Raw genomic sequence first — 57,671 nt, forward strand, 5'->3', positions numbered from 1 at the left:
GCAAAATAATTTATATCTAAAGAATAATCATTATGATACAATGTATCTTGAAATACATGATAACTTCCCCACTGCCCAAAATATACTGGATTTTCTAACTTTGAATCTATTAATTTAAAGTTTTCATATATATGACTATCCCTTTTAATACGGTACTCTCCAGAGTCACTAGAATTTAGATAACTATTCATAAAATTGTATAAGTTCTTTATTACAAGTTTGAATCCATAAAAGTATTCTTTAAATATACTTTTATACTTTTCTTCATTATTTTTTATATCTTCAATAAGTTCATTTATACTAGTTGATATATTTTCATAGCTAGTTTTTGAATTGTAATTAAAATCTTTTAATTTAGATAGTACAGTTTTTAACTCATCAGTTAAACTATCTTTATCCTTTACAACCTCAAGTATGTATTCGTAAGTAGCTTGTGATTCTATATCTGCACCTACTATTTTTATCTTTTCATCATCTGGAAGAGTTTGATTAAATCTATAAACATCTATAAAATGATCGTATCTTTCCTCTGTATAATACTTTTGATTTTTATAAATATCAAAATAATCTTTTAAAATAGTTTCATCCCCACTTTCTAGGTATTTATTTATAAAATGTGCATCTGCATGACCTATTTCTTCTAAGTAATAATTAACCCCTGCTTCCTTTTGAAAATATTTTAAAAGTTTTAGCTCCACAATTTGATTTTGATCTAAATTATGATATTCCCCTGCAAAAATAATTTTCTTATCTTTTAAATCTTTATCTAATAACTCCAATCCTGAAAAATTCTCTTCCTCTTGTAAATTTAAATCTGCATAATTCTTTTTTAAGTACTCATCTGTACTTTTATATGGTTTATTTAAATAAATCATATATACTACACTTAAAATTATAATTATGCCAATTAACACCTTACTCTTTCTCAATACTTCACCTCCTTATATTATTAGTACATTATATTCTATGTCTATTAGTCCTAACCTCTAAATTTAAACTTAAATATAAATAAAAGCACTCTCAAAATCCATTTGCTTAGATTCTAAGAGTGTTATTTTTATTTTAATCATTATATTATTTTACACAATCGCCATACATAGGAGTAAATTTACCAAAAGCTCCTGCTACTTCCATAATTTCTCCTGTAACATACGAAGATTCATCAGAAGCAAAGAATAGTACGGCATTAGCTATATCATCAGGTTTACCTGGTCTATTCATCGGAACATGTTTTAAGAATGTATTTAAAAATTCCTCACTCATATTTTGAAGTGCAGCTTTAGTTGTTATAAATCCAGGTAACACAGCATTACATCTTATATTATATTTAGCACATTGTACTGCAATATTTTGAGTTAATGAGTTAATGGCAGCTTTAGATGTACAATAACCTATTCTTGATAAATCAGGAACTACTGAACCAATTGTAGAAATATTAATAATACTTCCGCCTCCACTTTTCATCATACTTTTAATTGCAGTTTGACTTGTAATAAATACACTTTGTAAATTTGATATAACTGTATTAAAATAATCTTCGCTATTTGTATCTATTATGGTTTTATCAATTTTTACATCATTTCCACCATAGTTATTTACTAAAATATCAATTTTACCTTCATTTTTAATTACTTCTTCAACCATATCAACGTAAGTTTTTCCGTCTTTTGCATTAAAATAAGCAAATTTTGCAATTCCTCCAGAGCTCTCAATGTCTTTTATAACTTCATTTGCTAATTCCTCATTTCTTGCTCCTATGTAAACAATAGCACCATTTTCAGCTAATTTTTTAGCACTTGCTAGTCCTATTCCTTTTGTTGCAGCCGTTACTAACGCTATCTTATTTTTTAATTTCATAGTTTCCCCTCCTAAAAATGTCTATAATCTTTTAATTTAATTCTATAATTATCCTCTATGAGTAAACATCTTTCCTAATTCTTCTATTATCTCATCTCTTTCTTTTGTCTCTATTCTCTTTTTATGATTTTTTCTATTTCTTTCACCTACTAAATATGAGAACTTAACACCTAATTGATCTAACCCTTCTTTAGCTACATCTTCTGGATACATTGCTGCTGCAACAGCATCTTCATCTGCTGGTTTATTTTGCAACCATGTAGGTGTAATCGTAGATCCTGCAACCATTAATAACACATCTACATTAGTATCTTTGCATTCATATGCTACTCCTTCTGTAAGTGTCATCATGTAAGATTTTTGAGCTGCATATTCTGCACAAAATGGTAAAGAAGTCCATCCAGATAAAGAACCTATAGTTACAAAAGCTCCTCTGTTTCTTTCTTTGAATTCTCCTATAAAATGGTGTAATAACTTAGAGAAAGTTCTTATATTTACTCTATACATTTGCTCATATTTAGAGTAATCAACTTTATCATATTGTCCCATTGAGTGTAAGCATGCAACATAATTTATTAATCCCATATCTAAATCTTTAGTGTAATCTATAATCTTTTCAGCTGCATCATACTCAGATAAATCCTGTTGTAATACTCTTATTTCTCTTCCTGTTTCGTTATTTATATCTTTAGCTAAAGCTTCTAACGCCTCTTTTCTTCTTCCAACTAAAATTACATCCATTCCTCTTCTAGCTAGTTCATAAGCATTTGCTTTACCTATTCCTTCTGTAGCTCCAAGTACAATTCCCCATTGTCCATATTTTTCTCTAAAATTCATTTTGAACTCCTCCAGTACTTTATTGTTTTACAAAATTCCACCTCAATATTATGTTGATATAAATAGATATTACTCTTTTAAAAATGTCAATTCAAAGGTTTGTTTGTGGCAATTTTATAATTGTTAATACCGCTATTGTGATATAATTTTTAGTATATTATTTTATTGCTTACGTATTACTTAGGAGGAGATATACTTGGAGAAATGTATTTATATTGCAAATAAAGATATTCTAGAGTGTGAATATGTGAAATCATTTTTAATTCATGAAGGTTTCTCTGTAAAAACATATACATCTGGTAATATTATGATTAATGAATTTTATTCTAATCCATGTGATTTAGTTGTTCTAGATACAAATATTGATGGGTTAGATGTGATGACAGTTTGTTCTATACTTAGAAGCATTAGTCCTGTGCCTATAATTTTATTATCTTCAAGTACTAGTGATTTAGATAAAATTACTGCACTTAACTTAGGATGTGATGATTGCATGTGTAAGCCACTTTCTTATCTTGAGTTTTTAGCTCGTATAAAAGCTATATTTAGAAGAATTGATTTAGATACTAATGTTAATAATTTAGATAGAAGTATAGTTTATTTCGGAGATATTATAATAAATAAAAAACAATTTAATGTTAAAATAAAAAATTCAGATGTAAAGCTAACAAAGAACGAATTTGAGTTGGTTTTGTATTTAATAGAAAATAAAGATAGGGCTGTAAGTAGACATGAGCTATTACGAAAAATTTGGGATTTTAAAAATAATCCAATTGATAGTAGAGCTACCGATGATACTATAAAAAGATTGAGAAAAAAGCTTTCTACATATAAGTCGACTGTATCTATAAAAACAATTCGTGGGTTTGGTTTCAGAATTATTACCTCAGAATAGATATAAATAAAGCAACTGGATTTTAAAAGTTTCTTCCAGTTGCTAGTAGCATATCTTGATTCTAATATACACTTATTTTGTGTCTTTATCATCTCTAGCTTGTATATATGATATTCCATAAAATAATACAAATGCAATTGTCATAGATACTAAAACTATAGTTTTCCCAGGTTGCTCAGTGGCTGAGAAATTTATAGATTTTAATCTAGTTAATATCCCTAGAGTGCAAGCTACTATAATAATGGGTATAAATGAATAAAATAATTTTTCTCTTAAGCTATATACTAGTCCTAATCCCCCACCTATTACAATTATCCCGATTCCTAAGCTTCCTTCTAGTTTAACTTCAAAAGTATTAGGCATAAACTTTTCCATCAATACTATTAAAATTATATATACAACAAACAAACCAATCATACTTAAAGTTGTCTTTTTGGAATTACTTGAATAAATACTGTCCCCCAAAATATTCATAATAACATTTATAACTATAAGTGTAACAACTAATCCAATTAAAAACTTAACTACATCTATTCCTTCACTAGGATTTATTAGTTTAGGAAATATAGTAACTAATACATATATTCCACTAACACTAAAAAATAATTTAGCTCTTTCTTTAAAAGAACTTTTATTTGTATTTTTTAATATTTCATCACTAATCTCTTTAGGATTTTTTCCAAAATAATCTGCAGTTTTAATACCTTGATTTTGCGCCTCTATAATATCTGTTAAAATTTCAAGCAATGATTCTTCAAGTTGCAATTCATCTTTTAAAAAGCTTTTAGCTCTTATATAAACTAATATATCTTCATAAAATTCTTTATTTTCCTCATTTAATTGTTCTCTATATGTATTATTTATTTCTACAAGTTCTTTTGCATTTTGCACATTTTTTCACTCCCCTATTTTATACTTAAAATGTTGTTTACACTATTTGATAATTCTTCCCATTGTTTTTCAAACATTTCTAATTGTAGTTTTCCTTTATCAGTAAGCTTATAGTATTTCCGCATAGGGCCTTCCTCTGATGCTCTCATTTCCCCCTCTATTAATTCTTGCTTTTGAAGTTTTAATAATAATGGATATATAGTCCCATCTGATACAGTCGAAATTCCATATTCCTTTAACTTTAAGTTCATTTCATATCCATAAACTTCTTTTTGTCCGATAATTTTCAAAATACATCCTTCTAATATACCTTTTAGCATTTGTGAAGATATAGTATTTTTCAAATTTATCACCACCTTTATATAGCTATCTTGTTTTACAATATAGCTATATATTATCACTATAGAACTATATTGTAAAGCAAGATAGCTTTTTATTTAATTAGAAATTAAACCTTTCAAACTATTTTATTTTTTAATATAATAGTAAATACAAACTACTTCAAGAGGGGGATTTTTTGTGACAATAAAAACAGAGATTTTAGATGTTAGAAATTTAGATAACAATTACGATAATATCATAAAAGGGGCAAAATATTTAAAAGAAGGTAATGTTGTTGCCATTCCAACAGAAACAGTATATGGATTAGCAGCCGATGCTTTTAATGAAGATGCAATTAAAAAAGTATTTGAAGTAAAAGGTAGACCTCAAGACAATCCATTATTAGTACATATCTATAAACTAGACCAAGTCTATGATATATGTACCAATATGCCAGAAGAAGTTGAAAAGGTATTTGAATCTTTCTGGCCAGGTTCAGTAACTTTAATTTTCGATAAAAAGGATTGTATTTCAGATACTGTTACAGCTGGTATGAAAACTGTAGCTGTTCGTTTCCCAAAAAGCGATATAGCAAGGGCTATAATTAAAGAAAGTGGCACTTTATTAGTAGCCCCATCTGCAAATTTATCAGGAAAACCATCAACAACTAGTGCAAGTCATTGTTTTAATGACTTAAATGAAAAAATTCCTTGTATTCTAGATGGAGGTTCATGTTCAATCGGTTTAGAATCAACAATTATAGATATGTCTACTGAAAATCCTGTTCTTTTAAGACCAGGTGCAATAAGCTTAGATGAAATACAAAATGTTATTCCAAATCTTGTGTATGAGAAGAAGTTATTAGGAGTTAAAGAAGATGAAATTCCAAAAGCTCCAGGAATGAAATACAGACACTATGCCCCAGATGTTCCAGTAACTTTAGTTGAAGGTGATTATTCAAAAACAGCTAATTATATTAAGGTGAATATTAAAAATAATGACGTTGTAATTTGTTTTGATGAGTTTTTAAATTATTTTAAATACCATAAACATACATATAGATTAGGAAGTTATAAAACTTTAAATACAGCTGCAAATAGAATATTTGATTTACTTAGAGAATGTGATAAATTAGACATAGATCACATATACATACAAGCTCCTATTAATATAGGATTAGGAAATTCTATATTAAATAGGTTAGAAAAAGCAAGTGCAGGAGATATAATTCACATATAAATATACATAGTAAAAAGTCCTATATAGGGCTTTTTACTATGTATATCTCAAAACTAATATTAATATATTATTTATCCTGTAAATTCTTTTTCAAATAATATCGTTTATGATCTATTGGGCAATCATCTAATACCCCAAAAACCTCATATCCATGTTTAATATAAAAATCTTTTGCCTGAAAATCAAATGTATCTAAATGAATTAATTTACACCCTTTTTCTTTTGCAATATTCTCTACTTCTTTTAAAAGAATAGATCCATATCCTTCTTTTCTATATTCATCTTTAACCCATAAAACATCTACATATAAACAGTTCCAACAGTATAATATGCTATTTATCCCTGCTAATACTTCCCCATTTAATCCTTTTATAACTCTATTAATTGGAATAAATGATTCTTCCTTGTTGAATGGAACTTTAGATAAATTATATTCAACTATTCCATCATCAACCACTTTACACTCTTGACTTGTACTTTCTTCAATAGTATAATTTTTCATATTTAATCCCCCCTTAGTCTTATAATTTTTGTATCATTATCAAGCAAGGAACGCTTTCACTCCATATTTCTTTTATTTCTTCTAGTGGGTAAAATCCATTACTTTTATAAAAACTTCTAGTTTTTTTATAATTTTTATCTGGATGAGAATCTCCTAGTGTTTTAACCATAAGAAACTTATAATTATTATTTAATAAATCATTCTTAACTTTATCAATTAGCATAGTTCCTATTTTTTTATTATGATAATCTTTTAATACTCCTATTACATATATTTCAGCAGTATATTCATTATTAAACTTTATACTTATTAATCCAACTGGTTTTTCTAAATCATAAGCTACATAAAAATCTGTACTTCTTGCACCTTCTGAGTACTCTATAATTGATTCTTCAGGTGAAAACCATTCAGGTAAATTTCTTAATACATCATTAGTTACTTTTTCCTTATTAGCTTCATCAAATATTTTACAAACCTTAATCATAATCCTCATTCTCCCCCTATTAATTTTAGCATTCTCTAAAATTTACATTAAAAATGCCCTTAAAATTATTTAGTTAAATTCCAAAGGCATTAAATTAAAATTAAACTATTATATGAGTTTTTTCAGATTTTTTCAATCCACATTTTTCAAGTAATTTATCCCATATATCTCCAACACTACATCCTAGTGCCAATTCAACAACAACAATATATAAAATATAGATAGGTACTATAATTAAGTATTTTTGAAAATTATTTAAAACCCTAATCATGCTATCACCACCAAGTTTTAGTTTATATCACACAATTTTAAAATACTTCTTACTTTTAATTATATCACAATATCTACTTATACATTTTTATTCTTATTTATACATTTAGTTTATATCATCTATATTTTCAAATAAAATTACATCTCCAATTTTAGTAATCTTACCATCCTTTACTATTATTCCTCCATTATCTTTTATTGCATAAACCTTTTACAACTTCTTAATTATTTTTTCTATTATCTCTTTTGACCTTATTATATCTTTATCTTCATTAACAATCTCTAGTATAATTTTCCCTTTGTAGTTGCTTAATACATTTTCAAATATATATTCAAAATCTATATCTCCATAACCGATTGGTAAATGCTCATGAATTACACTAAATCTACTATCAGTTATATGCAATAACCTAGGCATCTTAATATCAACCATAGCCTTTAAATGTTCATAATTGTCTATATGAGCTATATCTAGTAAAAACTCTAGATTTTCATTAGCTTTAAAAATAAACTCTATTTCACTGGGATCTGTAAATATAGGATCTAGCTTACTATTATTTTCTAAGTATAATGTAATATCTTCTGGTTCAAGTAATTTAAGTGCAAATTTTATACTTTTATCTAACTTATATAGTGTATTTTCATCAATAGGTTCATTTTTACATACTGGATGTATTATCAATTCTTTATGTTCTAGCTTCTTCAATATGTCCACTAATTTTGGTATATGCTCATAAAATTCATTTATATCTAGTACAGCATGAATTATAGTTGGAAACTTGTATTTATTTATAGTTTTAATAAAATCCTCATCATATGGATGCATAGACATCCCCCTATTGTCATACCATAATTGCATTAATTTAAAGCCATTGTCTTTTGCAAATTCAACCTCATCTTCATATCTATTGAAAAATCGTGCAAGACAGCCAATCTCAACCATTTCCACTCCACCTCTTTAATTATTAATTTAACTATTATATCTGTTTCAACATATATAATGCTTCTAATTTTTTTCCCGACCAATCAAGTTCAATAGTCTTTACTTCTATAAAACCTCTATCCTTCCAAAACTTTAAAACCTTATTATTATAATTTTTTAATACATCAATTCTTATATTCTTGCATCCTAAAGATTTTAAATATAATTCAAATGCGTCGTAAATACTTTTTCCTATGCCTTTTGATTTATAGTCCTTATGTATAATCATCAATGACAAATAATATAACTCGTCATCACTAAAATCTATTAAACCTACTATCCTATTTTCTTTTTTACTTACTATCTTACAACATTTAAAATTGTATTTATTCATTTGTTCTATTTCATTAGTTATCCACATCTTATCTATTTCTAAAAAATTTGTATGATTATTTAAAAACTCTGTATTAGTATTATAAATGCTTATTAAATACTCTAAGTCTTTTTCTTTATTAATATAATCAACACAATATTCATCAGTTTCAAATAACAATTTTTTCCCCTACTTTCATAAAATGTGCTTTGTCTTTAATAAATTACTTATTGATTAGTTTCATACATATAAAAGTAACTGAGTTACAAAAAGACTTAGTATGTTCTGTATCAAATGCAACAAATCCTAATTTTTTATATAAATTTATAGCTCTCTTGTTCCAATCCACAACTCTTAAACATATATCTCCCTTAAATGAAATTTCATTTCTAACAAAGTTTATACAATCTCTTACAAACTCTTCACCTAGACCTTTACCCGTATCTTCTGGTCTTATTCCAAGTCCAATCTCAACTTTATCTAATTTAAATATATACGAATATACTCCAAACAACTTTCCTTCATCATCAAGTACAGCAAAATAATGAGTGCTATCATCTTCAAAAATTTCTTCTAGGGTTTCTTCTATTGCATACTCAGGTATATTATAAAATTCGTAAGGATAATCATATTTCCAATTTATATATGAATCTGCTTGCTCTTTATTCATCTCAACTATTTTTCTCATGCTCTCCTCCTAAATAAAAATATAACCTCGCTAAATTATTTATACCCTTATTAATTGCATAATAATTAAAGGTTATATTCTATAATAGCTAGAATATAACCTTTATATTACAATAATTTTTATCTTTACTTTGTATCTACTATATATTTAATTGCTAAGTCATCTAGTTCTATTTTCAGCTTTAGCATATTAAGCTTTTTAGCTATAGGTGAAAAAATCTCTATTGTTTCTCTCGATTTTTCCTTATATGAATCTTCATTCATATACTTTATTGTCCTCATATTGTGAAGTCTATCCGCTAATTTTATTACAAAAGCTCTTCCATCTAAGATGTTCGTATCATCTAGTAACTTTTCAAAATCTTCTTTATTAAATTTATAAAAATTTATAACTTTCTCTAACAAATTTCTTATTTCTTTTGAAAATATTTCTTCAATTCCCTCTAAAGTTATATCTGTATCTTCTTCAAAAATATCATGTAAAATTCCTACTATTATCATTTCTTTATCTGATTCTAATTCAGATAAAATTAAAGCAACATTCAATGGATGGGTTATATATGGTTCATTAGATTTGCGATAACTATAACAATGTACTTTTAAAGCTATATTATATGCTTTGTCTATCATATCTAAATCTATTTGTGAAAATCTATCTTTTATGTTGTTTTTTAATTGATTATACAATACATTATAATCTGTAAAGTCAACTGGTGATGTTATAAATACATTTGCATTTTCAAGTTTATTATCCATACCTGCATCAGCTCCATTTTCATTTTTTAAATATTCTAATATACTAATTGCATAAGCTATATGATCAGAAGGAGTGAATCCAAACTTTTTCTTAAATGCCTTTGAAAACCCACTATGAGTTTCATATCCATAATCCATAGATACATCTGTTATTTTTCTACCATTTAATAACTCTTTTGATGCTAATATAAGTCTTCGTTCTTTTACATAATCCATTATAGATAATCCCATTTTTTGTTTAAAAATTCTTGAAAAATGAAACTCTGAATATCCTATTTCATTAGCTATATTTTTTATTGATAATTCCTTTTTAATATTCAATTCTATATATTCAATGCACTTTAAAATAATATCTTCATATTCCAATTTGAATTCCCCCCTTCTTTTAGAATCTTATTTTATATTATTATATTTAAATTTAAATTAAATGGCTGTTCCTATCTTGCTTAATTAACTTGTTATTCTAAATAATTTCTAAATTTTATGTATGCGATGTGTCTGCTTCTAATATAAATTTAAAATTCCCCTCATTATAATCTAATATGGTCAAACAAGTATTCTTTATATATGGAGGGTTCCAAAAATCTTTTACTTCATATTTCTTTAAAATTGCATAAATAGCTTTTATAACTATAGTATGAGTAACTAATAGTATATTTTCACCGTTGTTTTTACTTATAATATCATTTAAAGTATTTTCCGTTCTTTTTATAAGTTCATCAAAAGTTTCTCCACCATTTGGCTGGTATAAATGTGGTTCATTCCAAAATCTATGATGTTCATCCTTATAATCATTTATAACCTCCGCACGGTGCATTCCTTCCCATGTACCAAAGTTCATTTCCTTTAAATTCTCATATACTTCTATAGGTATATTTCTATCCCCATTTATAAGTAAAGCTGTATCATAAGCTCTTGTTAGTGGACTAGTATAGATATAATCTATTTTAGTATCTTTTAAGCTGCTTCCTAATTTTACTGCATCTAATTTACCTCGTTCTGTTAAATCAGAATTTTTAGCACCTTGCATTCTACCCTCTACATTCCACTTTGTTTGACCATGTCTTGTTATATATATTTTCAATCTTAATTTGCTCCTTCATCTTATATATTTTAATTTATCTTAATTTAATTCTATTTTTATCTTTATTGTCCTTTACAATGTTTTTATTATTTATTAAATCTAAAAAATAGCTATCTAAATCATCTAGATAGCTATTTTTATACAGTTTATTTAATTTTTTGCAATAGAATATATTAAAGCAATATATACAATATACTCAAATACTACATTTACCCCATAACCTATAAATCTTGATGATATTAGTAATATTACTATAGCAGCAATTGCAAGTATAAGTTTTCTATTATTATAAACTTTAGCTTCTACTTTATCTTCTTCCGCCCAGCTTCTTTGCTCTACTAATTTCTTTATGTTATTATTAATACTTATAAGCACACATATTAACAATATCATTAGAGTTGAATTAAAGTTATTATTTGTATTTTCTATAGCCCATGTAATATTATCTATTGAATTAGCAATTTGACTTAATTGAAGTTCAATGTTTTGAATTATTTGTTCCATTAAGCCCTCCTAATATTCCATAATATAAAACTCACCCTTTCCTAAGCAAGTTTCTTGTTCTTTTATACCAACAATGTTAAATCCTTGTGACTTGTAACAATTAACTGCTCTTTTATTCCAAGTTCTAACCTCTAAAACAATCTTTTTATTAGGATATTTTTCTTTACATTTTTCTATAGATAATTTAGTAATAATCTTGCCAAATCCATTACTACAATATATTGGATTAACTCCTATACCAAAAAACACCTGTTTTCCTTCATCCAATAAGTTTGTAAAACCAACTATATCATTTTCTTCATTAGTATATGCTGTAAATCTACTTCGTTTTGTATCATCACATAAAGAGTATTTTTCTTTAACCATTGTATCCCAATCCGGTAAATTATAAATACTATATTCCCCTTCATATTTCCAAGTGGATATTTCTCTAGCTTGAATTTCTGTTAATGTATTAGATTTTAATATCATTTTTTCATCCCCATTTTATATATTAAATACACCATCATTATAATAACTATAGCTTTATTGCTCTTGTTGCAATATATGTGTCTATATATGGATCTAACAATCCTCCACCTAGTTTATCTTCATAAAACCCAACTATTGCAAATCCCGCTTCAATCTGTCCACCTATCTGAGTTTGTAACGAATGCCCAAACTCCAATGTATCCTTGGCTTTTATTCTTTCTTCTAATTGTTCTTTTGAAAGTTGTTCTAAGTCTGAATAAGGTATACTCTTATTCACTACTAAGTTTTTATTTTTCTCCCACTCTTCTAAATCAAATATATATACTAATGGATTAACAAACCCTGCTATAAGTATTCCATTAGGCTTTAACACTCTATAACACTCTTTCCATACTTTTTCTACATTATCTATAAAACAATTAGATACAGGATGATATATTAAGTCAAAACTTTCATCTTCAAACCTTGATAAATCTCTCATATCACCCTTTTCAGTTCTTAAATCTAAATTATCTCTTTTAGCTACCATCTCATCTTTTGATAATTGAGCTTTACTATTATCAAATACAACGACACTTGCTCCTAATGCTGCAAATATAGGTCCTTGCTGTCCCCCTCCTGATGCAAGACATAACACTTTCTTTCCTCTTACATCTCCAATCCATTCTTTAGGTGCAAACTTAGTTGGCCCTATATGGATTTTATAATCACCTTGTCTAGCTTTTTCTATTTCCTTTGAAGTTACAGGTATTGTCCACTTATTGCCCATCTTAACTTCATTATCCCATGCCTTTTCATTATGAGCTCTTATATCCATAAAATATCCCCCCATCTTACATTTCTACTTATAATTAATTGTAGCTATGTAGCTTATCATTTACACTAATATTCACAATATTTTTAATTTATACCTAAAAAAGACTATATTAAAATATCTAGAAAATAATAAATATATTTTCTTAAAATACTTTAAAATAGTCTTTTTAAATAAATTATATATCTTTTACATCTATAGCTCTTTTTAGTAATCCTTTAAAATTTTCAACATCATGGCTATATATATTTATAGTCTTAACTTTATCATCTTTATAAGTTAAAACTAAATCTTTATAGTTATATCCTTTATAAGATGGTTTAACTTCATATAAAGTAAAATTTCCAAACTTATATAAATTTCCATCTTCTAAAATTATCCCTTCTTTATATAAAATACCTTTTTTCTCATCTCTAATAACCTTTATTACTCTCCAAAAATAAGCAATACAGCATATAACTGTACTTATAAACATTAAAGTAATAACTTTATATTCAAAACTAGCATCGCTAAAATTCAATAAAGTAGCTATGTAATCTTTATGATTTAATTTAGTTCCATCAGCAAATAGTAATAGCAACATATAACAAAAAGAGTAATCACAATTAATTTGTTTACAATATAAATCGATTTTATTAGTAACAACTTTTTTAAGCTTTCCTCTTTTGATTAATTTAGTTATATTTTCATATGTTAACCATAATGTAAATCCAGTAATTGCAATACATGCTAATACTCCTCTTCCAGTCAAAATCCCTAAAATTAAAACTATTGTAAAAACTACTATACAATTTGTTTTTAATTTTAATTTTTTCATTGCTCCCACTTCCTTAATTCCTTATTGTACTCAATATATTACCATATATTGGACTATTTTATTAAAAAATGGACTAAGATATAAAATTTATGGAGTAAAATAAATATGAACTTAAAATTTTTATTTATACTTTTTACAAAAAACAACAAGAATCTTTATTATGCTATGTTACAATTTACTCATAAAATAGAATTAGGAGAGATTTTCACATGTTTAATAATTGGAATTTTAAAAAACATACTATTATGTCAATTTTAATTTCACTTGGTATTGGAATGTACATAGCTATAGGTTCTGTAAGTAGTGTTGGTTCTATAGAAGGAATTGATGGTGGTCCAAGTGCAATGTATATCAGCTATAACCTTTCTACAGCAGTATTAATCGCTACATTGACTCTAGTATTATCACTTGCTAGTTATAATTTAATTAAAAAATAATCTACTAAAAATAATAAAAGGTTGGAAAATCCAACCTTTTAATTTTATGTTATTTAATTGTATATATAAACATACTTTCTCCATTGCTTGGATCTATTTCATTCATATCTTCGAATCCAACACTTGTATAAAGATTATATGCTACTTTATTGCCTCCAATTATACTCAAATATATAGTATCTACTTCATATTCTTTAGAAACTACTTCTACAAGTTTTTTCATTGAAGTTTTTCCTATTCCTTTTCCCTGATGCTTTTCATCTATAAGTAATCTATCTATCCAAGTTCTCCAATTTCCATAATCAAAATGGCCATACATCGCAAACCCAACAACTTCATCTTCATTGTATATTGCTACTGGATGCCACTCTTTATATTCTCTAGCTTCTTCTAAACAATCCTCTATCGTCTCTATAAAACCTTCTTGTCCTGGTTTTAATTTTAGATTTTTAACTTTTTCTATATTTTTTTCGTCAATATCCTTAAAGTGAATTTTCATTTTATCCCTCATTTTCTTTTTATAATTTATAATTGTAAACCCTTTAAAATTAAAATTTCTAACTCCCACCTTCTATTCAATTACATTAATAAAATATATCTTTTTATTATAATCTAAATACTTGATAAAATGTAGTTCTTTTATTTGTTTTCATACAAAAAACTACCTTAACTATAGGTAGCTTTTGTAAAGTTTAATTTATTTATTGTTGTTCATACTTAACTTTGGATATACAAGACTTAAGATTATAGATATAATTATACCTATTATTAGCCCAAAGTACATCATAGAGAAAAAAGCAATTGTAGTAAGCATACAAAAGCTATCTAGTTCATTTTCTAATATAGCTCTTTTATTTTCATAATCACCACTAACTATTAACTTATCCTCTTGCTTTTTTAATTCTTTTACTTTATATGTTTTTTTCATAATAAAATAGAATATAGCAGATACAACAATTACATAAATAAATCTAGCCAATTCAACCACCCCATTGCCACATTTTATTTAGTATAAAGCTAATAAATATATTCTTTGTTATAACTCCTAACCCTTTTTATTTTCTAAACATTTTTTAGGATCAATATATATAAGTTCCCATTTTCCTTCTTTATTTTTCTTATAATCAGCTATTTTTATATCATATCCATTAGTTAACTGATAAAATAATACATAGTATTCATTTTTATCTTTATCTTTAAAATATGCTTTTTTCTCGTATCCATCTTGTTTAATTTCAATACTTCCATCTACTAATGAACACCAATCTTTATATTTAATATCTAAAATAAGCTTAGCATCATAATGCCATCCATGATAAGGTGCGCATAAGTAGTCTTCAGGTGAATATGCCATATTACTTATTTTGTAAGCTCCATTTTCTTCTGTTAAATAAACATAACCATAATAATAAGCAAATACACCTTTATTTTCATCCGTACCTTCAATTACTTCTAGCTCTACAAAGTATTTTAATCCATCTAAATCTTTCTTATCTTTTGGTACTTCATTTAATTTTATTAGATTTATATGAAGTTTATTTTTAAAAGAATTTACATACTCATTATAACTATATTTTTCTTTGTATTCGTTAGATAAAAAATTATATGCAACAGGATAAGGTCCTCTCATATCTCCTAATGTTCCACACCCTGTTTTTGTTTGATTCGTTGGATTAGCAGCTTCTCTTAAAACACTAAAATAATTTATTATAGTATCTTTTGGAGTTTTTAAAAACTTATCAGGTATAGTTAAATTATTATTTTCACTTCCAAACATATCATATAAAGAGTTTTCTATTCTATCATTTAATACAGGTAAATTAGATGGCCTAAAAAATCTCTCTAAAGTATTTTTCTGATTATATTCTTCATTTCTTTTTTCATGTTTTGAATCACATATATTTAAATAATTACCACCTAATATTAATTCTTGCTTAAGTTTTTCACTTGCGTTTATTATCGTTGTTGTTCCTAACAATGCAACTATAAATAATGTCATTATCTTTTTTCTCATATTGTCAATTCTCCTTTTGCTTTTGATATATTTATTATTTGTATTATTTTCGTAAAAACACTTTATTTTAAATATCCATTTAATTACAATTATATGTATAAGGTTTAAAAGGGGGAAATATGAGAAAATTTTATTTTTTAATTTTATTAATATTACTTTTTTCAGTTGGGTGTAGTAAATCTTCTTCAAGCAATATAACTACTTATGGATATGTAAATAAAGATAAATACATTAATCCTGAGTTTAATTTTTCTATGGAAGTTCCTGAAAATTGGACAGTAAATGAAAATATAGAAAAGCTAAATACAACAGCTTTAAAAGATATGCCTACTAATATTATAGGTACAATTAGTTCTAAAGATGATCTTAGCAGAATAGGTGTTATTTCACTTAGTCACTATACGCATGCACAAGATTATGCAAATGAACAATTTGAGTTTGAATTTGGAAATGAAAAGTTAAATGCTAAAAGTATATCTAAAGAAAATATAAATGGTAAGGAGTTTATAATTGTAAATTATAATAATTCTAAAAAATATATAACTGATTCTAATGATAAGATTTTACTTTTTGAAACTTTATTCTCTAATGAGTCTAAAGGAGAAATTGATTCAGCTATAAAGTCAATTAAATTCAATTAAAACTTCAATAAAACTATTTATAATTCTTAAATAAAAAAACTGTAGGAATAATTCCTACAGCTTTTTCTTTTCACAGACTATTTTTAAATTTTTTAGACTTCATTAAAATCTATACTTGTTCTTGGATATAATGTAGTTCCCCATATACAAACGTTTATATTATTTGATAAAGGAACATTTTTTTCATCAATTATAGTTCTCCACCACTCCCAAGCAAGTCCTGTACACTCTCTTGATAATATCTTAATATTTCTTGCATTAGCTTCAAGAGGTATTACAGTAGAGAAGTGAGCTGTTCTATCACTATTATTTCCAGCCCATGTTTTATGAGTTAATATCTCATTTCCATGTTCATCATAAGATACTTCATCCCATGACACATCAAATTGTGCAACATATGCACCACTATGGTCTAAGTTTATTTTTCCTTTTGAATACTCTGTAGATGTAGTTTCTACATAATCAGTTTTATTATGTACTGCAGCTATTGAGTTATCCTTTACAAAAACACTTGTATAAGATATTGGATATGCAGGATTTTTTAAACTAAATGTTGCATTATCCTTTATTACATTTCTTATTTCATCGAAATCTTTAGTTATTATCTTGTTGTGCTCTTGTGCATCTCCACCTAATACTACAGCTGTAAATGAACTATCATCATAGATATCTTTATACTGAGTATTAGTGCTTACACTTTGACCTTTTATTAGAGCCTTAAATGCAGCTTGAACATCCTTACTCTTAGATGAAGTTTCTAACTTAACATATATAGTTCTACCATATGCTACATTTGATACCATAAGAGGTGGAGCATCTTTACTTATACCTTTTCTAGTTAATTCTTTAAAAGTAACACTATCAGCAAATAAATCTGATGGATTATTTGGTAATTGTGCACTTACAGTGTAGAAAATTTGCTTATATGCTGCTATCATAATTTTTTTCTCACCATTTGATACAGCATTAAAATCTATTCCTAGTGAATTATTAAGTACCTTAGCATTAACGTTTAACGCATTTGCTATTTGAGACTTACTATATACCATAGATTCTACATACTGAGTTCTAGCAGGTAAGGTATGTGTTTGTGAATTTTTTTCACTCCAGTTAGATACTAATTCGTCTACAGCTCCAGATATACTTCCATAATTAGGATTTTCTACTGTTACTGTGTTATCTTTTTTTAGACCTGGTAAGTCTATAGTTATATCTAGAGGCTTTCTTTTGCACATTAATATTGTTGGTCTATTGTCAACAAAATTATCATCTGCAAGTTGAAGCGCTCCTGGATATGTACGATCTGTTACAGAATCGATTATTGAGATATCCACAGGTGATGTTGTAAGTGTTTTCTTTTTGCGTTCTACAACCACAAACTTATCATTAGTTTTTAACCCTTCTCTTGGAACAACACTTTCAACTTTATCACCCTTTGAAGCTAAGACTTCATTTCTGTTATAGCTTAAATTAGCTATTCCTTCGTCTATAGCTTCTTGATTGCTATTAGCAGGAGTTTGTGCAAAACTTGTAAATGACTGTACACCCATAAATACAGTAATTCCAAGACATGCTAATAGCTTTGCTACTTTAGATTTTTTTATATGTTTCATAAATATACCTCCCTCCTAGTATAATAATACGACCAACTTGAAAAAACTTTAGTTTAGTTTGTAAATTTTAAAAATTACATAAAAAAAGATAAGAATTTATAAGTATAAATCCTTATCCTTTTTATTTAATAAAGTTTATTTAAAATATATTCCTATTTTTACCTTATTTAAAATACTTTCCATATGGTCTAAACTGCTTTAGTTCATATATGGTTTCGTCTAGAGGGTTATGATCCTTTTCTAGATTTTCTCCCATAAGACTTAAAAGGTATTTGTATAATTTTTCGCCACTCCCTTGCATAGTAAATCCCGATAAGTTGCTATTATCTTCACTTTCTAAAGTTACAATAATTAATTTACCTGTGCTTATGTCATTCATAAAGTTATAACACTCTTCATTAGCTCTTTCTTGTCCTAATCCGTTTTTCTTTAAATAATCTATAGTGACATTTATCTCTTCTTTTTCACTTTCACTAAGTAAATTTTCTATAATCTCTTTATCATCAATTTTAAAAACTTTAACTGTGTTTTTTGATATATCAGAATATATACATCCACTATATTCTATAAGCTCTTCTATTGTAATTTCAATAGCATTGTAATCATTGATTATGTAGCTACTAATTATATTTATACTAGTCTCCCTATTGTCCATATAGACACCCCTTATCAATTTTAATAATAAACACATTTTTCCTGTTACTATAATTGTAGCATCTATAAATCTAATAAATCTAGTTTTTATAAAATTGTAACTACTTTATATATATTATCTATGTGCTAATTTTTCATTACTTTGTAGACTATCAATAGATATACCTCTCATAGCTTCTCCTAATCCTTTAGATATCTCTGCCAGTGTATTTGCATCATTGTAGTTTTTAACTGCTTGTACTATTGCATTAGCTCTTTTTTGTGGATCACTTGATTTAAATATACCAGAGCCTACAAATACTCCATCACATCCTAGTTGCATCATTAAAGCTGCATCAGCTGGAGTTGCAACACCACCTGCTGCAAAGTTAACCACAGGCAACTTTTTATTATCATGAACATATTTAACTAAATCATAAGGTGCTCCAAGTTCTTTTGATATATTCATAAGTTCTTCGTCATCTGCACCTACAACTCTTTTTATGTCATTTATCATTGTTCGCATGTGCTTTACTGCTTCAACTACATCTCCAGTACCAGCTTCACCTTTAGTTCTAATCATCATTGCACCTTCACCTATTCTTCTTAATGCTTCACCTAAGTTTCTAGCTCCACATACAAAAGGTGCATTAAATTTATTCTTATCTATATGATATACATTATCTGCTGGTGTTAAAACTTCACTTTCATCTATAAAATCTATATTAAGTGCTTCTAGTATTTGTGCTTCAACAAAATGTCCTATTCTAACTTTAGCCATAACTGGTATATTTACTGCTTCTTGTATTTCTTTTATCATTTTAGGGTCAGACATTCTAGAAACCCCACCTTCTTTTCTTATGTCTGATGGAACTCTTTCAAGTGCCATAACTGCACATGCCCCAGCATTTTGTGCAATAATTGCTTCTTGTGGATTTGTTACATCCATTATTACTCCACCTTTTAATTCTTGTCCTAAGTTTTTATTAAATACCCCATTATTACTCATAAAATCTCCTCCTATGTGAAATTGTTTGTTTTTACAATTCAAATAGTAGTACAATTTTTTCATAAAATCCATATTTTACATATAAATTCTATTTTTAGATTAATTGTATCCATACACTTCAATCTAAATATTTTTAAAATTATTATTAGAACATTTTTTTACTAAGCGTAAAAAAGACTAGCTATTTTTAGCTAGTCTTAATCTTATTTGCTAAATACTCTTATTTTCCACTTACTGTATGCATATTCTTTTATTGGTGCATTTCTTAAAAGTAAATACGCTAAAAATAAACTTATCAATATAGTTACAACTTCTAATGAATAAAATATTAATGGTTTCGCGCATAAATACATGCCTATATTTGTTATATAGTCTGCAAATTTTAAAATTAGTGAAGAATGTGAGAATGCTAACTTTACTATATAAAAAGTAATTATTATAGGTAATCCTATAAATAAAATTACACTAGTCTTTATATCAAGATTGTAAAATATAGCTCCAAACATAAATCCTAATGAACAAAATACTAATTGAAGAGAAAATATACTTAATAAATTTACAATAACTCCATTATTGCCTATAAAGTTATTTAAAACTATAAGATAGCTTCCTATATCTGCGTACTGTTCTTCGTATCCTCCAACCATAAGATTTATTCCAAATTTAACTACATAAGCAAATGCTAAAGATGATAAGCTAATCATTATTATATATATAATAGATGCCTTTATAAAAGACATTCTATCCCCTCTTATACTCATAGCTCCACCAAACTCTCTTGTAGATATAGTTATCATAGAAACTGTTGGTAAAAATATTGCAAATGTATCTATTTGTTGTTTATACATTGCTAAAGTTTTAAAATGTTCTTCTCCCATTGTATATGCCTGAACAATAGTTAAAGCTACTTGTATTCCTATAAAAATAGCTATAAATAACATCCATTGTTTATAACTATGCATTAAAAAATTCAAATGTGGTTTGACACTATTCATATAAATTTACCTCCTTTTTATTAACATTTATAAATAAATCCTGAAGAGTCATACTATCTAGTTCAATACCACATTCATTTATAATGTTCATATCATTTTCCTTAATATCTCCATAATATGAATATGTTTGTGTACTTCCAAAAGAATTAACTTTTTTACAATCCTTAAATATTCTTAACTTTTTAATATCCTCTTTATTTCCAGTTATATAATAAGATTTTGTATTTATATTTTCTACATAATCATTTACTAATGCATTTCCATCTTTTAAAATTATAGCTTTTTCTAAAAGTTCTCCTATTTCATCTATTAGATGCGTAGATATTATTATTGTTCTATTGTTTTTTATATAGCTTTCTAACAAAATATCATAGAAAACTCTTCTATTTACAGGGTCAAGCCCTATAGTTGGTTCGTCAAATATAACTATTTTAGAATTAGAGCACAAACCTACTATATTTGATATAGAAGTCTTCATACCTCTTGATAATTTTTTATAAACTGCTTTTGTGTTTATATCAAATACTTCACAAAGCTTTTTTTCCAATTTTTCATCGTAATTACTATAATAGCCTGAATACATACTGAATATAGTTTTTACTTTAAGTTCTTGATTATAAAATTCTTTTTCTCTAACTACGCATATATCTTCTAAAACGCTTGGATTAGTTCTTGGATCTTCTCCTAAAACCTTTATTTCTCCACTTTTACTAATCAACTGATTAGTTATTATGTTTATTAAGGTAGTTTTACCTGCACCATTTTTACCAAGTAATCCATATATTTTATTTTCTTCAAAATCTATACTCAAGTTTTTAAGTACTTCTTTATCTTTAAAACTATAATTTAAATCTTTTATCTCTATTACCTTATCCAATATAATCACCCTTTACATAGATTTACTTATTATTTCTATTAACTCATTTTTATCTATACCAAGTTTTTTAGCTTCTTTTAACAATTCTTTAATATAAATATTTTTAAAATTGTCTTTTCTACTATTTCTTATAATCTTTTTCGCACCTTCACACACAAACATTCCTATCCCCCTTCTTTTATATAAAATATTTTGTTCTACTAATAAATTTACTCCTTTAAGTATTGTTGCTGGGTTTATTTTATACAGCTTTGATAGCTCTGTAGTTGATGGTATTTGTTCATTCTCTTTAATTTCATCGCATATTATTTCATCCTCTATTGCTTTTGCTATCTGTAAAAATATAGGCTCACTATCATTTAATATTAACTTCAATTTATCACCTCACCTATTTGGTTAGTTACTTAAGTAATCAACTATATATCTTAAGTATATACAACTTTCTCAAAAAAGGTAACTGTTTTTTAAATTTTTCTAATTAAAAATAAAAAGGTAACCTTTAACAGTTACCTTTTACGCTCTTTTTTAAATAAATCATATCTATAAGCTGCTTCCCACATTCATAAATTGGTTTGTCATAGTTGTTTATAAAGAAATTTTCTATTCGATGAGATACTTCGAATCCACATTTTTTATAAAATGGAATAGTTAGAGGACTATCCCCTGTACCTACAAACATGGTATCACAATCAGCTTTATAATAATTTAAAATATACTCTATTAACTTTTTACCGTATCCCCTACCCTGATACTGTTCATATGTTGCAATGTTTTTTATTTCATAAACACCTTCATCTTCTTTGGTTACAACACAAATAGATTTCAAATCACCGTCATACAAAGCAAACATTTCTCCTTTTTCTAAATACCTATCTATCATATTTTCTTGTTCATCTGCTAATAAAAGTAGATTCATATATTGTTTTTTATCATGATTTATCTTTTTTATTTCTAGCATCTTTATCTCCTATTTATAATTTATCTAAATACACCCTGTCTATTTTCTAAAAAATCCTTTACCATATCTTCATGTTGATTTGTAAATAATTTTGGAATGTCATCTTTTTTAAAGAACTTTAAATCAAATGTTTCCTTGTTGTCAATATGTAGTTCTCCTCCTATTATATTTCCCTTAAATAAATAACATATAGTTTGAGCCTTATCCTTGTTTTTGTACTCTGTGAAATATTTAGAGTAAACTCCTAGCAAATACTCTACTCTAATGTCTAAGCCTGTTTCTTCCTTGACTTCTCTTATAGCAGCTTCTTCAATAGACTCGCCTATTTCAACTGCCCCACCTGGCAAACCCCATAAATTCTCTTCACTACTTCTTTTTTGCAACAATATATCTCCGCTATCATTAGTAATACATACTCCTGAAAAATTTAAAATTATGGTATCATGCCCAACTTTGCTTCTAATCCATCTTATGTAGTCCATCATTTATCCCCCCCATATAAATTTATAGGGTGCTTATGCACCCTAATTTTATAATTTACTTAATTTTATTTTTACAATTTGGACAAAATCTCCAATCATCTTCTACCCATGAATTACAATTACTACATCTTTTCTTTATCTCATATCCACACTCTGGACACGAATTAAACTCTTTTTTAATACTAACTCCACAATTAGGGCAATTTTTGTATATCCCCCTAGTTATTATAAGATATATTATTATTGGAAGTGGTAAAAAAACTTGTGTAAACATTGCAATTAAAGATACTATTCCCCAAACTAAAGCTAAGTTATCTTTTCTTTTTTTGCTATCTTTGTATATCCATACAGCTTGACCTATACCAAATATAATTGTTCCTATCCATATTAAAAATATAATTCCAAACATAGGTGTAACAAATAAATCCAACTTTATCACCTCAACTTAATATTGCTTTATTTATAATATCTATAAAATATATAATTGCGACCTATTTAATTAATTTTTCCACTATTTTTTTATGTTTATTTAAGTCATCACTATTATTCCAAACTTGAATATTGGGAGTATAATCTTTGTAGTAACACATAGAAACATAGTTTTCATCATAGCTTTCAACTAAAACATCTTTAAATTTTTCACTTTCTTTATCATAAGTTATAAATAATTTCAATTTATCCTGTTCAAGTGTATAAATATATCTTTCTGCATTCTTAGAATCTTTAACTTCTGAAACTTCAAAGTTTTTATTTTCTAAAAATTTATTTATGTTATTTTTTTCAATGCGTATATTATCCTCTATACTTTTTGCAACTTTGTAGTAAATCTCGTACATCTCATTTTTTCTATTTTCATTATTCAATAATTCAAAAACATTTTTTTGTTCATCCAATGATTGTAATGACATTCCTACATTTAAGTTGAATTTTTCATTTTTCAATTTAGAATAATACATATTTAAATATTGTTCATTTTTAGAATTAATTTTTAAGTCATAAGATATAGACTCTATATCTTGTAGTGATTTGCTATCATTTCCTAGACATGATATAGTTAATACTTCGCTTCCATTTTCAAGTTGATAGTTATTAGTTTTATACGATAAGTCCTTATTAGATTCTCCATCTACAAAACTAGAAAATCCTTCTATATTTTTAAGTTTCGAACCTGATATAGATTTTTTTATGCTATTTATATCTATAGATTTTTTCTTTATATCATCTTTTATAGCTTCAAAATAGGCATGTTGAGTCTGTGATAATCTTTTTTCTTCAATTTTTGCCCAAGTATATCCTCCAATTGCCACAATAAAACTAACCCCTAAAACTATGCCTAAAACTTTTTTTCTATTCATCATACATCCCCAATCCATTTATAAGTTCTAATATATAGCTTTACCTGTAATATGTTCTATGTTTATTTTTATAACATTAGTTGCATCTTTTGCCTTAGATATATAGATTTTTCCTTCTTCTATAAAATCTGGAGAATACTTTTCAACAAGTTTAAGTAAAACTAATTCTTTTTCATTATTGTCTATTTCATAAGCCGTTCCAAATACTACAACGCTTTCATATTTAGTACTAAATTTCTCCTGTAAAACTTGTGTGTTTCCTACTACACTAAAGCATACTTTATTGTTATTTCTAATATTATCAATTTTATGACCTTCTTTTGCACTATGAAAGTATATACAATCTTTATAATATACATAGCTAAGAGTTATATTGTATGGATAACCATTATCACTTATAGTAGATAATGTCCCATATTCACATTTTTTTAATATATCTTTTGCTAAACTTATATCCAGTTCTCTTTTTTGCCTTCTCATTTGTTTAAACATATTTTATCCCCCCAATTTCAGTATAATTTTCTTTGTAAATATATAATATCATAGATATAAATATATCTACTATGATTATGTTTAAATAATATAAATTACTATTTAAAATCATCTCTATCTTATATATAATTTACTCTCTTTTTAAATATTAGTTAAATTTAGTTACAATTTAGTTATTATAACTCATTATTTATATTTTTTTATTTAATTACAAATATTTTTATCCATATATTGCTTCTTATTTATACATAAAACTGCTAATAGTTTAAAATAAATTTATTTTAAAGTTCTAAAAGCTTTCTTAAAATAGATTTATTTAACATATTTAATTATATAAACTTTTATTTATATTTTCATATGCTAATTTCTATTTTTAGAAAGCTTTTTAATTTGCTATTTATCAGTTCTATTTGAATTTAATTTTTTTGTTTATTTGAATGTTCATTAGTTTGATTATCTAATTTTTTCTCTTTATTATTTTCTTTATTTTCATTTTGTAATTTATTTTTATTTTCATATATTTTATCTTCTTTATTTTTATTTTCTTTATTGTTATTTTTGTTATCTATATTATCGCTATTATCTATTTGACTATTCTCTTTTTTGTCATTAACATTATCTATATTACTTGCATTATGACCTTCATTTTTTTCACTTTGATTGTTATTGTCACTTTTCTTTTCATTTGCTTCTATTGATTTTTCTTTTACTGTATTTTTGTGTGTATCTTTTGATTTTTCTAGCTCTTCATATGAATTATTGTAATTATCTAAAGACTTTTCATATTCTTCTTCTGATTTTTCTATAAGATCTTTATCTTCTGATTTTGTTGCTGATTTTAATTCTACCTTAGCCTTATTTAATTCTTTTTTATTTTCATTAAATTCATGTCTTTTTTCTACTAAGTCATTAACAGCATCTTTTTTAGCTACTTGCATTTTTAAAACTTCTTCTAGTTTTTCTTTAGACTTTCCATTACAATTGTCTTTTAGTTTAGATAAAATTGTTATTGATTTTTCTTGTTTGTTAACTACAGATTTCTTTAGTTTATCAATTTCTGATTTCTTATCATTAATTTCTTTTGAATCAGTATTTTTTTCAATACTTTCTATATTAGACTCAATAACATCAATAGCTTCATCCATATTTAATTCATATTCTTTTATTGATATTTCAGCTAAATCTTCTTTTCCATCTTCAACCATAACTTCACTTTCCCCAAGTCTTTCTTGTGCAATTTCAGTTAATTTATCTATCTTTTCCTTTTCACTTGTTTTAAATTTCACTGATAAATTATCCATTAATTTATCTATCGGATAGAATATATTGTCTGGAGTAATCCCTGCTATATCTTTGTATGATATCGTTTTTTCATTTGCTAAAGCTATATTCGTCGTACCAACTGTTAAAAATACGGTAGCTAAAAGAACCTCTATTTTTTTTATGTTTTTCATATGATCTCCTTAATTTTTTTTATGTTTTATTTTTTGTTTAGTTAAATATATTGATATAATACGGAATAAATCTGTTTTACTGAATAAAAATATAACAATATTATTTTTCCAGTTTTTACCTAGTATTTAGCGGAAGCTACTTCCTTCCCCAACTAATTTGTATGATGATTCAAATTTATATCTAAATATTTATTAAACATAAAAATAACACCTATAAATATAGGTGTTATAACTTAAATATTAACTTTCTAGAAACATGATAAAGCAAAGTATAAATAATAATACAAATCATATACAAAACAAACACTATATTGCTTTCTCTAAAAAAAATATATATTAATACAAACCCTAATCCTCCAAATATGTTTAATACCCCTTCAAATATACAAAACTTGTCTTCATCTATTTCTTTATTAAATTTTTTATTTAAATTTTCTACTTTATATTTTTTATCTATAACCCATCTTAATTGAATATTTATAAATCCAAGTAATATGAGTGCTAATCCAACCACATTCAAAAAATCACTTCCTTTAGTGTTTCTATTTATCTCTTTTAATTTTATAATAAATTTGTATAAATTTGGTAAAAATTTAGTTACAGAAATTCACAGTGGAGTTGGATTTATTATTGAATTAATATTTTAAATAAAAATAGTTATTTTTATAATACAAAAATCTAAATACATAAGTTAAAATTATATTTATAATAACAGCTTATATATTTAGCTTTTGTATTGTTTTATATTTGTTTTATCTAAATGGTTTCTACATAAGTTGTTTTATTATCTTTTCCAAGTAACTTCACACATATAATAGCAGTGCAAAATTCTGCAAATGGAACACTCATCCAAACTCCGTTTATGCTAAATACCATAGGAAGCACAACTATTCCTATAACTATAAAAATAAGCCCTCTACTTGCAGCTACTATTACAGATTCCTTAGCTCTTCCTATAGCTGTAAAATAACCTGAATTTATTATATTAAATCCATTCATAAAGAAAGCAAATGCATATATTTTAGCTCCATTAGTAGCTAAGCTTAATATATCTGGATTGTTTTTTATAAATATCATAACTAAGTTTTTTCCGAAGAAAAATAAAGTTGCAAATATTATAATTCCTACAACTAACCCAACTTTATATGATAGTTTCAAAATTTTTTCTACTCTGTCATTTAGTTTACTTCCATAGTTATAGCTAACAATAGGTCCTATACCATCAGATATTCCAAACATCAAGAAAGTACCAAACTGTGCTACATAGTTTATAGCAGTAAATGCAGCTACCCCACCTTCACCTGCTATTTTCATAAATGCCATATTAAATAAATAAGCACTGGTAGCAGTAGCTATTGAGTTTATACCTTCTGATGATCCATTGTATAAAACAGGATATATACAGGTTTTATCAAATTTTCCTGAAAATATATTTATAATATTTTTCTTATTAACCATAGGCCAAACTACTATTAAAAATGCTGATGAATAAGATAATCCAGTAGCAGTAGCAGCTCCAACCATTCCTAATCCTAATTTTGCTATTAATACATAGTTTAAAGTTATATTAGCAAACAAGCTAAGTACCATACCTTTAAAATATAGCTCTGGTTTTTCTATTATTCTATTTGAAAATCCAAATAAAAACATCAATGCCATAGGTATAGTGAATATAGAAATTGTTTTTATATATAATGAAACATCTTTTATTAATACATCATTTGCTCCTAAAGCATTTGCTATTTGATTATTAAATACAAATCCAAATATAGTTATAATAACTCCTACACCAATTACAAATATAGTAAAAGTTTTAAAAACATTTTGAGCTTTTTCTACTTTACCTTCTCCTAAGTTAAGCCCCATAAAACTTTGGCTTCCTATACTAACTATCATACTAAGTCCTATTATAAGTTGCATAAATGGTGTTGCTATATTTACACTAGCCATAGCATTTGGCCCTAATATATTTCCAACAAACATACCATCTATCATCGTCTGCATACCAGCTATAAGCATTGAAACTATTGCAGGTATAGAGAACTTTAAAAATACATTTGAAATTTTACCATTAAGTATTATGTTGTCTTGCATTTTATCCCCTCCATGACTTTTATTTTATCTACTAGATAATAATAAAGTCTAGAGTAACTCAAGAGTCAATTGTTTTTTTAATTTTTTGGTATGTATATTTTTACGAAATATAGATTTTCTTTATTCTTTCTAGTTATAGAAAACATAGATTCTATTAGGATTTCTTTATGTTCATTACTTTTATTTTCCATTTTATTCAAAGCTTTTTTTATAAACTCATCTATATGTGAAATAGTTCCTTTTCTAGTTATAACTAGATAATCACCATTAAAATCTTTTTCTATATAATCAGTGTAACTATCATAATCAAAAGTTTCATCTTTAAAAACTTCAACTCCTATTAAACTTTCATCTATTATTAATTCATCCTTATTATCTTTATTTATAATCATCATCAAACTTTTTTCTTTATCTATAGTTCCTATGTATGAATTTCCATTTTGATTAAAAAATATAATTTTTTTATTTATTTGCTCATACTTTAACTCTATTTCATCATTATTTATAAAATGGTCCATTTGTCTAGCTATATTTTTAGAGTTTTTAACTTGATTTTTTAATTTAATCATTTTTTTAATTTTTTCTTCTAGAAACTTTTCATGTCTTTCAAATAATTTTTCATATTCTTTTATATCTTCTTTATCTATAATTGCTTTTATATCTTTAATAGGGATTTCTAACTGCTTTGCTATTAGTATAATCTCTAAAAGTTCTATTTCCCTAATAGTATAGTATCTATATCCATTTTCTTTTTTTATGCTCGGTTTTAACAAATTTATTTTATCATAATATCTAAGAGTGTCATGGCTTATGTCATACATCTTAGTTACCTGTCCTATAGTAAATAACAATTTTGAATCCTCCTAACGCTTTATCTTAACCATTATTATAACTAATAACTTAATCTGTGCAAAATATATATTTTTATTTAAGTATAAAAAAAGAGCTATTAACTAGCTCTTTTATAAATTATTTTCCTTGTTTTTCATAATCACTTAAAAACTTAGCTATACCTATATCAGTTAACGGATGTTTTGCCATTTGCTCTAAAACCTTAAATGGTATAGTTGATATATCAGCTCCTGCCATAGCACACTCTGATGCATGTATTGGATTTCTTATACTAGCTGCTATTATTTCAGTTTTTATATCATGAACTTCAAATATTGTAGCTATATCACTTATAAGGTTTGTTCCTATAGTACCTATATCATCAAGTCTTCCAACAAATGGACTAACATAAGTTGCTCCAGCTTTTGCAGCAAGTAATGCTTGTTGTGATGAGAATATTAAAGTTACATTAGTTTTTATACCTTTTTCAGTTAATATCTTTACTGCTTTTAATCCTTCTATACACATAGGTATTTTTATAACTATATTTTTGTGTAACTTAACTAACTCCATAGCTTCTTCTACCATTTTATCACACTCTAAGCTTATAACTTCTGCACTTATAGGTCCATCAACTATAGAACATATTTCATTTATTACTTCTTGTAAGTCTCTACCTTCCTTAGCTATAAGAGATGGATTAGTTGTAACCCCATCTATTATCCCCCAAGTATTAGCCTCTTTAATTTCATTTATGTTTGCAGTATCTATAAATATTTTCATGACTCAATCTCCTTATATATCTTATAAATTTTCTTTTATTAAGTTAACAATATTTTCTGATGTTAATCCATGCTTTTCAAGTAAATCTTGTGGTGTACCTGATTCTCCAAATACGTCATTTATACCAAGTTTAACAACTTTTGTAGGAACTGTTTCAGAAGTAACACTAGAAACAATTTGTCCAAGTCCACCTATAACAGAGTGCTCTTCACAAGTTAATATAAACTTAGTTTCTTTAGCTGCTTTTTCTATTATTTCTCTATCTATTGGCTTTATAGTTGGCATATGTATAAGTCTTACATTTACACCTTCTTCTTTTAACATTTCACAAGCCTTTTTAGCTGTAGCTGTCATAAGTCCAGTAGATACTATAGTAGCATCAGTTCCTTCTTTTAAAGTTACTCCCTTACCATACTCAAATTTATAGTCCTCACCAAATATATCTTCACTATTTAATCTTCCAAGTCTTATATATACAGGTCCAATATGTTTTGCTGCATATTTTACTATTTCATTAGTTTCTTTTGCATCTGCTGGCACTAATACACTCATGTTAGGTAGTGAGTTCATTATAGCTATATCTTCTATAGATTGATGTGATCCACCATCTTCTCCTACTGTTATACCAGCATGAGTTGCTGCTATCTTAACATTTGCTTTTGGATAACATATTGAGTTTCTTATTATTTCAAAAGCTCTACCTGTAGCAAATACTGCAAATGTACTTGCAAAAGGAATTTTTCCATATACAGAAAGTCCTGCACTCATACCTAAAAGATTTTGTTCTGCTATTCCGGCATTTATAAATCTCTCTGGATAAGTTTTAGCAAAATCTGCTGTTTTAGTAGATTTTGAAAGATCCGCATCTAATACTACTATATCCTCGTTTTCTTTTCCTAACTCTACTAATGCTTTTCCGTAAGCTTCACGTGTTGCTAATCCCATTATAAGCACTCCTTTCTCATAGCTTCTATTTCTTCTATAGCTTGATCTCTTTGTTGTGCATTTGGTGCACTTCCATGCCACCCTGCATTATTTTCCATAAAAGAAACCCCTTTACCTTTTACAGTATTAGCTATTATTACTGTTGGCTTATCTTTAGTTTCTCTTGCATTTTTTAATGATTTTTCTAAATCTTTAAAACTATGTCCATCTATTATTAATACATTCCATCCAAACCCTTCAAACTTCTTATCTAAAGGTTTTATATTCATAACATCTTCATTTTTACCATCTATTTGTAAGTTATTATAATCTATAAATGCTACTAAATTATCTAGTTTATAGTGTGCTGCACTCATAGCTGCTTCCCAAACTAAACCTTCCTGTAATTCTCCATCTCCTAAAAGTGTATATACTCTAGTATTTGAATTATCTATTTTAGCACCTATCGCTATTCCTACAGCATTTGATATACCTTGTCCTAATGAACCTGTTGATACATCTACAGCTTTTATCCTTTTGCTATCTGGATGTCCTTGTAAATTAGATCCTAATGTTCTTAAAGTCATAAGTTCTTCTTTAGGTATAAATCCAGCTTCACTTAAAGTAGAATACAATACAGGTGCTGCGTGACCTTTACTAAGTACGAAATAGTCTCTTTCTTTGCTATCTAAATTATCTTTATTTATATTCATTTCTTTAAAATATAAATAAGTTAGTATTTCAACAGAAGATAAAGATCCTCCTGGATGTCCTGATTTTGATTTAGCTATCATTTCAACTATATTTTTTCTTATATTAATAGCGTGGTTCTTTAATTCTTTACACATAATATTTCTCCTTTACTTTTTATAAAGCAACTATTGCTCCTACTATTAAAGCACTTAATACACTTACACAAAATCCACCAATCATTCCTCTAAAAGCAAGTTCTGCTAATTGGCTTCTTTTTTCTGGGCAAAATACTGATATACCTGATATACATATTCCCATACTAGATATATTAGCAAATCCTGTTAATGATATTGCCATCATTAACCCAGTTCTATAATCTAGAGTTTTTAACATCGGACCTAATTCTCCAAAAGCAACAAATTCATTTAAAGCTAATTTACTTCCAAGTAATTGCCCTGCTGTTAGTATTTGATCTTTTGGTATTCCCATGAAAAATCCTATAGGTGCAAATACATAAGATAATATTCCCTCTAGAGATAATCCCAGCATACCTAGTCCACCGTTAACTAATGCAACTAAAGCTATTATGGCTACTAATGATGCACCTATTCCTAGTGCCATATTAAGCCCATCACCAGCTCCTTGTGCTATAGCTTCCATTATGTTACTATTATTTCCTTTGTTATCTATAGTTACTTCATCACTATTTACTATAGTTGCTGCACATTCTAATTGTGCCAAAGTTTCACTATTATCTCCATTATCTACTGTTATAGTTTCTACATTAACTACTTCTTGTATTCTATCTGGAAGTATTATTTTTGAAACTATTATACTTCCAAGTGGAACTAATGCTCCTCCTATTAAAAGATATTGCATAGGTATTCCAAGACCTGCATATCCTCCAAGAACTGTAGCTGACATACTTCCCATACCTGATATTAAAACTAACATTATTTCACTTTCACTCATACCTGCTAAATATTTACTAACAAGTATTGGAGACTCTGTTTGTCCAAGGAACATATTAGCAACTGCAACGAAACTTTCAACTTTACTTGTTCCTAATACTTTTTCTATTGCTCCTCCAATGATTTTAACAACAAACCCTATAACTCCAATATAGTAAAGTGCTGCTACTAATGCTGATATAAAAATTATATTTCCTAATACTTGAATACCAAATATCATTCCTGTTGGAGCACCTGCATCTGCTAATGGTCCAAACATAAATCCAAGTCCTTCTTTTCCATAACTTAATACATTAGTTACAAAATCAGAAACTTTCTCTATTGCAATTCTTCCAAGAGGAAATTTTACTAATAAAAATGCTAGTACTATTTGAATTGCTAAAGCTTTTAATATCATTTTTTTATTAACATCTTTTTTATGTGGTGATATGATATATAATCCACCTAGTAAAAGTATTATGCCTATTATGTTTAATATTATTGCCATCTTTTCGCCCTCATTTTCTATATGATAAATTCCTAAAAATTGACATCTTAATTAGTTGTACCAGTAACTAAACTAGTACAACTAATTTATTTTTTGTTTTGATTCTCTAACTATATACTCTTTACTATACTTTTTACTAAGTTTAAGAATTGTTGTTTAACTCTTTGAGTAGTTTCTATTACTTCTTCATGATTTAAAGGTTGATCTAATATTCCTGCTGCCATATTAGTTATACATGATATACCTACAACATCTAAACTGCTATGAGATGCAACTATTACTTCTGGTACTGTTGACATTCCAACTGCATCAGCTCCTAATATTTGAGCCATTCTTACTTCAGCAGGTGTTTCATAAGTAGGTCCTGTAAAGAAAGCGTATACTCCTTCTTTTATATCTATATTTAAGTTTTTAGCACATTCTTTTGCAAGATTTATATACTTTGGAGTATATGCTGTTGACATATCTGGGAATCTTGTTCCTAGTCTATCATCATTTTTGCCTATTAAAGGATTATTTCCTCCTAGATTTAAGTGATCTTTTATTATCATTAAATCTCCTGGCTTGTACTCTTTATTTGCTCCTCCAGCAGCATTAGTTACAAATATAGTTTCTACTCCTAATTCCTTCATAACTCTTACAGGGAACGTTGCCTCTTGCATTTTATATCCTTCATAAAAATGGAATCTTCCTTGCATAGCAACAACATTTTTTCCTTCTAATTGCCCTATAACCAACTGACCTTTGTGTCCTTCAACTGTTGATACTGGAAAGTTTGGTATTTCATCGTATTTTATTGTTACTGGATTTTCTATTTCATCTCCTAAAACTCCAAGCCCTGAACCTAATATAAGTCCTATTGTTGGCTTTATTTCTGTTTTAGATTTTATGTAGTTTGCACTTTCTATTATTTGATCGTATAAATTTTTCATGATAGTTACCTCTCTTAGTTAGTTTTATTTTAAAAACGATTTCCTGTTGTTTAAATTAAAATTTAATACCCTGTTACTTTTTCATTATTTATTATTTTTATTATTGAACTTGTCCCAAGTCGTTTAGCTCCATTTTCTATAAAATCTTTGGCTGTTTCAAGGTCTTTTATACCTCCAGCTGCTTTTATCAAAACTTCTTTTCCTATATTTTCTCTAAATAAAACTATATCTTTTAATGTAGCTCCACTAGTACTAAATCCTGTTGAAGTTTTTATAAAGTCTGCCTTAGCATCCGTTACACACTTGCACATTTGTATTTTTTCTTCTTCATTTAAAAGGCAAGTCTCTATTATTACCTTTAATATCTTATCTTTACATGCTTTTTTTATAACTCTTATTTCCTCTGTAACTTGATCATATTTCTTTTCTTTTACCCAGCCTAAGTTAATTACCATATCAATTTCATCTGCACCATTTTTTATAGCATCTTCTGTTTCAAATACTTTAACCTTAGTTGTATTATATCCATTAGGAAACCCTATAACTGTACAAACCTTCATTTTATTTCCTACAAACTCTTTAGCTTGCTTTACAAATGATGGTGGTATACAAACAGATGCTAAATTGTATTTTATTGCATCTTCGCAAATTACTTTTATATCATCCCATGTAGCAGTTTGCTTTAATAAAGTGTGATCTACTGTACTTAAAATTACTTTTTTATCCATTTCAAATATCTCCTTTTTAATATCACTCTACACGCTTTTGTTATACTTATTATGTTCTAACCAATCATTTAATTCTTCAGATGTTTTTGGTATTTCTAATTTTTTTTCTATTATAGATTTTTTTATTTTCTCTACGTTGTAAGTTAAATCTGAATCTAAGTTCACATTCGAACCTTCTCTTTCATACCCAACAACGTTTTCTTCAATCCCAAACTTATGTACTCCACAAGTCCAAGTATTATTTTTTATCGAATTTATTTCTTTGTATATAATGTCATTAGCATTTCTCTTAGCTGTTGACACTATATTATCTGGCGCAAAAGAATTTTGATTTCCATCTACTCCAAATGCATATTTATCTACTTGTTTAGCTGCTATAAATACTCCAAGTCCTGATTGTCCTGCTAATTGTTGTATATAATCAGCTCCTTTATTATACATTGAAAGTGCAATTTCTTTTGCCTTTGAAGGATCTGAAAAATCATCAACTACAACCTTCATAACTTTAATATCTGGATTTATATACTTTACTCCAGCTTCAAAACCAATAGCACCCTCATTTAAATGGTCTAAATTTTTACCTAGTATAATACCTACAGTCTTTTCACTATTAACTGTATCTTCTGATAAAGCTAATCCCGCTATAACGCCATTTAAAAAAGTTTGTTGAGCCCAATTAGTATATATGGAACTTACATTAGGTAAGTCTAACTTAGAGTCCATAATAGTGAACTTTTGATTTTCAAACTCTTTAGATACTTTAGTTATAGCTTCTTCTTGCTCTGCTCCAACTGAAATTATAAGGTCATAATTTTTTGATTGTGCATATTGTCTTACTAATTTTTCATAATCCTCTTTATTTTTAGCTTCAGAGTAATCAAATTCAATACCTAAATTTTCTTGTGCTCTCAATATTCCATCATAACACAAATCATTGAATGCTTTATCTCCTAGGCCTGCATCATTAAATATTATCCCAATATTAATGACTTTGTCAGTTTTAATATCTGTTTTAATTTGATTATCTTCTTTTACATAAGCAATTATCATAATTAATACTAAAACAATTAGTACGTATAGTTTTTTGTAGTTAAGTTTCATTTATTAATTATTCCCTTCTGCTTTAACTATATTATATTCAACAAAACGTTTTCTTTCTATAAACTCTCTTGATATATATTTAAACAATATTGATATATTTAATATTAAAATTCTACCCAATGTGTAATATTTTGATTTTAAGTGTAATATTTTGACATTGAGTAGATATTTACTTATCTATCTTCTTCTGGAGAAATTCCTTTAAATTTTTTGTAGCTTTTAGAAAAATAACTCGCATTTGAATACCCTATTTCCATAGATATTTGTGATATTTTCATATCAGTATTTTTCAAAAGATACTCCGCTTTTTTCATTCTAAAATTTGTAAGATATGTAGTAAAGTTCATTCCAACTTCTTCTTTAAATAGCCTTGAAAAATATTCATGTGATAAATAAACATAACTTGCTATATCACTTAAAGATATATGTTCTTTATAGTTTTTATTTATATAATCTAAAGCTTTATTTATAGCTTTAGAGTAATTTTTCTCTGTAATACCATTTATATTCTCTTCATCTTCTTTATTATTATCTTCAACTTCTTTTTCATTATTTTTAATACATGTATGAATTTTCTCTAATACTTCCTTTAATTCTTTAGGCCTTATATCTGACTTTATTAAATACTCATAAACTCCACAGCTTATAGCTTCTTTTGCATATGAAAATTCTGCATAATTAGTAAGTAGTACTATATAAATGTCTTGATTTATTTTTTTTATTTCTTTAGTAAGTTCAATCCCGTCCATTATAGGCATTTTTATATCACTTATAATAACATGTGGATTTAAATTTATTGCAAGTTCATATGCTTCTTTACCATTTGACGCACTTGCAACTACCTTAAAATCTTCACATATATTTGAAATAGTATATGCTATCCAATCTCTTATAGGTGCCTCATCTTCTACTACTAATATATCTAACATGTTTTCCTCCTATCCAGGTAATATAAAGGTTATATTAGTCCCCTTACCTTCAATACTGTCTATTTTTAATCCATATTCTTGTCCATAGTTTAGTTGAATTCTTTCATGTACATTTATAACTCCTACTCTATTTATACTAGCTTCTTTATTCAATACATTTTCAAGTTTATCTTTAGACATTCCAATTCCATTATCTCTTATAACTATTCTTGTACCCAATGTATCTTTATAACCTTTTAAGCTTATTACTCCTTTATTATTTTCCTTTTCCATACTATATAAAATAGCATTTTCTACAATAGGCTGTAGTATAAAAGAAGGAACTTTAAAATCATTTATACATTCATCTACTTCATAAGTTATTTCAAAGCAATCTGGATATCTCATTTTTTGTAGTTCTACATAGTTTTTAATATTTTCAATTTCTTCTTCTAAGCTAATCATTTCACTAGCTTTTGGTAATATACTTCTAAGTAATTTTGTAAATCTATATAGCATTTCTTCTGCTACTTCAGTTTTATTCATAGATACCAAAAATCTTATACCACTTAATGTATTGTATAAGAAATGCGGATTTATTTGAGCTTGTAAAAAACTCAGCTCTGCTACTCTTTTTTGCTTTTCATATTTTTTAATATTTTCAATAGAAGAATCTAGCCAACTTACCATACTATTAAAAGAATTTTGTAATTGTCCTATTTCATCATCTCTATCTATTTCTACCTTTGTTTTTAAATTTCCATTCATAACTTCATTCATTTTATCTTTTATATTTAATATTGGCTTTGTTATCCATTCTGAAATCTTATAGGTAATTATTAATGCTGGAATACTTATTAATGCTATTATAAAGAATGTCCTTTGTGCTATTTTATGTGACACTTGCTCCATTATATTAGATGGTATATCTTGAATTATACTCCACCCATATTCATCTATATCTGCAACTATTTTTATGTTGTTATAGTGATTATTCGAACTTATTTCTTTTTCATTTTCTTTATATGTAGTTCCTATCAACCTTTTATCCTTACTTGATATTATTTTTCCATTAGAATCAATTATATAAATCTCAGTTCCATTATCTAAAAGATCTGAGTATCTATCATATAACATAGTTTCACTTATATCCATTATTAACACACCTAAAGTTTCATTAGTTATTAAGTCTTTTATCAATCTCCCCATTTTAAATATATTTTTATATGGTCCTACTCCATTTTCATCTTTGTAGGTGTTTATAAGAACTGTTTTGCCTTCTGCTTTTACAATTTTTTCATACCATTTTTCTTTTTTAATGTTATTTAAATCATATTTATTTTTAGAATATGTACTATAAGTTAACCCATTTTCACCTATTATATATAGTTCCGGTTTCATATTAAATTTGCCATATTTAAAAACTTGATCCATTAATAGTCCCTCTACATAAGAGTTACTTTCTTTAAGTTTTTTTTCATCACTGTAAAGCTTTTCTTTTGGTGTAGATAATATGTCTATTAATTTACTATCAACCGCTATATTATTTCCTATGCTTTCTACATTTGATAATAATATAGAAATATTATTAGAAACTTCATTTAGTACCTGAGCTCTCATACTCTGTAACTCTTCTTGTACTATTTTATTGCTATCATTTATAACCCAAGCACTTATTATCCCTGTTATTAATACTATTAACACAAATATTAGTAAGAATAGTTTAAAAGTGATACTATTTGTTTTTATTTCTATCATCCTTCCTTACTTAGATTTCCAACTAATAAGTTTATCTTATATATTATACTAAATCAATATATTTATCTAAAACGATTTCTTTTAACTTAATCATAAGTATTCTATCCTCAATTTTTAATGAAAAATAAAACTGTATTACCATGTAGCAATACAGTTTTTACATTTACTTAAATGTTTTTTCTTCTCTTTTTACATATTTTAATATTGTGATTCCTTTATCTATAACATATTCGTCTAAATGTAAGTCTATTTTAGGATTATCTCCTAAAAATAAAGGTCTTCCTTTACCTAAGATAGTTGGTATTATACCTATTATATATTCATCTATCATATCAGCTTTTATAAAGCTATCTATAGTAATACCTCCACCAAATAGGTATATGTTTTTACCCTTTTCTTGTCTCTCTTCTTCTATTGCCTTGCATATATCACCATTTATGAATTGAATATTGTCATGATCTTTTAAGCTCTTTGATGTTGCTACATATATTTTTTTATTTGGATAGTCTTTATGTAAGTTTTGCTCATAACATTTACTACCCATAACAATTACATCAACGTTGTCTAAAAACTCATTAAAATCCCATTTTTTATGAGTATCTAACTTATTGTGACCATCTCCAGTAATCCAATCAAATCCACCATCCTCTGATGCTATAAATCCATCAATGCTCATCGCCAAGTTTAATATTATTTTTCTCTTCATACTGTATTTCCTTTCATCCGCTATTTATTTTAACTTTATCTATATACTAACATATTTTTCACTATATATTATACTATCGGCAAAATGTTTTACATATAAATAATTTATTTTTAATTATATAAATAAAAATAAACTTAAAGCCATAACTGCCATACCTGATACTAATCCATAAATAGCTAGATGACCTTCTCCATATTCTTTTGCTAAAGGTAATAATTCATCCAATGATATAAATACCATAATACCTGCAACTGATGCAAATAGAATACCTAGAACAGTGTCATTTAAAAATGGCATCAATACTAAATACCCTATTAAAGCCCCTATAGGTTCAGCAAGTCCTGATGCAAAAGAATACATAAATGCTTTCTTCTTATCACCTGTAGCATAATAAATTGGAACAGATACTGAAATACCTTCAGGAATATTATGTATAGCTATTGCTACAACTATAGGTATAGCTATTTTAGGATCTTGAAGTGCTGATACAAAGGTAGCTAATCCTTCTGGAAAATTGTGTATTCCTATTGCAAGAGCTGTAAAAACACCCGTTCTCATTAGTTTTTTCTTTTTAGATTCAACATCTTCATCAATTTGAGATATATCATGTATTTCATGTGGGTTACTTTCATGTGGTATCAATTTATCTATTATCAATATAATGCATATTCCAACGAAAAAACTTAATATAGTAAATCCAGTTCCTATCTTTTCTCCGTAAATACCTATAAGTGTATCTTTTGACTCTGCAAAGATTTCTATCATAGATACATAAATCATAACACCTGCTGAAAAACCCAGGCTAACTGATAAAAATTTATAATTTGTTTTCTTTGAAAAAAATGCGATACAACTACCTATACCAGTTGATAATCCTGCTATCAAGGTTAATACAAAAGCAAAAAATATATTTTCCATATTATCTCTCCTTTTGATAATTCTAATTTATATTTATATATGCTAAATATCTTTTTATTGTTTCTATAATATCACATTTATTTTCATTTGACAAAGATTATCACTTTCATTTTTGTGATTATAAAAAAATAAGCATAGTAAACTCTTAAAAGGTTACTATGCTTATCATTTTATTTTTTCATAGAAAGTTCTAATTTAATTGAATCCTTAGGGCATTTGTATACGCACTTTTGACAGAATATACAATCAGAATCTTGAACTTTACCTTCTTTATATTCTTTTGGTGATATCCCCATAGGACAAGCTTTTGCACATAACCCACAACTTACACAGCTACTATCAACTTCTAAATTAATTTTTCTTCCTTTTATTTTAGCTACAAGAGCCGACAAAGTCCCCATTGGACAGAAATTACACCATGTACGTTGATTATAAAATAAACCTAAAACTATACCAACTATAGATGTTATTACTATAATTTTATAAAATACAAATCCTATTCCATATAAATTTCCCCAATTTTTATAAACACCCATAGTAAAGTTAAATATTATTAAAAACACCATAAATGCTCTAAACCCTGTACTTTTCAAAAACTTAGGCACTTTCTTTTTAGGCGAAAACCTAGCTAGTACATTTTCATAAAAGTTCCCTCTTGGACAATAGTTTCCACACCAATACCTTCCTCTCCCCGATATTGCTAAAATAACAGGTGCTACCATACATATTATAGCTATAACTGCAAATCTCATATCAAATAATGATAATACCAAGAAAAATAAAAATATTAAGTATCCATACTTTTTATACATATCTTTTAGCATTTCTTCTCCTCCTATTTATATAATTTTTTCTGCTATGAATACATTATATAAATTTATATAATTTTTTTATGTGACTTTGTAACATTTCTTTAATTAATTAGTTTTTTTAATAAATACAATTTATTTATCCATAAAATATTCGTTAAGTATAGTCTACTTAAACGTAAAAAAGTACCTACATCATATTTTTATGATGTAGGTACTTTTTCTTTAATTATGGTCTTCTAGCACCTCTATAATGTGTTTCATAATATCCAGTTAATTTAGATTTTTTTATTCCATCTTTCGAGTTTGCTGCATGTACAAATTCGTTATTTCCTACATACATACCAACATGACTTACTCTTCCTTTTCCCATAGTATCGAAAAATACTAAGTCTCCAACTTGTAAATTTTTCTTATCTACAGCTTGTCCAAATTTACTTTGTTCATATGATGTCCTAGGTATATCTTTACCTAAAGCATTTTTATATACATACTGAACTAATCCTGAACAATCAAATGTATTTGGCCCCGTAGCTCCCCATACATATCTATTTCCAACTTTACTTTCTATTAACCTTACTGCATCATCCATTTTATTATTACTGCTACTTACATTATTAATACTATTTATATTGTTAGCTACAGTATTATTCTCTTCTTTAATAGTATTATTTTTTATAATATTTGTATTATTATTTTCAGCTTTATTTATGTTTTTGTTGTTTTCATAAGTATTAACTCTATTATTATTAACAGTACTTAACAATGTATCTAAAGTTTCTAGGCCACCCTGGCTAGAGTTGTTACATGCTCAGTTTCCACTAGAACTAGCTAGTCCCCCTAATGTATTTTGTAATATAAAATCAAACATATTTGGTTGACTGCTTGAATTAGTTTTATTATTTGAATTAGCTTGACTTATTGCATTTAAAAGCTTAATTGTAACCATTTGATTAACATCCATAGTGAATCTCCCTTATGTCTTTTATCTATTATTTAAGTTTATAATTAAAAAACCATATAATTTAATAATACGGTTATATATAAAATATATTTAGCTTTTTATTTTGTATTTTTATTGTAAATATTTTTTTGTAGAAATTTGTTATTATTATAATAAGCAATATACAAAAAATTCAATCATTGAGAGGAGATGGTAACATGAAATTAAAGATAGCTTTACTAGCATTAATTATGAGTACTACATTGGTAGGTTGTTCAAACTTTAAAGAAGAAAATAATAATGAATTGTCAAAGGATACATCTAATGTTGTAGATAATAATTTAAATAAAACAAATACCTCTGATAACATTTCAGATTCTCAAAACGTAACTCCTCAAGAGAATAATACTATAGAAACTGAACTTAAAAGTAATGATAATCAATCAGAAGATACTCAACCTAAATTCGAAAGTAATATTAAGCAAGATAACATAGAAACAGATTCTAACAAGCCTTCTTATGAGAATTTCAAATTATATACTTTAGATGTAAATGATACTGATAAAATAGTAGAGTATGAAAATATAAGTTTAGATAAAAATCTTTCTGTAAATGATAAAATAACAAAGTTGTTGTTAGCTTTGAAAAAAGATTATTTCCAAGATGATAAGGCTAATATATACCTTGAGTCAATAGATAACAATGGTATTGCAACTATAAACTTAGTTGATGAAGCTTCTTGGAGACCTCATTTCCAAGGTTCTACAGGTGGACAAGTTAGTCAAAAAACAATAATTGAAACTATACTACAAAGGGATTATACTGGAGATTGGATAAATGGTGTAAATGTAATTATAGATGGAAAAAAACAAGAAGTCTTTGACCATGCATCTTTTAATGCAACTTTCTATAGATAGTATACAAAAACTTAATTTAATATAATTATATATGTAAAAAGTTGTCTCAAACCCTATTATTAAGATTAAGTTTTGAGACAACTTTTTTATTTACTTATTATTATTTTCTTCAACTTGCTCATAAGCCTTTACTTTATTTTCTAACAGTGATTCATATATAGGTGGACAGTTTAATAAATTAGCAACTAAATATGCAACTCCACATACAACTATCATAGGCCCTAATTGTGTAAGTGCTCCACTCATCTCAAATACCAATATAAAACCAGTAATAGGAGCTCTAACAACTGACGAAAACATACCTGCCATTGCTAACAATATAAAATTATTTAAGTACATACTATTTGCAAGCCCAGCAAATACAGTAACCTTTGTAAATATTAATCCAACTAACCCTCCTAAGGTTAAAATAGGAAATAATATTCCTCCAGGTGTTCCTGGCGCAAAACTTATAAATGAAAAGATATACTTTCCTACTAATAATATTATAGCTATCTTAAATCCAAGACCACTTCCTAAAATACTATTCATTAGCTTATCTCCCCCACCTAAAACTTGTGGTAAAAACATGCCAAATACTATAGCTAACATAAAAGGTATTATCATTTTATATCTTAGCTTAATATTTATTTTTGAGTATAAATCTATAGTTTTAAGTAGTCCTTTATTATAAATAACTCCGCATAATCCAACTACTATTCCAAGCATTATTAATATAATATAATAATTTGCTGGTATATCTAAAACTTTATCAACAATTAAAGTGTGTGTTTCTCCAAAGAATAACCATGTTACTAAATCGGAGCTTACACATGACGCAATTGCTGTTACTAATAGTATTGGAGCAAAACTCTTATGTATTTCTTCTAGTACAAACATTACACCTGCAAATGGTGCATTAAATGCTGCTGCTAATCCTGCTCCTGCTCCACTTGAATATAAATACATTTGTTCTTTTTTATCCAGTCTAAATTTTCTAGATATTCCATGCGCAAAGCTTGCTCCTAATTGAATAGATGGACCTTCTATTCCAAGTGATAATCCTGCTCCCATAGATAAAACACCATTTATAAATTTACTAAATAAAATTTTAAATGAATGAAGAATTTTTAAGCGACCTTTTAAACACCCCTCAATTTGTGGAATACCACTACCTGATATCATAGGATTTTTTTCAACTGAATACCCAACAATATATCCAATAATAACAAACACTAGTATTCCTAAAATTATATATGCATAATGGTTACTCATAAATTTATATATATTTAAACTTATTTGACCTGCATAGCTAGAACACCACCTATATAAAGAAACTATAAACCCTGCAGCTGCCCCAATTATAATACTTTCAAAAACAATTTTTATTTTAAAAGTATCTGAACAGTTTTCTTCATTAACTAAGCAATCTTCTTCTGTATTATTCATTGTATCACCTCTTAGATACTATTACCCCAATTTAATAATTACTTAACTTTTAAATAAGTTTTTTTAATATTATAAAAAACACTTCAAAATATACGTTAATATCTTGAAGTGTTAAATCACTCTAATCTTTATAAAAAATATTGCTTATTTTATCATAGCTTTCATATATTTTTTTATCGCAATTAACCATAATAGACTCTATATAGTCATTTAAAATAAATGTTATACCTTCTATAACATTGTCTTTATTACACTTATGTGTGTATAATATCGTTAACTTATTAAAAACTTTAATTATATTTTCAATATTTAACTTAGCTATATACTCGTATTGTAATAAAAAACAAATTATAGATTCTTTATTTTCAAAATTTTTTAATTCATTAATTGTATATTTTAAAGAGTTATCATTTTTACAATCAATATTTTTTAATAAATTTATTATATCTATTAAAAAATCTTTCAATATTCTATATTCATCACAGCCATCATAATCTATATAAAATTCAATAGCTACTATTCTTTCTATTGGTATATATACATTTGTGTTCTCATATTTCCCTGTACCTATTAATTCTAATACATTATTTTTTATGCAAATAATATATCCTTCATAGTATATTTCTTTTATAGCTACTCCAACTCTAGAATCTTTAATTATAGGATCTTTGAGCATATTTTTTAATATGGAATTTATCATATTATCACCTCATAAATCCCCCATTATATATTATATTAATTTTATAATTTATGTTACATCAACTATAAAATTAATTTTTAAGTACTAGCTAAAATATTCCCAATAATATATAACACTAAATATCCCAGATATTATTTGCTCTTTTATATTTTTTAAAATATTAATATTATATCCTAATATTTCTTATTTATATTTTCAATAGAATAAATTAAATGTTTCATTTCTTTACCTTCATATATTTTTATATATTCTCCTTCTTCTTTCATGTTTAATCTCTTTGCTACATTTAGTGAAGCTTTATTTTCTGGTCTTATTTGTGCTATAACCTTATTTGTATTCAGAGTTCTAAATGCATAATCTATACATGCTCTTATACCTTCTGTAGCATATCCTTTATTCCAATATTTTTTATTTAATATATATGCTACTCCTATGTATTCTTTTTCCTCTATATTCTCTACAAGTGGTCCCATAACTCCAACCACATCATTGCTTAATTTGTTTACTGCTAAATAATAGCTAAATCCGTCCTTAGCATACCTATTTATATTTTTTTCTATCCAAGATCTAACTTCTACATCTGAAAATGCCTTTTCCCAAGCATACATAATTTCAATGTCTTGTAGTATGTTAGCTATTTCTTCATAATCATTTTCTGTTATTTCCCTTAGTATTAATCTTTCTGTTTGTATAACTTCATTTATCATAATATACCCTCCACGATGTTTACCTTTTACTTTTTATAATTTAGTCTATTCTAACTATATAGTCTCTTACATAATTAAAAAGTTCAAGTCCAATTTCTATACTAGGAGCTTCCCATACAGCCTTTTGTTCATCAAAACTGCCTTTCCAACTTATATTTTCAGGTATTTTATATATAAATTCATCTGTTAGTGATAAAGTAAATTCATATGGCCCTTCTACATTTATAACTTCCATATTTTCACTATCCTTAAGAGCTTTTAAGACTTCACATTTTATCATATCATAATTATCTTTTGCACTTGGTTCCCACTTCTTAGATTTATCTTTTACTGGAATTGCATGTACTTTTTTATTTAATTCTCTAGCTTCATGCATTGATACACTGCATCCAATATTTGCTATATATCTTGTTCCTTGAAAACTTAATACTCCCATAGACATTTCAGATATATGCATTTTATTTAATGTCCACTCTTTTATTGGAGGACTTTTTATTGTATGGGCAAAATAAGCATGCTCTTCTCCATATCTTGCATGTTGACCTACTGTAATTACTCCATATGGATTAATGTCTGCTTGTCCTCTAATTCTCCTATAGTCAAAGCACCTATCTTCTGTATCAAAAAATTTAACATTATTAGGAAGTTTATCTATTAAAATATTATATTCTTTATCTCCTGCACAGTGCCCATCATATATTAATATTTCATCAATTCCAAATTCATTACATGCATCACATACTGCTAAAACATCTGATGTTATATAGCTTCTCCCCAACTCTATCCACTCTTTTGATGAATGTTCTTTAGCCATGTAGTTTTCTTCAAAAATTCCGGATGCACCTTCCATATCACATATAAGTATTATTTGTTTTTTCATAAAACCCATCCCCCTACCTATAATAAGCAAATTTTAAAACTTAATCTCAATTATATATCCAACTAATTCATTAAGTTTTAATAAAATATAAAAAGGCAAAAGTAAAATTTTACTTTTGCCTTAACTAAATAAATGTCTAATTATTATAAGTATATCATACCATAAGATTAAAATAGTATTATTTTTAGTTGCATGTAAATTTAATTTAAATGTGTGTTAAGACCTGCAAAATTAAACAATACAGAGACTCAACAGAACACACCCATTTCATAGTTTCTAAGTGATTACCATAATTTTACATAAACTGTTTATTTAAATTTCTATTGACATATAATTTTAATAGTTTTATTATTAATAACAACAAACCAATAAACTTTATTAAATGCGATGATAAGAAATAGTAAAAGTAATTATTATTTAACAGAGAGTTACCGGAGGGTGAGAGGTGCAATTGAGATTACTTTGAACACATCTTTGAGCAGAACACCGAAAAGTTATACTTAGTAGGCTGTTTCCGGATACCCTGCACCCGTTATAGTGCTAGAGTATAAGCAATTTATTTATTGCCGTACTCAAAGAGGTTAGAGTCGTGAGATTCTAATAAAAAGAGGTGGAACCACGTGAGTTAGCTCCCGTCCTCTAGCTATTGCTAGAGGCGGGAGCTTTTTTAGTTTATTTCCTTATGCGCGCAAAGAAATATACTTATACAAATTTAATTTATTATAAGGAGATATTATATGAAAAATATATTTAAAATATTTAGTCTGATATTAATAGTTGTCATTTCTATGTCATTACTTTTTGGCTGTAATGATAAAAAACAAAATACTAAACATGATAGTAACACTATAGTTGTAGGTTATGACAACACATTTGTTCCTATGGGATATTTAGATGGAAATGGTAAACCTTCGGGCTTTGATATAGAACTTACACAAGAAGTATTTTCTAGATTAAATATGAATGTAGAGTTTCAAAATATAGATTGGGCTATGAAAGATACAGAATTGAATTCAGGTAATATAGATCTTTTATGGAATGGATATACCCTTACTGCTGATAGAAAGAAAAAGGTAGATTATTCTGATCCTTATTTAACTAATAGACAAGTTATAGTTACTTTAAAAAACTCAGGTATCCATAACAAATCTGACTTAAAAAATAAAACCGTAGGCACTCAACAAAATAGTTCAGGATTCGATGCTATAGAAAAAGATGCTAAGCTTATTGATAGTTTAAAAAATAAATCTCCTATACTTTATGATAGTTTTGATAATGCATTTAGAGATTTAGAATATGGACGTGTTGATGCAGTTGTAGCTGATGAGGTTTTAGCTAATTACTATATAAAAAATTCTAATAAAACTAATTTTACTATTTTAGATGATAACTTTGGTGAAGAAAGTTTTGTTGTAGGATTTAAAAAAGGTAATACTAAGCTGCGTGATAGCGTCAACGACACATTAAAAGAAGTAACGTCAGATGGAACTTTCAATAAAATTTATAATAAATGGTTTAATTAAATTTAGGAGGATAGATTATGTTACAAGGATTACAAATAGTTTTTTCTGTATTTTTCTTAACACTTATAGTTTCAATACCTTTAGGAGTTATTATTTGTGCATTACAATTATCTAAAAATAAAATTTCAAATTATATCGCAAAGACTTATATACTACTTTTTAGAGGTACACCACTTCTATTGCAACTAATATTTATATTTTATGGTCTACCTCTTATAGGCGTAGTATTTAATAGATTCACAGTTGCAATACTTGCATTTACATTGAACTATAGTGCATACTTTGCAGAAATATTTAGAGGTGGGATAGAGTCTATAGATAAAGGTCAATATGAAGCTTGTTTAGTTCTAGGTCTTGATAAAATATCAATTTATAAAAATATATTCATCCCTCAAGTAATAAAAAGAATATTAGCTCCTATGTCAAACGAAGTCATAACGCTAATAAAAGACACTTCTTTAGTTTATATATTGGGGCTTAATGATATATTAAGAGTGGCTCAAATAGCTTCAAATAGAACTTTAAGTTTACTTCCTTTGATTGAAGTAGGTTTTATATATTTAGGACTAGTATTAATATTAAGTAATATTTTTAAAACATTAGAACGTAAGTATTCATACTATAGATAGGAGTGATGATAATATGTTAGAAATTAAAAATTTAAATAAATCATTTAATAATCAAGAACTTTTAAACGATATATCTTTTTCTTTAAACAAAGGTGAAATAGGTGTATTACTTGGTAAGTCTGGTGCCGGAAAAACAACTCTTCTTAGATGTATATGCGGACTTGAAGAATTTGATAGTGGCCAAATTATATTTAATGATAAAGTTTTTAGAACTTCAAAAGATATATTAAAATTAAAAGGTATTATAGGAATGGTTTTTCAAAATTTCAATTTATTCCCTCACTTATCAGTAATTGAAAATATAACAACTGCACCTATAAAGGTTTTAAACCAAGATATACAAAAAGCTGAACAAATTGCAATTAACCTTTTAAAACTATTTGATTTAGAAGATAAGATAAATGCTTATCCATTTGAATTGTCTGGTGGACAAAAACAGAGAGTTGCAATTGCTAGAGCCTGCGCTCTATCTCCTGATATAATTTGTTTTGATGAACCAACTTCTGCTTTAGATTCAAATAGTATAGAGAACGTAGTTAATATTATAAAAAAATTAAAAGAGCAAAATGTAACAGTTCTTATAGTAACTCACGATATTAAATTTGCAAATATGATTTCTGATAAAACAATCTGTATAAAAGACGGATCTATTGAAAATATAATTTATTAATTTCTTAATATATAAAGGATTTTTTAATAGTTAATCTAATATTAATATTATATTAGGTTTTGGGGGGATTATTTAATGTTATATATTTCATTAATTTTAATGTTATTACTTTGTTTTTATTTTTATGCTGCTGTAAATGAAAATCTAATATTTCAATACGAATTAGATGATGCTAATTACTAATTAAAAAGACTATATTTTAAAATATAGTCTTTTTATACTAAGTATTTTTTTATAATAGGTATTTTTATGTTAAATTCGGTTTCCATATCATCACTGTATACATTTATTGTACATTGGTAACTCTCTAATAATTCTTTTATAGAATACAGACCATATCCTCTATTTTCACCCTTTGATGAATATCCCTTTTCAAATATTTTTTTAGTATTCTCTATTTTTAATCCATTATTACTTATTGATACATAATGATAATCTTCTTCTTTGTACGTGTCAACATGCACATATTTATATTCTTTTGTACTTTTTTTCAATTCATCTATAGCATTATCTATAATATTTAAAAATACAGAGCTAATTTCAGAATCTGAAAGTTCAATATTTTCTAAACTACTATCTATACATGCAGTTAAATCGATATTATACTTCATAGCTCTTACTTTTTTAGTATTTAATATAGCATCTATATAATGATTTCCAGTTATAAAATCTTTAGTTATATTATTATCACAATCTGCCATTCCCAATATATACTTCTTTGCATCTTCTACTTTTCCATTAGACATTTGCATTAATATTATTTGAAGATGATTCATATAATCATGTCTTTGAACTCTCAGTGCATCTACACTGTCTTCCATTTGTTTCATATTTTTCTCCATCAAGTTTATTTCTAGTTCATCTAATGCTTTTCTCTTATCATAATTTATAATTGTGAATAACAGTAAAATTAATATTGTAACTAAAGATATAACAATAAATATATTTAGCATACCTTCAAAATTATATACAATACTATCAGCACTAGTCATAAAAAGGATTAAAATTCCAGCTATAGTCATGATTAATACGCTTATATATAAAATTGTATGTTTTAAATATTTATTTTTTTCTGAAATATTTTTTATATCTACAGTATCTATAAAATATTTATATCTAACTAACTTCATAAAAATAATCATTAATATTAATGATGCATAGCATGACAAAATACGTAATAAATAATTATCCAGTATACTTTGTAAATTTATTCCCAAAATATTTATAAAAAGGATAGTCATAACTTCTGTCATTAATTTTATAACTACAATTGTTGCTGTTGTAATAAAACATTTAATTATGTTAACTTTAGAATATTTCCAAACTATTATAGCCGTTGATATGTATAATAATAAACTATTTATACCTATAGGGAAATAATTTTTCAAAATATATATTGCTACCAAATATGCTAATATCATTCGAATTATATTTTTTTTATTTAAATATTTTAATATTACTCCTATTGAGCAAAATATAACTATAGCTTCAGGTATAGCCATAAAAATCAAATCTTCTATACTTATTTTAATCGTCTCCTCTAATCTATAATTATAAATATTATTATCTATTTGTGTTTTTAATGATAACACATTAACCTATTTTTTTCCATAAAATTACATAAAATTTAAATTTTATACATTTTTTTCATAACATATCGTCTTTTATTTTTATTTATTCCAAAAAAATAAAAGATTTGAGGATAACCTCAAATCTTTCTTGTATTATTAGAATAGTAATACTAATCCTACTATCATAGCTGATAATGTACTAACTAAAAATCCACCTAACATTCCTTTGAATGCTATGTTTGATATTTCCGCTCTTCTCTCTGGACAGAATACAGATATTCCTGATATACATATACCTATACTTGATATATTAGCAAATCCAGCTAAAGATACTGACATAACTAATGCAGTTCTAGGATCAAGAGACTTTATTATTGTTCCTAAATCTCCAAATGCTATGAATTCATTAAGTACCATCTTAGTACCTAGTAATTCCCCTGCAGTTAATATCTGAGATGGGTCTAATCCCATTAATAATGCAAGTGGTGAGAATAAATAAGCTAATATTTGCTGTAATGATAAACCTATTACTCCTAATCCACCATTAACTAATGCAACTAAGCCTGTTATAGCTATTAATGCCGCTCCTATACCAAATGCCATTTGCATTCCGTTAGTAGCTCCTTCAGATATAGCAGACATTATATTTGTATGTCCACCTTTTCTATCCATAACAACATTCTCAACAACTTCTTCCTGTTGAGTTTCAGGTATTAATAACTTTGATACCATTATACTACTTAATGGAACCAACGCTCCTGCTATAAGTAAATATTCCATTGGTATTCCCATTTCAACGTATCCCATTAAAACTGTAGCTGACATACTTCCCATACCAGATATTAAAACTAGCATAAGTTCACTCTTAGTCATTACATGTAAATACTTACTTACAAGTATTGGAGATTCCGTTTGTCCTAAGAACATGTTAGCAACTGCAACAAAACTTTCTACATTACTAGTTCCTAAAACTTTTTGTATTGCACCACCGATTACTTTAACCACAAAGTTTATAACTCCTAAATAGTAAAGTGCTGATACTAATGCAGCTATAAATACGATGTTTCCAAGAACTGATATTGCAAATATAAATCCTTGACTTCCATCCGCTAATGGTCCAAATACGAAAGTTAAACCTTCTTTTCCGTAACTTAAAACATTAGTTACAAAGTCTGACACTGACATTACGATATTTCTTCCTAAAGGGAATTTAACTAGGAAAAAGGCAAGTAAAAACTGTATTAGTAAAGCCTTTCCTATAAGTTTCTTATTAACCGACGCTTTGTCAGAAGATACTAGGTAAAGCACACCTAATAATACTATGATTCCTAAAATATTTAATATTATCGCCATAGTTCGCTCCTTTTTCTTTAGTTTTATGTATTACATATATTATACACTATTTTCGACATTTTTCTACTACTTTTTATTCTTTTTTATAATTTAATTTGTATATATCGTTATAAATAATTATTTATGCTATATATTCTTTACATTTTTAGCATTTTTATTTATTTTTTATGTAAAAATGGGATAATTGTATCCCATTTATTTTATAAAGCTTCTCGCTTTATTATCTTGAACCTCAATGATTTTTCTTATCTATTTTTAATTTATTTGCTATAAATAAATCCATATTAGAAAATGCATTTGCACTTTTATCAGGTTTATATATTATAATATCTCTACATGATATATATTTATGATGATGTATAACATTTACACTTGATATTAACCTAGTTACATTATTATCAATTAAAAATTGAACCATAGTTCCTAAATTCATTTTTGAAGTATCTTTTATAATATAGTCTCTAGTTACTGTATCAAATATAATTATGTTTGGAGCATTATTTATATCATTGCATAATTGATATTGATTTTGATCTTTGACAGGTATGCAAACTTTCAATATAATTCCTCCTTATTTTACTTTCTTCTTAATAATATATGTATTATTTTTCACAAATGTGTTACTTTTTTCTACAAATTACTTTTTTAATTTCCAAATAAAAAAAGAAAGCACATGCTTTCTTTTATTTTTCTAGATATTCTTCAGGTGAAATTTCTTTTGTATATTCTTCTTCTTTAATTTTAAATAATTTATTTTTTATAAGTCTAATGTCCTCTATAACATATCTATGTTTAACTTTTTTAACATCAAACTTACAAATTTCAAATGCATACTGAATAAATATTCCAAATACGAAAGTAGTTATAATAGTTCCTACCCCAATACTACCTCCAAGAACATATCCAAATACTAACGCAAAAGCTTCTATACACATTTTAACAACCTTTATAGGTTTATTCGTCTTTTTTTGAATAGCTATCATTAATCCATCTCTAGGTCCACTACCATATCCAGCACCTATATACAATACACAACCTAATCCTATTATAAACATACCAATAAATAACATCCCAAGTCCACTTATTAGGCTTTTAGATACAGGAATAATGTTGTTTAGCATAAAAAAATCCATAAATATACCAATTAACAACATATTTAATATAGTCCCTATCCCAAAATTCTCACCTAATATTATATCTAATATAATAATTATTATTCCTACAGTTATACTTGCTTGCCCCATGGTTATATTTAAATTTTTAGATAATCCATGATGAAAAGCTTCCCATGGAGATAATCCTAAATTTGAATTTATGGTTAATACAATTCCTATTGCACAAATAAATAATCCTATTATTAATCTAGTTATATTTTTCAAACTATATATCATTTTTATATACCCCTAATTTATTTTATATTATTACAAATCCTCCATTAGGACTTATCACTTGACCTGTTATAAAATCAGACTTATCACTTGCTAAATACAATGCACAATGAGCTATATCTTCTGGAGTTCCCAATCTCATAAGAGGTGTTTCTTCTCTTAACATATCTATAGTTTCTTCACCTATATTGCTTAACATATCAGTTTGTATCACTCCTGGCGCTATACAATTAACTTGTATATTTGACGGTCCCAATTCTTTAGCCAAAGCTTTTGTCATACCTATTATAGCTGCTTTACTCGTTGAGTAGTGAACCTCATAAGATCCTCCTACCATCCCCCATATAGATGATATATTTATTATCTTTCCACCCATTTGAGGAATCATATATTGTAATGCTTTTTTAGTAGTATAAAAAACACTATTTAAATTTGTACTAATAACTTCATCCCACTCTTCATAGCTAATATCTGTAAATAAGTTATTTCTGCTAATACCTGCATTATTAATTAAAACGTCTATTTTTTCAAATTGACCTATACAATAATTTATCATGAAATTCACTTCTTCTTTTTTTGATACATCTGCTTTATATGTATCAACCGAAAAACCTCTACCTTTTAACTGATTATATAGTTCTAAAGCTTCTTGTTCTGAATTATTATAATTTATAAGTACATTATAGCCATTCTCTGCAAACAAAATTGCCATAGCTTTTCCTATTCCCCTCGATGCACCTGTTATTAATACTGTTTTTTTATTCATTTACTTTTTCCTTTCTATAAATATTAATAATCACTATTATATATTAATACTTAGCTTAAGAAAAGAGATATCAAACGATATCTCTCTTATTCATATAAATTTAGTATATTTAAATTACTACTTTATTTTTTCCATTTGTTTTTGCTATATATAAATTTTCATCTGCTTTTTTTAAAGTTTTTTCTTTATGTTCTTCTGAATACGCTACCCCTATACTAATAGTAATATTTATATCTTTATTCCATTCTATATTTTCTATAGCTCTCCTTATTAACTCTGCAATAAGATATACTTCTTCTTTAAATTCATAAGTATTTATTATTACGAATTCTTCCCCTCCATATCTACAAATTTTAGAGTTTTCATTTAGCAAGCTTTTTATTCTATTTGTAATAGACTTTAATACTTCATCTCCAAATTGATGTCCAAATGTGTCATTGGCATTCTTAAAGTTATCTATATCTATCATTAATATAGCAAATGCACGATTACTATCAGCAAATTTTTTATATTCATTGTCAAAGTATACTCTATTATACACACCTGTCAACTTATCATGTAATGCAATATATCTCATTTTATTTAATCTTTTTTTATTTAATCTGTATGTATAAATAATAAATACAGTTCCTACCAATATAATAGCCATTAATATTTTTATAGAATCTCGCTCTTGTTGAACCATATATTTTTCTTCAGCTTGTTCAATTATATAATTTGAATAATCTCTATACCTAATATTTTCTTCATTTTTTATTTCTTTTAACAATTCATTCATATAATTATTTTCCAGCTCATTTTGCTTAGTTTTATCATATAATCTAACTAGCCTTTCTAGAACTTCTTTTTTATATAATTCTTTATTCCCCTTAGTATTTTCTAATACGAGCATTTCTTTATATATTTGTATAGCTTCTTCGTTTTTTTCTAAAAATTCATAATACTTAGCTTTTGAAAAAAGATAATTTTCCTTTATATCTATAATATATTCACTATCATTATTTTTTAATAATTCTTTAGATAGGTCTAAATGTTTCTTTGCAGACTTTGCATCACCTTTATGTATATATATATTGCATTTTATAGTGTTTATCAAAATTCTTAAATCTTTATATTTTTCATTTTGTATAAAATCTTCATTTGCTTCAACTTGTTTTATACATCTTTCACAGTTTTTATAATCCTTCATCATTAAATATATTTCTGCTAAATTAGTATTTGCATACATTTGTATAAATTCATATTCATCTTTGTTATTAAGTTTTACATTTAAAGCTTTCTTTATAACTTTAACCCCCATCTCATATCCATCAATATGAGAAAATAAAATTCCTAAATCTATTAAACTTTTTGCCTCCTCATACTTATAATTCATATCTTTTGCTAATATTAATGTGTTCAATATATATTCAGATGACTTTGCATAATTTTTATCAATTAAATACATAGTTCCTAAATTGCTACATATTTTAAATCTATTATCTTTAGAAATTAATTTACTTTTTTCAATCGAAATTAATACATCCATTACATGATGAGTTCCTTTTGGTATGTTCATAATTTCATTAGACATTCTTATAAGTTCATCATAAAATTTATTATATTTATATTTCGGTACTTCTGTAATAGTTTTTTTATAAATATCTATAGCACGATTATACTCTTGTTTTTTTATATCTATATGTATTGTATTAATTGCATTTTTTATATCAGCTTCAATTGATTTATTAATAGTAGAATTTACAAAAAGTATTATAATACATGTGGTTATAGTCAAAATTATCCATAAGTTATATTTTTTGATAATATTCACCCCCAATTTATTATAATACTTTAATTTATTTTTTTCCATTTATATCCATAAATATTGTTAAATAAAAAACCTATTAATAGTAATGTATTACTATTAATAGGTTTTTTACTCATAAATCATCTTTTTACTCATTCCACCATCAACAATTATATTACATCCATTTATAAAGTCATTTTCTTCCATGGTTAGAAACATACATGTATTAGCTATATCTTTCGGCTTTCCAACCCTTCCTGATGGATGTTTTTTATGATCTACTTCTTTTAATTTTTCATAATCTTCAGTTTCTATCCATCCTGGACTTATTGCATTTACTGTTATAGGCGTATCTGATAATGATATAGCCATAGTATTTGTTAAAGATACAAGCCCTCCTTTAGATGCTCCATAACTTTCCCAACCTGGTTCATTTTGATTAAATCTTGTAGATGCTATATTTATAATTCTTCCATAATTTTGTCCTTTGTTAGCTTTTATAAATTCCTTACAACATATGAAACTACCCCTTAAATTAACACCTATGACTTTATCAAACTCACTTAAAGATATTTCATATATAGATTTATTAAATTTGCTTATAGCTCCATTATTTATTAATACATGGACTGCTCCATACTTTTTTGTAATATCTTTAAATACAGCTTGGATCGCTTTTTCATCACTTAAATCAGCTTTATAAAAGTCTATATTTCCATAATTAGAATTTGGATCTTCTATATCTATTCCAATAACTACTGCATTCTTTTTTGAATATTTAAAAGATATAGCTTTACCTATACCATTACTAGAACCAGTAACTACAACTACTTTATTACTATACATCCTTATAAACCCCTTTCACAAAGTTTACATAATAATATTATATTAATCTTCTTGCTTAGTCTTAGCTATGACTATCTCTCTTATACACACATCTTGTGGCTGATTATATGCAAACTCTACACAACTTGCAATTTTTTCTGGATTAAGCCCTGCCTCTATAGTCTTTTTCCATTCATTGTAATTTTCTTTTATATTTTCATCTGTAGTATGTGATAATAAAGGTGTTTCTACAAC

The 57,671-nt window shown here is 26.5% G+C and carries 69 protein-coding genes and 1 other annotated feature (2 of these 70 cut by a window edge); of the genes, 8 read left to right on the forward strand and 61 right to left on the reverse strand.

Annotated elements, in window-relative coordinates; genetic code table 11:
- From ACEXNK_RS00655 to hdhB, 3 genes are all read right to left on the reverse strand, one after another.
- A protein-coding gene (locus ACEXNK_RS00655) for a hypothetical protein (protein ID WP_373601521.1) crosses the window boundary here: on the reverse strand, positions 1–929 show its 5' portion. It extends 313 nt beyond the left edge of the window; only the first 929 of its 1,242 coding nucleotides appear in the window; its start codon is at positions 927–929; its stop codon lies beyond the left edge, outside the window.
- Between the two features lie 145 nt (positions 930–1,074).
- On the reverse strand, positions 1,075–1,857 hold the full coding sequence (gene hdhA, locus ACEXNK_RS00660; protein ID WP_373600214.1) for a 7alpha-hydroxysteroid dehydrogenase: 783 nt from the start codon (positions 1,855–1,857) through the stop codon (positions 1,075–1,077).
- Between the two features lie 48 nt (positions 1,858–1,905).
- Positions 1,906–2,694 carry a 7beta-hydroxysteroid dehydrogenase gene (hdhB, locus tag ACEXNK_RS00665; RefSeq protein ID WP_373600213.1) on the reverse strand — a complete coding sequence of 263 codons (789 nt, stop codon included), beginning with the start codon at positions 2,692–2,694 and terminating at the stop codon, positions 1,906–1,908.
- Positions 2,695–2,890: 196 nt separating this feature from the next.
- Between hdhB and ACEXNK_RS00670 the strand changes: the two genes are divergently transcribed.
- Entirely contained in the window at positions 2,891–3,589 is a 699-nt protein-coding gene (locus ACEXNK_RS00670; protein WP_373600212.1) for a response regulator transcription factor, read from the forward strand.
- 72 nt (positions 3,590–3,661) lie between these two features.
- Here ACEXNK_RS00670 and ACEXNK_RS00675 read toward each other — a convergent pair whose 3' ends face one another.
- On the reverse strand, positions 3,662–4,480 hold the full coding sequence (locus ACEXNK_RS00675; RefSeq protein WP_373600211.1) for a hypothetical protein: 819 nt from the start codon (positions 4,478–4,480) through the stop codon (positions 3,662–3,664).
- Positions 4,481–4,494: 14 nt separating this feature from the next.
- Positions 4,495–4,824, reverse strand: a complete 330-nt coding sequence (locus tag ACEXNK_RS00680) for a PadR family transcriptional regulator (RefSeq protein WP_373600210.1) — start codon at positions 4,822–4,824, stop codon at positions 4,495–4,497.
- A gap of 175 nt (positions 4,825–4,999) precedes the next feature.
- Between ACEXNK_RS00680 and ACEXNK_RS00685 the strand changes: the two genes are divergently transcribed.
- Positions 5,000–6,040 carry an L-threonylcarbamoyladenylate synthase gene (locus ACEXNK_RS00685; protein ID WP_373600209.1) on the forward strand — a complete coding sequence of 347 codons (1,041 nt, stop codon included), beginning with the start codon at positions 5,000–5,002 and terminating at the stop codon, positions 6,038–6,040.
- A 67-nt stretch (positions 6,041–6,107) separates the two neighbouring features.
- On the opposite strand, the gene ACEXNK_RS00690 is transcribed toward ACEXNK_RS00685, so the two are convergent.
- The 12 genes from ACEXNK_RS00690 to ACEXNK_RS00745 form a co-directional block, all read right to left on the reverse strand.
- Complete coding sequence (locus tag ACEXNK_RS00690; protein WP_373600208.1) at positions 6,108–6,542, reverse strand: GNAT family N-acetyltransferase; 435 nt, start codon at positions 6,540–6,542, stop codon at positions 6,108–6,110.
- A 19-nt stretch (positions 6,543–6,561) separates the two neighbouring features.
- Positions 6,562–7,026 (reverse strand): GNAT family N-acetyltransferase, encoded by a 465-nt coding sequence (locus tag ACEXNK_RS00695; protein WP_373600207.1) that lies wholly within the window; start codon positions 7,024–7,026, stop codon positions 6,562–6,564.
- Positions 7,027–7,126: 100 nt separating this feature from the next.
- Complete coding sequence (locus tag ACEXNK_RS00700) at positions 7,127–7,297, reverse strand: hypothetical protein (RefSeq protein WP_373600206.1); 171 nt, start codon at positions 7,295–7,297, stop codon at positions 7,127–7,129.
- Positions 7,298–7,507: 210 nt separating this feature from the next.
- The gene (locus ACEXNK_RS00705; protein WP_373600205.1) at positions 7,508–8,239 is read right to left on the reverse strand and encodes a TIM barrel protein; all 732 of its coding nucleotides are present in this window, start codon (positions 8,237–8,239) and stop codon (positions 7,508–7,510) included.
- A 34-nt stretch (positions 8,240–8,273) separates the two neighbouring features.
- Positions 8,274–8,771 carry a GNAT family N-acetyltransferase gene (locus ACEXNK_RS00710; RefSeq protein WP_373600204.1) on the reverse strand — a complete coding sequence of 166 codons (498 nt, stop codon included), beginning with the start codon at positions 8,769–8,771 and terminating at the stop codon, positions 8,274–8,276.
- Between the two features lie 43 nt (positions 8,772–8,814).
- The gene (locus tag ACEXNK_RS00715; RefSeq protein ID WP_373600203.1) at positions 8,815–9,279 is read right to left on the reverse strand and encodes a GNAT family N-acetyltransferase; all 465 of its coding nucleotides are present in this window, start codon (positions 9,277–9,279) and stop codon (positions 8,815–8,817) included.
- Between the two features lie 125 nt (positions 9,280–9,404).
- Entirely contained in the window at positions 9,405–10,400 is a 996-nt protein-coding gene (locus ACEXNK_RS00720; protein ID WP_373600202.1) for an HD domain-containing protein, read from the reverse strand.
- Positions 10,401–10,515: 115 nt separating this feature from the next.
- Entirely contained in the window at positions 10,516–11,118 is a 603-nt protein-coding gene (locus ACEXNK_RS00725; protein ID WP_373600201.1) for a histidine phosphatase family protein, read from the reverse strand.
- Between the two features lie 150 nt (positions 11,119–11,268).
- Positions 11,269–11,622: a hypothetical protein gene (locus ACEXNK_RS00730; protein ID WP_373600200.1), complete on the reverse strand. Its 354-nt coding sequence runs from the start codon at positions 11,620–11,622 to the stop codon at positions 11,269–11,271.
- Positions 11,623–11,631: 9 nt separating this feature from the next.
- Entirely contained in the window at positions 11,632–12,093 is a 462-nt protein-coding gene (locus tag ACEXNK_RS00735; RefSeq protein ID WP_373600199.1) for a GNAT family N-acetyltransferase, read from the reverse strand.
- A 46-nt stretch (positions 12,094–12,139) separates the two neighbouring features.
- Positions 12,140–12,910 (reverse strand): class I SAM-dependent methyltransferase, encoded by a 771-nt coding sequence (locus tag ACEXNK_RS00740; protein WP_373600198.1) that lies wholly within the window; start codon positions 12,908–12,910, stop codon positions 12,140–12,142.
- 175 nt (positions 12,911–13,085) lie between these two features.
- Positions 13,086–13,724, reverse strand: coding sequence for a hypothetical protein (locus tag ACEXNK_RS00745; protein WP_373600197.1), 639 nt, complete (start codon positions 13,722–13,724; stop codon positions 13,086–13,088).
- Between the two features lie 209 nt (positions 13,725–13,933).
- Here ACEXNK_RS00745 and ACEXNK_RS00750 point away from each other — a divergent pair, with 209 nt between their 5' ends.
- Positions 13,934–14,161, forward strand: coding sequence for a hypothetical protein (locus ACEXNK_RS00750; RefSeq protein WP_373600196.1), 228 nt, complete (start codon positions 13,934–13,936; stop codon positions 14,159–14,161).
- Positions 14,162–14,210: 49 nt separating this feature from the next.
- Here the strand turns inward: ACEXNK_RS00750 and ACEXNK_RS00755 are convergent, their stop codons facing one another.
- The 3 genes from ACEXNK_RS00755 to ACEXNK_RS00765 all read right to left on the reverse strand — a co-directional run bounded on the left by ACEXNK_RS00755 (position 14,211) and on the right by ACEXNK_RS00765 (position 16,175).
- Positions 14,211–14,660 carry a GNAT family N-acetyltransferase gene (locus ACEXNK_RS00755; RefSeq protein ID WP_373600195.1) on the reverse strand — a complete coding sequence of 150 codons (450 nt, stop codon included), beginning with the start codon at positions 14,658–14,660 and terminating at the stop codon, positions 14,211–14,213.
- Between the two features lie 198 nt (positions 14,661–14,858).
- Complete coding sequence (locus ACEXNK_RS00760) at positions 14,859–15,140, reverse strand: hypothetical protein (protein WP_373600194.1); 282 nt, start codon at positions 15,138–15,140, stop codon at positions 14,859–14,861.
- A 66-nt stretch (positions 15,141–15,206) separates the two neighbouring features.
- A complete protein-coding gene (locus ACEXNK_RS00765; RefSeq protein ID WP_373600193.1) occupies positions 15,207–16,175 on the reverse strand; it encodes a hypothetical protein in 969 nt (322 codons plus the stop codon).
- A 119-nt stretch (positions 16,176–16,294) separates the two neighbouring features.
- Here ACEXNK_RS00765 and ACEXNK_RS00770 point away from each other — a divergent pair, with 119 nt between their 5' ends.
- The gene (locus tag ACEXNK_RS00770; RefSeq protein ID WP_373600192.1) at positions 16,295–16,816 is read left to right on the forward strand and encodes a hypothetical protein; all 522 of its coding nucleotides are present in this window, start codon (positions 16,295–16,297) and stop codon (positions 16,814–16,816) included.
- A gap of 92 nt (positions 16,817–16,908) precedes the next feature.
- On the opposite strand, the gene ACEXNK_RS00775 is transcribed toward ACEXNK_RS00770, so the two are convergent.
- The 29 genes from ACEXNK_RS00775 to ACEXNK_RS00915 all read right to left on the reverse strand — a co-directional run bounded on the left by ACEXNK_RS00775 (position 16,909) and on the right by ACEXNK_RS00915 (position 42,291).
- Positions 16,909–18,429: a thiol-activated cytolysin family protein gene (locus ACEXNK_RS00775; protein ID WP_373600191.1), complete on the reverse strand. Its 1,521-nt coding sequence runs from the start codon at positions 18,427–18,429 to the stop codon at positions 16,909–16,911.
- Positions 18,430–18,592: 163 nt separating this feature from the next.
- Positions 18,593–19,084, reverse strand: a complete 492-nt coding sequence (locus tag ACEXNK_RS00780; RefSeq protein ID WP_373600190.1) for a hypothetical protein — start codon at positions 19,082–19,084, stop codon at positions 18,593–18,595.
- A gap of 114 nt (positions 19,085–19,198) precedes the next feature.
- On the reverse strand, positions 19,199–20,071 hold the full coding sequence (pdxS, locus tag ACEXNK_RS00785) for a pyridoxal 5'-phosphate synthase lyase subunit PdxS (RefSeq protein ID WP_373600189.1): 873 nt from the start codon (positions 20,069–20,071) through the stop codon (positions 19,199–19,201).
- Between the two features lie 203 nt (positions 20,072–20,274).
- Positions 20,275–21,066, reverse strand: coding sequence for a hypothetical protein (locus tag ACEXNK_RS00790; protein WP_373600188.1), 792 nt, complete (start codon positions 21,064–21,066; stop codon positions 20,275–20,277).
- Positions 21,059–21,943, reverse strand: a complete 885-nt coding sequence (locus tag ACEXNK_RS00795) for an ABC transporter ATP-binding protein (RefSeq protein WP_373601522.1) — start codon at positions 21,941–21,943, stop codon at positions 21,059–21,061. The genes ACEXNK_RS00790 and ACEXNK_RS00795 overlap by 8 nt, the downstream gene beginning before the upstream one ends.
- A 12-nt stretch (positions 21,944–21,955) precedes the next feature.
- Positions 21,956–22,318, reverse strand: coding sequence for a GntR family transcriptional regulator (locus ACEXNK_RS00800; protein WP_373600186.1), 363 nt, complete (start codon positions 22,316–22,318; stop codon positions 21,956–21,958).
- 124 nt (positions 22,319–22,442) lie between these two features.
- A complete protein-coding gene (locus ACEXNK_RS00805; RefSeq protein ID WP_373600185.1) occupies positions 22,443–22,901 on the reverse strand; it encodes a GNAT family N-acetyltransferase in 459 nt (152 codons plus the stop codon).
- Between the two features lie 20 nt (positions 22,902–22,921).
- On the reverse strand, positions 22,922–23,383 hold the full coding sequence (locus ACEXNK_RS00810; RefSeq protein ID WP_373600184.1) for an NUDIX hydrolase: 462 nt from the start codon (positions 23,381–23,383) through the stop codon (positions 22,922–22,924).
- Positions 23,384–23,438: 55 nt separating this feature from the next.
- Positions 23,439–23,813, reverse strand: a complete 375-nt coding sequence (locus tag ACEXNK_RS00815) for a zinc ribbon domain-containing protein (RefSeq protein ID WP_373600183.1) — start codon at positions 23,811–23,813, stop codon at positions 23,439–23,441.
- Between the two features lie 61 nt (positions 23,814–23,874).
- Positions 23,875–24,738, reverse strand: coding sequence for a hypothetical protein (locus ACEXNK_RS00820; protein ID WP_373600182.1), 864 nt, complete (start codon positions 24,736–24,738; stop codon positions 23,875–23,877).
- A gap of 27 nt (positions 24,739–24,765) precedes the next feature.
- The gene (locus ACEXNK_RS00825; RefSeq protein WP_373600181.1) at positions 24,766–25,230 is read right to left on the reverse strand and encodes a pyridoxamine 5'-phosphate oxidase family protein; all 465 of its coding nucleotides are present in this window, start codon (positions 25,228–25,230) and stop codon (positions 24,766–24,768) included.
- Positions 25,231–25,646: 416 nt separating this feature from the next.
- A complete protein-coding gene (locus ACEXNK_RS00830; RefSeq protein ID WP_373601285.1) occupies positions 25,647–26,684 on the reverse strand; it encodes a DUF5667 domain-containing protein in 1,038 nt (345 codons plus the stop codon).
- 226 nt (positions 26,685–26,910) lie between these two features.
- Positions 26,911–27,204 carry a hypothetical protein gene (locus ACEXNK_RS00835; RefSeq protein ID WP_373601284.1) on the reverse strand — a complete coding sequence of 98 codons (294 nt, stop codon included), beginning with the start codon at positions 27,202–27,204 and terminating at the stop codon, positions 26,911–26,913.
- 236 nt (positions 27,205–27,440) lie between these two features.
- A complete protein-coding gene (locus tag ACEXNK_RS00840) occupies positions 27,441–28,778 on the reverse strand; it encodes an MATE family efflux transporter (protein WP_373601283.1) in 1,338 nt (445 codons plus the stop codon).
- 77 nt (positions 28,779–28,855) lie between these two features.
- Positions 28,856–29,629: a MerR family DNA-binding transcriptional regulator gene (locus tag ACEXNK_RS00845; RefSeq protein ID WP_373601282.1), complete on the reverse strand. Its 774-nt coding sequence runs from the start codon at positions 29,627–29,629 to the stop codon at positions 28,856–28,858.
- A 118-nt stretch (positions 29,630–29,747) separates the two neighbouring features.
- Positions 29,748–30,392 (reverse strand): fructose-6-phosphate aldolase, encoded by a 645-nt coding sequence (gene fsa, locus ACEXNK_RS00850; protein ID WP_373601281.1) that lies wholly within the window; start codon positions 30,390–30,392, stop codon positions 29,748–29,750.
- A gap of 21 nt (positions 30,393–30,413) precedes the next feature.
- Positions 30,414–31,340, reverse strand: a complete 927-nt coding sequence (locus ACEXNK_RS00855; protein ID WP_445013620.1) for a transketolase family protein — start codon at positions 31,338–31,340, stop codon at positions 30,414–30,416.
- Entirely contained in the window at positions 31,337–32,164 is an 828-nt protein-coding gene (locus tag ACEXNK_RS00860) for a transketolase (RefSeq protein ID WP_373601279.1), read from the reverse strand. The genes ACEXNK_RS00855 and ACEXNK_RS00860 overlap by 4 nt, the downstream gene beginning before the upstream one ends.
- 19 nt (positions 32,165–32,183) lie before the next feature.
- A complete protein-coding gene (locus ACEXNK_RS00865) occupies positions 32,184–33,467 on the reverse strand; it encodes a NupC/NupG family nucleoside CNT transporter (protein ID WP_373601278.1) in 1,284 nt (427 codons plus the stop codon).
- Between the two features lie 110 nt (positions 33,468–33,577).
- A complete protein-coding gene (locus ACEXNK_RS00870) occupies positions 33,578–34,399 on the reverse strand; it encodes a purine-nucleoside phosphorylase (protein ID WP_373601277.1) in 822 nt (273 codons plus the stop codon).
- A 62-nt stretch (positions 34,400–34,461) separates the two neighbouring features.
- Positions 34,462–35,127 (reverse strand): deoxyribose-phosphate aldolase, encoded by a 666-nt coding sequence (gene deoC / locus ACEXNK_RS00875; protein ID WP_373601276.1) that lies wholly within the window; start codon positions 35,125–35,127, stop codon positions 34,462–34,464.
- Between the two features lie 27 nt (positions 35,128–35,154).
- Positions 35,155–36,228, reverse strand: a complete 1,074-nt coding sequence (locus ACEXNK_RS00880) for a BMP family ABC transporter substrate-binding protein (RefSeq protein ID WP_373601275.1) — start codon at positions 36,226–36,228, stop codon at positions 35,155–35,157.
- A 173-nt stretch (positions 36,229–36,401) separates the two neighbouring features.
- On the reverse strand, positions 36,402–37,157 hold the full coding sequence (locus tag ACEXNK_RS00885) for a response regulator transcription factor (protein WP_373601274.1): 756 nt from the start codon (positions 37,155–37,157) through the stop codon (positions 36,402–36,404).
- A 9-nt stretch (positions 37,158–37,166) separates the two neighbouring features.
- Positions 37,167–38,894, reverse strand: coding sequence for a sensor histidine kinase (locus tag ACEXNK_RS00890; protein ID WP_373601273.1), 1,728 nt, complete (start codon positions 38,892–38,894; stop codon positions 37,167–37,169).
- 163 nt (positions 38,895–39,057) lie between these two features.
- Positions 39,058–39,600, reverse strand: coding sequence for a dihydrofolate reductase family protein (locus ACEXNK_RS00895; protein WP_373601272.1), 543 nt, complete (start codon positions 39,598–39,600; stop codon positions 39,058–39,060).
- A 114-nt stretch (positions 39,601–39,714) separates the two neighbouring features.
- On the reverse strand, positions 39,715–40,518 hold the full coding sequence (gene zupT, locus ACEXNK_RS00900; RefSeq protein ID WP_373601271.1) for a zinc transporter ZupT: 804 nt from the start codon (positions 40,516–40,518) through the stop codon (positions 39,715–39,717).
- A 170-nt stretch (positions 40,519–40,688) separates the two neighbouring features.
- Positions 40,689–41,342, reverse strand: a complete 654-nt coding sequence (locus ACEXNK_RS00905) for a 4Fe-4S binding protein (RefSeq protein ID WP_373601270.1) — start codon at positions 41,340–41,342, stop codon at positions 40,689–40,691.
- 214 nt (positions 41,343–41,556) lie between these two features.
- Entirely contained in the window at positions 41,557–42,093 is a 537-nt protein-coding gene (locus tag ACEXNK_RS00910; protein ID WP_373601269.1) for a C40 family peptidase, read from the reverse strand.
- A 45-nt stretch (positions 42,094–42,138) separates the two neighbouring features.
- Positions 42,139–42,291: a hypothetical protein gene (locus ACEXNK_RS00915; RefSeq protein ID WP_373601268.1), complete on the reverse strand. Its 153-nt coding sequence runs from the start codon at positions 42,289–42,291 to the stop codon at positions 42,139–42,141.
- 197 nt (positions 42,292–42,488) lie between these two features.
- On the opposite strand from ACEXNK_RS00915, the gene ACEXNK_RS00920 reads away from it, so the two are divergent.
- Positions 42,489–43,187 (forward strand): hypothetical protein, encoded by a 699-nt coding sequence (locus ACEXNK_RS00920; protein ID WP_373601267.1) that lies wholly within the window; start codon positions 42,489–42,491, stop codon positions 43,185–43,187.
- Between the two features lie 90 nt (positions 43,188–43,277).
- Here the strand turns inward: ACEXNK_RS00920 and ACEXNK_RS00925 are convergent, their stop codons facing one another.
- The 4 genes from ACEXNK_RS00925 to ACEXNK_RS00940 form a co-directional block, all read right to left on the reverse strand.
- Positions 43,278–44,615 carry a ClC family H(+)/Cl(-) exchange transporter gene (locus tag ACEXNK_RS00925; protein ID WP_373601266.1) on the reverse strand — a complete coding sequence of 446 codons (1,338 nt, stop codon included), beginning with the start codon at positions 44,613–44,615 and terminating at the stop codon, positions 43,278–43,280.
- Positions 44,616–44,736: 121 nt separating this feature from the next.
- Positions 44,737–45,315, reverse strand: coding sequence for a hypothetical protein (locus ACEXNK_RS00930; RefSeq protein ID WP_373601523.1), 579 nt, complete (start codon positions 45,313–45,315; stop codon positions 44,737–44,739).
- A gap of 173 nt (positions 45,316–45,488) precedes the next feature.
- Positions 45,489–46,022 carry a GNAT family N-acetyltransferase gene (locus ACEXNK_RS00935; protein ID WP_373601145.1) on the reverse strand — a complete coding sequence of 178 codons (534 nt, stop codon included), beginning with the start codon at positions 46,020–46,022 and terminating at the stop codon, positions 45,489–45,491.
- A 40-nt stretch (positions 46,023–46,062) separates the two neighbouring features.
- Complete coding sequence (locus ACEXNK_RS00940; RefSeq protein ID WP_373601146.1) at positions 46,063–46,902, reverse strand: M55 family metallopeptidase; 840 nt, start codon at positions 46,900–46,902, stop codon at positions 46,063–46,065.
- 378 nt (positions 46,903–47,280) lie between these two features.
- Positions 47,281–47,545 (forward strand) — a binding site (T-box leader).
- 94 nt (positions 47,546–47,639) lie between these two features.
- Between ACEXNK_RS00940 and ACEXNK_RS00945 the strand changes: the two genes are divergently transcribed.
- From ACEXNK_RS00945 to ACEXNK_RS00955, 3 genes are read left to right on the forward strand one after another with little or no spacing between them, the layout of a single operon-like run.
- Complete coding sequence (locus ACEXNK_RS00945) at positions 47,640–48,425, forward strand: amino acid ABC transporter substrate-binding protein (RefSeq protein WP_373601147.1); 786 nt, start codon at positions 47,640–47,642, stop codon at positions 48,423–48,425.
- A 17-nt stretch (positions 48,426–48,442) separates the two neighbouring features.
- Positions 48,443–49,054 carry an amino acid ABC transporter permease gene (locus ACEXNK_RS00950; protein WP_373601148.1) on the forward strand — a complete coding sequence of 204 codons (612 nt, stop codon included), beginning with the start codon at positions 48,443–48,445 and terminating at the stop codon, positions 49,052–49,054.
- 13 nt (positions 49,055–49,067) lie between these two features.
- A complete protein-coding gene (locus tag ACEXNK_RS00955) occupies positions 49,068–49,724 on the forward strand; it encodes an amino acid ABC transporter ATP-binding protein (RefSeq protein WP_373601149.1) in 657 nt (218 codons plus the stop codon).
- Positions 49,725–49,939: 215 nt separating this feature from the next.
- Here ACEXNK_RS00955 and ACEXNK_RS00960 read toward each other — a convergent pair whose 3' ends face one another.
- The 8 genes from ACEXNK_RS00960 to ACEXNK_RS00995 form a co-directional block, all read right to left on the reverse strand.
- Positions 49,940–51,316, reverse strand: a complete 1,377-nt coding sequence (locus ACEXNK_RS00960) for a sensor histidine kinase (protein ID WP_373601524.1) — start codon at positions 51,314–51,316, stop codon at positions 49,940–49,942.
- Positions 51,317–51,451: 135 nt separating this feature from the next.
- Positions 51,452–52,648 (reverse strand): NupC/NupG family nucleoside CNT transporter, encoded by a 1,197-nt coding sequence (locus tag ACEXNK_RS00965; protein ID WP_373601151.1) that lies wholly within the window; start codon positions 52,646–52,648, stop codon positions 51,452–51,454.
- 232 nt (positions 52,649–52,880) lie between these two features.
- Positions 52,881–53,207 carry a hypothetical protein gene (locus ACEXNK_RS00970; protein WP_373601152.1) on the reverse strand — a complete coding sequence of 109 codons (327 nt, stop codon included), beginning with the start codon at positions 53,205–53,207 and terminating at the stop codon, positions 52,881–52,883.
- A gap of 124 nt (positions 53,208–53,331) precedes the next feature.
- Positions 53,332–54,039 (reverse strand): YczE/YyaS/YitT family protein, encoded by a 708-nt coding sequence (locus tag ACEXNK_RS00975; protein WP_373601153.1) that lies wholly within the window; start codon positions 54,037–54,039, stop codon positions 53,332–53,334.
- A gap of 22 nt (positions 54,040–54,061) precedes the next feature.
- Positions 54,062–54,802 carry an elongation factor P 5-aminopentanone reductase gene (gene ymfI / locus ACEXNK_RS00980; RefSeq protein ID WP_373601154.1) on the reverse strand — a complete coding sequence of 247 codons (741 nt, stop codon included), beginning with the start codon at positions 54,800–54,802 and terminating at the stop codon, positions 54,062–54,064.
- Between the two features lie 109 nt (positions 54,803–54,911).
- Positions 54,912–56,615: a tetratricopeptide repeat-containing diguanylate cyclase gene (locus ACEXNK_RS00985; RefSeq protein ID WP_373601525.1), complete on the reverse strand. Its 1,704-nt coding sequence runs from the start codon at positions 56,613–56,615 to the stop codon at positions 54,912–54,914.
- A gap of 105 nt (positions 56,616–56,720) precedes the next feature.
- Positions 56,721–57,437: an SDR family NAD(P)-dependent oxidoreductase gene (locus tag ACEXNK_RS00990; RefSeq protein WP_373601156.1), complete on the reverse strand. Its 717-nt coding sequence runs from the start codon at positions 57,435–57,437 to the stop codon at positions 56,721–56,723.
- Between the two features lie 42 nt (positions 57,438–57,479).
- Positions 57,480–57,671 carry the 3' portion of an SDR family oxidoreductase gene (locus tag ACEXNK_RS00995; protein WP_373601157.1) on the reverse strand. It continues 528 nt past the right edge of the window, so the window shows 192 of its 720 coding nt (coding positions 529–720); its start codon lies beyond the right edge, outside the window — the gene reads right to left on this strand; its stop codon occupies positions 57,480–57,482.

Source organism: Paraclostridium bifermentans (assembly GCF_964259345.1).
Classification (GTDB): Bacteria; Bacillota; Clostridia; order Peptostreptococcales; family Peptostreptococcaceae; genus Paraclostridium; species Paraclostridium bifermentans_B.

Excerpts from the sequence above, each read along its gene's own strand:
- hdhA (WP_373600214.1), bottom strand. The coding sequence starts at position 1,857 with ATGAAATTAAAAAATAAGATAGCGTTAGTAACGGCTGCAACAAAAGGA.
- hdhB (WP_373600213.1), bottom strand. The coding sequence starts at position 2,694 with ATGAATTTTAGAGAAAAATATGGACAATGGGGAATTGTACTTGGAGCT.
- ACEXNK_RS00690 (WP_373600208.1), bottom strand. The coding sequence starts at position 6,542 with ATGAAAAATTATACTATTGAAGAAAGTACAAGTCAAGAGTGTAAAGTG.
- ACEXNK_RS00695 (WP_373600207.1), bottom strand. The coding sequence starts at position 7,026 with ATGATTAAGGTTTGTAAAATATTTGATGAAGCTAATAAGGAAAAAGTA.
- ACEXNK_RS00700 (WP_373600206.1), bottom strand. The coding sequence starts at position 7,297 with ATGATTAGGGTTTTAAATAATTTTCAAAAATACTTAATTATAGTACCT.
- ACEXNK_RS00705 (WP_373600205.1), bottom strand. The coding sequence starts at position 8,239 with ATGGTTGAGATTGGCTGTCTTGCACGATTTTTCAATAGATATGAAGAT.
- ACEXNK_RS00715 (WP_373600203.1), bottom strand. The coding sequence starts at position 9,279 with ATGAGAAAAATAGTTGAGATGAATAAAGAGCAAGCAGATTCATATATA.
- ACEXNK_RS00730 (WP_373600200.1), bottom strand. The coding sequence starts at position 11,622 with ATGGAACAAATAATTCAAAACATTGAACTTCAATTAAGTCAAATTGCT.
- ACEXNK_RS00735 (WP_373600199.1), bottom strand. The coding sequence starts at position 12,093 with ATGATATTAAAATCTAATACATTAACAGAAATTCAAGCTAGAGAAATA.
- ACEXNK_RS00740 (WP_373600198.1), bottom strand. The coding sequence starts at position 12,910 with ATGGATATAAGAGCTCATAATGAAAAGGCATGGGATAATGAAGTTAAG.
- ACEXNK_RS00745 (WP_373600197.1), bottom strand. The coding sequence starts at position 13,724 with ATGAAAAAATTAAAATTAAAAACAAATTGTATAGTAGTTTTTACAATA.
- ACEXNK_RS00750 (WP_373600196.1), top strand. The coding sequence starts at position 13,934 with ATGTTTAATAATTGGAATTTTAAAAAACATACTATTATGTCAATTTTA.
- ACEXNK_RS00755 (WP_373600195.1), bottom strand. The coding sequence starts at position 14,660 with ATGAAAATTCACTTTAAGGATATTGACGAAAAAAATATAGAAAAAGTT.
- ACEXNK_RS00765 (WP_373600193.1), bottom strand. The coding sequence starts at position 16,175 with ATGAGAAAAAAGATAATGACATTATTTATAGTTGCATTGTTAGGAACA.
- ACEXNK_RS00770 (WP_373600192.1), top strand. The coding sequence starts at position 16,295 with ATGAGAAAATTTTATTTTTTAATTTTATTAATATTACTTTTTTCAGTT.
- ACEXNK_RS00775 (WP_373600191.1), bottom strand. The coding sequence starts at position 18,429 with ATGAAACATATAAAAAAATCTAAAGTAGCAAAGCTATTAGCATGTCTT.
- ACEXNK_RS00780 (WP_373600190.1), bottom strand. The coding sequence starts at position 19,084 with ATGGACAATAGGGAGACTAGTATAAATATAATTAGTAGCTACATAATC.
- pdxS (WP_373600189.1), bottom strand. The coding sequence starts at position 20,071 with ATGAGTAATAATGGGGTATTTAATAAAAACTTAGGACAAGAATTAAAA.
- ACEXNK_RS00790 (WP_373600188.1), bottom strand. The coding sequence starts at position 21,066 with ATGAATAGTGTCAAACCACATTTGAATTTTTTAATGCATAGTTATAAA.
- ACEXNK_RS00805 (WP_373600185.1), bottom strand. The coding sequence starts at position 22,901 with ATGCTAGAAATAAAAAAGATAAATCATGATAAAAAACAATATATGAAT.
- ACEXNK_RS00810 (WP_373600184.1), bottom strand. The coding sequence starts at position 23,383 with ATGGACTACATAAGATGGATTAGAAGCAAAGTTGGGCATGATACCATA.
- ACEXNK_RS00820 (WP_373600182.1), bottom strand. The coding sequence starts at position 24,738 with ATGAATAGAAAAAAAGTTTTAGGCATAGTTTTAGGGGTTAGTTTTATT.
- ACEXNK_RS00825 (WP_373600181.1), bottom strand. The coding sequence starts at position 25,230 with ATGTTTAAACAAATGAGAAGGCAAAAAAGAGAACTGGATATAAGTTTA.
- ACEXNK_RS00830 (WP_373601285.1), bottom strand. The coding sequence starts at position 26,684 with ATGAAAAACATAAAAAAAATAGAGGTTCTTTTAGCTACCGTATTTTTA.
- ACEXNK_RS00840 (WP_373601283.1), bottom strand. The coding sequence starts at position 28,778 with ATGCAAGACAACATAATACTTAATGGTAAAATTTCAAATGTATTTTTA.
- fsa (WP_373601281.1), bottom strand. The coding sequence starts at position 30,392 with ATGAAAATATTTATAGATACTGCAAACATAAATGAAATTAAAGAGGCT.
- ACEXNK_RS00860 (WP_373601279.1), bottom strand. The coding sequence starts at position 32,164 with ATGTGTAAAGAATTAAAGAACCACGCTATTAATATAAGAAAAAATATA.
- ACEXNK_RS00865 (WP_373601278.1), bottom strand. The coding sequence starts at position 33,467 with ATGGCAATAATATTAAACATAATAGGCATAATACTTTTACTAGGTGGA.
- ACEXNK_RS00870 (WP_373601277.1), bottom strand. The coding sequence starts at position 34,399 with ATGAAAAATTTATACGATCAAATAATAGAAAGTGCAAACTACATAAAA.
- deoC (WP_373601276.1), bottom strand. The coding sequence starts at position 35,127 with ATGGATAAAAAAGTAATTTTAAGTACAGTAGATCACACTTTATTAAAG.
- ACEXNK_RS00880 (WP_373601275.1), bottom strand. The coding sequence starts at position 36,228 with ATGAAACTTAACTACAAAAAACTATACGTACTAATTGTTTTAGTATTA.
- ACEXNK_RS00885 (WP_373601274.1), bottom strand. The coding sequence starts at position 37,157 with ATGTTAGATATATTAGTAGTAGAAGATGAGGCACCTATAAGAGATTGG.
- ACEXNK_RS00890 (WP_373601273.1), bottom strand. The coding sequence starts at position 38,894 with ATGATAGAAATAAAAACAAATAGTATCACTTTTAAACTATTCTTACTA.
- ACEXNK_RS00895 (WP_373601272.1), bottom strand. The coding sequence starts at position 39,600 with ATGAAGAGAAAAATAATATTAAACTTGGCGATGAGCATTGATGGATTT.
- zupT (WP_373601271.1), bottom strand. The coding sequence starts at position 40,518 with ATGGAAAATATATTTTTTGCTTTTGTATTAACCTTGATAGCAGGATTA.
- ACEXNK_RS00905 (WP_373601270.1), bottom strand. The coding sequence starts at position 41,342 with ATGCTAAAAGATATGTATAAAAAGTATGGATACTTAATATTTTTATTT.
- ACEXNK_RS00915 (WP_373601268.1), bottom strand. The coding sequence starts at position 42,291 with ATGGATGTTAATCAAATGGTTACAATTAAGCTTTTAAATGCAATAAGT.
- ACEXNK_RS00920 (WP_373601267.1), top strand. The coding sequence starts at position 42,489 with ATGAAATTAAAGATAGCTTTACTAGCATTAATTATGAGTACTACATTG.
- ACEXNK_RS00925 (WP_373601266.1), bottom strand. The coding sequence starts at position 44,615 with ATGAATAATACAGAAGAAGATTGCTTAGTTAATGAAGAAAACTGTTCA.
- ACEXNK_RS00930 (WP_373601523.1), bottom strand. The coding sequence starts at position 45,315 with ATGATAAATTCCATATTAAAAAATATGCTCAAAGATCCTATAATTAAA.
- ACEXNK_RS00935 (WP_373601145.1), bottom strand. The coding sequence starts at position 46,022 with ATGATAAATGAAGTTATACAAACAGAAAGATTAATACTAAGGGAAATA.
- ACEXNK_RS00940 (WP_373601146.1), bottom strand. The coding sequence starts at position 46,902 with ATGAAAAAACAAATAATACTTATATGTGATATGGAAGGTGCATCCGGA.
- ACEXNK_RS00945 (WP_373601147.1), top strand. The coding sequence starts at position 47,640 with ATGAAAAATATATTTAAAATATTTAGTCTGATATTAATAGTTGTCATT.
- ACEXNK_RS00950 (WP_373601148.1), top strand. The coding sequence starts at position 48,443 with ATGTTACAAGGATTACAAATAGTTTTTTCTGTATTTTTCTTAACACTT.
- ACEXNK_RS00955 (WP_373601149.1), top strand. The coding sequence starts at position 49,068 with ATGTTAGAAATTAAAAATTTAAATAAATCATTTAATAATCAAGAACTT.
- ACEXNK_RS00965 (WP_373601151.1), bottom strand. The coding sequence starts at position 52,648 with ATGGCGATAATATTAAATATTTTAGGAATCATAGTATTATTAGGTGTG.
- ACEXNK_RS00975 (WP_373601153.1), bottom strand. The coding sequence starts at position 54,039 with ATGATATATAGTTTGAAAAATATAACTAGATTAATAATAGGATTATTT.
- ymfI (WP_373601154.1), bottom strand. The coding sequence starts at position 54,802 with ATGAATAAAAAAACAGTATTAATAACAGGTGCATCGAGGGGAATAGGA.
- ACEXNK_RS00990 (WP_373601156.1), bottom strand. The coding sequence starts at position 57,437 with ATGTATAGTAATAAAGTAGTTGTAGTTACTGGTTCTAGTAATGGTATA.